Raw genomic sequence first — 57,671 nt, 5'->3', positions numbered from 1 at the left:
TGCATCTATTTAGGCAGGAAATTCACAAAACGGACAATCGGGAAAATCCTATTTTTTATAGGGCTGATTTCGCTTATCATCAATGTCTTGAATATGTTCGTCTTTAAATTTTTCCTAATGGCGATCCTCATTTATCTTTTGTTTTTATATTATCAGTCCAAAAAGAATCCTGACTGGGTCAGTCCCATTATAACCAATGATGATTCGGACGAAGAAAAGATCAATAAGGAACGACTGCTGAAAACCGATTATCTATTTAAAAATAAGTTGTTTGGTCATCAACAAACGACCGAACATGTATATGAATGGAATTCCGTGAATGTTCAGGGCGGGGTCGGTGATACGGTTATCGATTTAAGCAAAACGATTTTACCGAAAGGCGATGCTGTCATTTCGATCAGGAATATCATTGGCAATATCACCGTCCTTGTACCGTATGGCATCGAAATCAGGGTCCATCATTCTGTCATTGCGGGCAGGGCGCGGATTTTTGAAAATAAACCTGAATCCAGGGTCTTTAATCAAATTTATTCCTACCAAACGGAAGGGTTCAATGAAACGGATCACAAGGTTCATATCATCACTTCAATCTTAGTTGGCGATTTAGAGGTGAAGCGGATATGAGCATAATGACACGGCAGATATTGACTGCCCTTGGTGTTGCTTTCGTTCTTTCCCTTGCTTTGCCGGCGATGGTTTTCTTCATCTTTCCTTTATCCGATTGGAGTGTATTGTGGGAGAAAGTGGTCATGGGATTACCCTTCGTCATATTTTTGCCAAGCCTGGTCATGACGGTAGGGCTGATTTATGGAGTCGTTTCGGGGATGTTTTGGAAGAGACAGCTTGAAAGGGTGGATGAAGGTCTGCATTTCCTTGAACAGGGCCGCTTACCCTCGCAACAGGAAACGTATCCAATTCAAGAGATGGCTAAAATGGAGGAACGGATGCAACTGATCTATAAGCAAATCAATGAGCAGACTAAATTATCGCAAAAAATGGCGAATGAAAAGGCCATTGATCAGGAGAAACAGATCCAGGAAATCGTTTCCCAGGAACGAAACCGTTTAGCGCGGGAGCTGCATGATTCGGTGAGCCAGCAATTGTTTGCCGCTTCAATGTTCATGTCGGCCATCACCGAATCACAATCCGATATGGAAAAAACGGAAATGAAACAATTCAAGGTAGTGGAAGAAATGATCCATCAATCCCAGCTTGAGATGAGGGCGTTATTGCTTCACTTGAGGCCTGTTGCATTAAAGGGAAAATCTCTACATGAAGGAATGAAGGAGCTTCTTTTGGAATTGGCCCAAAAAGTAACGATGGATATAAATTGGAAGATGGAGCCTGTCACTCTGGATAAGGGGATTGAGGACCATCTGTTTCGGATTTTACAAGAATCGATTTCCAATACGCTGAGACATGCAAAAGCGAATTCGCTTGAAGTGTTATTGATCGTCCGTGATGGAATGATCATTTTACGAATAACGGATGACGGCATCGGTTTTAACGTCGAGGAGTCGAAAACGGGATCTTATGGTCTGCAAAATATGCATGAACGGGCTGTTGAATTAGGCGGGACGATGCAAATTGTAAGTGTTCCGAATAAAGGAACGAAACTTGAAGTGAAAATCCCATTATTAAATGCTGGAGGTGATCATGATGATTAAAGTATTATTTGTCGATGACCATGAAATGGTAAGGATAGGGGTATCGGCTTATTTATCCGCACAGTCGGATATCGAAGTGATCGGGGAAGCGGACAATGGTTTGAAAGCTGTAGAACTGGCAATGGAATTGCGTCCGGATGTAATTTTGATGGATTTGGTGATGCCGGAAATGGACGGCATAGAAGCGACGAAACGAATTATTGAAAAATGGCCAGAAGCGAAAATCATCATTGTGACAAGCTTCCTGGATGATGAAAAAGTGTACCCGGCATTGGAAGCCGGAGCGACGAGCTATATGCTGAAAACATCAAAGGCCAGCGAGATTGCGAGAGCTGTCCGTTCCACTTTCCAGGGTCAAAGCGTACTTGAACCTGAAGTGACGGGAAAAATGATGGAAAAGCTGCGTCGCCCTAAAATCACCCAGCTTCATGATCAATTGACAAACCGTGAAATGGAAATTTTACTGCTGATGACACAAGGGAAAACGAATCAGGAAATTGCCGATGAACTATACATAGCCCTGAAAACCGCCAAAGTGCATGTCAGCAATATATTAAGCAAGCTTGCCGTACAGGACCGCACGCAAGCAGTGATCTACGCATTTAAGCATTCGCTCGTTCAAGAAGAAGAGTAAAGAGCGTCTATTTACCAATAGAGGAAAGTTTGTTATATTTAGGGAAATATCCCATCCTGTAAAGTTCATTCAAGGTTGCTGATTGCAGCCTTTTTTTACGGATTACAGGAAAAAAGCAGGTGAAATGATGTTAAGAGTGATTTTAGAATTATTTCGTATAATCACCATTATTTTCGTTATTGGAATGATTATGGGGCTCATCATTCATTCAATCTATGCGATTTTTGGAATAACCGTAGAGAATACCACGGGCGGATGGATCGTTGGTATGGCAATTTTTCCATTACTTTATGTACTCTATAAAAACCGGCTTCAATTTTCAGGTTTCTATAAAAATGGCAAACAAGTAAAACTCTCAAACAGGACAACTGCTATACTGCTTTGCTCCTCTGTGTTAATGTTGACGGTTGCCCCTTTATTTCGCTAACGGAATGTAAAAAGAGCATGTTTTATTCAAAACATGCTCTTTTTTATACCGTTTTTTTAGATTATACAGCTTCCTCTTCGGTATCGAGCCTCGTTCCGTATATCCGATAAAGAACCAAAGCGAATACCATTCCTACAAAGGAGATGGAGGAAATGAACAAGTAAAGGGTCTTCCCGCCATATGCTCCATATATGGCTCCGCCTATATAAGAAGCAATGATTCCCGAAACCCCAAAGAATAGCAGCGCCAGTACGGTCTGGCCTGTGGCACGCCATTCCACCGGAACAATCCGGTATAGATATTGGATGGCCGCCGAGTAGAAAATTGGGAAAGTCAATAGCTGCATGACTTGCAAATAAGCTAATAGCTGTGGATCGGTAATCCACGCAGAGACGAAATAACGGATAAAGAAAAATGCTGCTGCAAACGAAATGATGATGATTTCCTTACCTTTGCGCAGCCACCAAAAGCTTAGGGCGAATACAACGATTTCACTTCCCGCCGCCAAGAACCAGGTCAAGCCTACAAGCTTGGCACTTCCTCCAAGTTCCCGGATATATACTCCAAGGAAGGTATCGTTCATCCTTGCTGGAACAGCACAGATAAAGACCAATAACAGAAAGAGAAGCGTCTCTTTATTGCTGAAAAAATGCTTAAGGCTGCTTAAGGTGACAGGTTTCCCTGAAACGGGAGCATCAGGCATCATCCAGCTGACAATGAAGCTGATTAAACCTATGCCTGCAAAAAGGAACGCAAGGCTGTTCGCTCCGAAATATGACATCACATAGCCGGTGATCAGCGATATGACCGCATAACCCAATGCACCATATGTCCGGATGGAGCCGTAGCTGATCCCGGATTTCTCTGCCATTGTAAAATTGAGGCTTTCCGTCAGGGGATCGATCGGCATCAAAAAGAAATATAGCAGCATGGCAAACAGGATGAGCTGAAGATAACTGCTTGAATCATAGAGGAAATAACCGATTACGCTCGAGAAAAAGATGAGTAACAACAGGACTTTTCGTATAGTCCTTGTTTTGTCGCTGATCATTCCCCATAAAGGCTGGGTAATGAGGGTGACAAAACCTCCTGTACCGATGATGAATCCGATTTGGGCTGGACGCAAACCTTGATCAGCCAGATAGACTGGGAGAAACGGAATGAAAATGGCAAGCAGTCCAAAATATAAAAAGTTAAAACTCTTTAATAATCGTATTGCTTTCATAAAAAATATGATACCTCACGTGTTCTATAGAGTGGATTGATTTCAGACCATGTTATTGTATCATTGATGACAGAATTTGAAAAAATAGTTTGAAATAGATTTGGTTTCGAGGGTAAATCTCACTTTTAAAATATGGATGTAAATGATAGAATTAACACTTATTGTTAATTGAAGAGGGTGTTAATTCATGGACCAGGACACAAAAGTGATTCAAGAGTTGCAGCAATTGAAGAAAAAAGTCGGCCATCTTGAAGACTTATTAACGCAGCAACAGAATAAAAAGGAAAAAGCAGGACCATTTCGAATCTTCCTGGACGCAGTAGGCTCACTGCTATTTGGATTAATTGTTGTAGGACCGGTTATAGTGATTGTCGTTGGGGTTCTGATGGTAGCTGCATCATGGTTAGGGATGGTGTTTTAAACGTTTAGGAGAATCTGGACTTTTATGAATATATTGATTTGATGAGGTGACCAGGAGAAGTGTTCGGTTATTCCAGTGGGAATTATTGATGATGGATAGGGAGAAGGTCATGGTTTGGCCTTTCCATCTAATTATAGATGGGGAAGGCATTGAACTTAAATATGGAAATGGTAAAGAGATATTTATGCAGTAGCAACCAGTCTCATCCTGTCTACGTTCGCCAAGAAACGGAAAAAGAACCACTCATCCTCACAAGATCGTGGTTCTTCACTCTTGGAGTTGTCACCCTCATGTCTCCAGCATGGGGTGTTACTGAAGCATGGTTGCTCAAACGTTTTGTTAGCCTTGGAAAAGCTCCGTTGCATAAATTAAAGCCAAATCCAGGTGGTGTTTCATAAATAAAATAATCATCTTTTAAATATATAATGCAAAAAAAGGACGGTTACTGCAAGGCTGTATCTTTTCTCAATTGACAGAGAAGCATTTTCTTTCATGAATTCTTCGATATCTTCACATTCAAGATTAGAGAATAAGGAAATCGTCTCCACTGGTATACCAAATTCATCGGTCAGTGCTTGAGTTATGGCGGAGACCCTTTCATTTGCATCGGTTGAGGGCACCCCGATGACTAAAAGGCCCACTAAATCTATTAGGTCCATCATTTCTGTTTGAGTTATCGCGGGTTGAATATTTTCACCATTTGCAAAATCTAGTATGACTTGCTCAGATATTCCGGTAATTTTACTTAATGATGCTGCAGGCATTTTATAATCATTTAGCAGAGTTCTTAATAACTCTTTAGGTTCATGACCAATCATCTTGAATAACCCTCTTTCACTTTTAACTCTATTATATATGGAAGTAGACAATATAATAATATTGTCTACTTATTGTTTGAAAAATATCTCTTATTTAGAAACCCAAGTAATGTAATTTGGAACAGTATAAGAAACAACTTTACCGAGGAAAGTAGTTGAACCGGTTAATTGTGCACTATATCTATTATTATATAGCGCTCTATATGAAACAGACCCACTAAAACCTGAAACTGAAGTTCTCCCAGAGGAAAATCCTGAAGTGAGATTTGTAATAAGCATAGTACCAGTAAAACTAGTAGCTGGTATAGACATAGTTATTTTGTATCTAACTTTACTTCCTTCGGCCCATAAATTTAGAATGCCTCCGGGGCCAGGAAAGGCTAATGTTGGTTGGATAAGGTTGTTATCTAAATTGGTGGGAACTAGAACTAAAGGGATAGAAGCTACTTCACCTTCGGCTAATTTAATTTCCGATAAATCAACTGAGAAAGTATAGTCATCACCTGAATTTTCACCTTCTACTGTATCGTTTGATACTAGGTGAGACGGACCAAATTTTTGTTGATCTTCTGCAAAAACTGATGATGTAGACATAATCATAAATGCGACTAAGATACTCATAAACCATTTGCTCATTCTATTACCTCCCTGTAGAATTTTCACTTCAACTACACAATAACATAGGTCTATTTAACTAGTTAGGTTTTTTAAAAAAATTCTTAAAATTTAATAAATTCAGGAATTTAAAAATTAGAATATATGGTGAATTTTATATTTGAATTTCCGATGAATTTTTCTTATAGAAGGATATAGAGATTTGATATAGGATTAATCTGTGATTTGTAAGTAACTTTAGAAGATTCATAAAAGTAAATGAGCAGTGAGTCACTTTGGGGTGCATAATTAAACTGAAGAAAATAATTACCTAAGGTAGAAATGATCAAAATTCTAGTTAAGTTGCTGTGATAGAGCATCAACTTTATTTTATATAGTATTTTACAATTTTCATAATGCTGGCTCAACACGAACTCCCCCAATTGTTTCTTTGAAAATATTATCCTAAGAAAGTTATTGACAAATTTACCTTGAGTCCGTATAGTATGGGATATTATTAAAAATATTCAGATATAATTTTTCAAACGCAATGAACAGGAGTAGTAAAAGCTCATTATTCGGTGAAGAGAGCTGCGGGGTGGTGCAACGCAGTCCAATGATACTTTGAACTTGCCTGGGAGTGGTAAAGCGAAAGATAGGAATGATTCCATTCTTTTGTTTTAACGATTGACCTTCGTTACAAGGTTTTTAAAGCAGGGTTCTTTAAAGAGCCAATAAGAGTGGTACCGCGGTAAGCTTAAGGCATATCGTCTCTTTCTTCATTTGATTATGAAGGAAGAGACGATATGCTTTTTTTGATTTTTGGGAGGTAAGGATATGGAAACGGACAAACGGAATTTACAGAGGACAATGACTTCAAGGCATATTACGATGATGGCATTAGGCGGTGCCATCGGGGCAGGTTTATTTAAAGGAAGCAGTTCAGCCATTGATATGGCAGGCCCTTCCGTAATCCTTGCGTACTTGATAGGAGGCATCATCCTATTATTCATCATGCAAGGTTTAGCTGAAATGGCGGTCCGCAATAGCGGTGCACGAACATTCAGGGATTTGGTCCAATCGATCTTAGGAAAGTATCCTGCCTATTTCCTGGATTGGATTTATTGGAAAATGTGGGTGTTGAATATCGCGGCCGAATCAGTGGTTGCGGCGATTTTCCTTCAATATTGGCTGCCCGGATATCCAATCTGGATATTGGCATTAGCTGTTTCGGTTTTGGTTACTGCGGTTAACTTGCTGTCGGTGAAGGTTTTTGCTGAAACGGAGTACTGGCTTGCTTTAATTAAGATTACGGTCATCATTGTGTTCATCATGGCTGGATTATTGTTGCTGCTTGTTACTTTTGGTGATCATACCGCGGTCGGTTTTTCTAACTTGACCGAACATGGCGGTTTCTTTCCGAATGGATCGACAGGTTTGATCACGGCGATGCTGGTGGTAATCTATTCATATGGCGGTACGGAAATCATCGGGGTCACATTAGCTGAAACGAAAAATCCTGAAAAAGTGGTTCCAAAGGCCGTTCGCAGTACATTGGTCAGGATCATTTCTTTCTATATCATTCCTTTTTTCATCATCGTTAGCTTAATTCCTTGGAATGAAGTAAACGGGGTGAAGGAAAGTCCGTTTGTAATGGTCTTTCAAATGATCGGGATTCCAGGTGCCGACCATATCATGAATGCCGTTGTCCTATTAGCGATCATATCATCGATGAACTCCGGGTTGTATGGTTCATCCCGCGTCCTGTATACACAAGCCGTGGATGGTCGCGTTCCGAAAATCTTTTCCCGTTTATCCAAGAAGAAAGTACCTGTTCCCGCAATCTTAATGTGTACTTCCGCTTTATATGGCGGTGTATTGATTTCCTTATTTGCTGGAAGCAAGACCTTCGATTTCCTAATGGGTTCGCTGGGATATACCGTATTATTCATCTGGTTGATCATTGCTTTCGCCCATTTGAAATCACGTAAACAACAGTCCGGAAAAACAAGTGCCTATAGGGTAAAATGGTTCCCGTATACGACTTGGGCTGCGATCATCGCTTTAATAACGATCCTGATCGGAATCATTTTCACGACATCCATAGTCGTTACGATCATTACTCTTTGCATCTACATCTTCATTTCCTTAACGTATGTATGGAAAAAACGCCATAACAAAATCTAGAGATGGCGGAGTGATCACTTTTGCCTTCCCGCATATAAGTTTCATATCAAGCCGTGGTATATGCCATGGCTTTCGTTATGTATTCTTAGTCGGATTAAAAGTAAGAGATATCCATTTTACTAGTTCATGGGATTCATTAACTTTAGCGATTAAAGAGTTAATCCATTGAAAAATGTAGTATAATAATCTTTGGAAAAAAACTAATATATTGAAAGCCGGAGCGAGCTATGAAAAACAATTCCATACTATCCTTTCACCCGTTATATTATTTATTACTTTTGATGATTACTAGTTCCATCTATTCAATCATCAATCAATCTTCAGGTCATGCTGTCGATGTTACGACTATAATAGATAGGGAGATTCCCTTTATTAAAGAATTTGCCGTTCCTTATTTACTTTGGTATCCGTATATTTATGGATTGCTGATTTACTATTGCTTTGTTGACCGAAAGCACTATTTCGTCGGATTAGGCAGTTTGATATCGGGGAAACTTCTCTGTTTTCTTGTATATTGCCTTTGGCAAACGACAGTTCCGCGTCCAGAAGTCGTGGGCAACGATATCTTTGCCCAGTTAATGCGGCTCATCTATAGTCATGATCAACCTGTCAACTGCCTTCCCAGTATTCATGTACTGACCACATTCATCATGATGATCGTCGCCCATAAGCGGAAAGAAGAGCACAAATGGGAGTATGCCAGTGTCACTGCATTCGGAACACTGATCATCCTCTCCACGCTATTTACGAAACAGCATGCTGTATTGGATGCACTCGCAGGAATCCTCCTAGCATGCGGTGTATATGCAGCCGTCCAGTATACCTTCCATGCGCTACCTGGTTTTCAGGCAAACCATTACGCAGCGAGGCAAATTAAAAAGTGACCACAGGAAAAAGCCACTGTAAGAATATTCGCTCTCATGAGTTGATATGTTACAGTGGCTTTTTGTTTTTTTTATTGAAAAAATTGGGCATTTATGTAAATCGTATATGATATTATGTTTTTAATTGAATGGAAACAGTGGAGGGAGGAAAAGAATGCCTCATCATCTTGATCGAATGGCTGAAGAATTGGTTAAAGCAAAGTTGGAAAATTATTGGCCGGGTTTTGAACTTGTTGCCTATGCATTATATGATAGAAGTAATGTTTATCTATTTAATCATCCTAAATACAGTAACAATCCAAAATGTACATATCATATTTTAAAGTGGGATACCGAGTTTACTGCTGACACAATCATTATGTATGAAGAATATCCCACTGCAATTGTTAATATGGATCACTATAAGGAATATGAAGGTTTGTTTTCAATAGCGGTTCATGAATTGTTTCACGGCTATCAATTTATAAAGGATGAAAAACGGTTTCCCGATGAAATGCTGGGAATCACATATCCGTTGTCAAAAGAAAATGTGGAATTAAGAAATCAGGAACGAACAAATCTTTATTGTGCAATGTTGGAAAATGACCTAATTAACAAGAAACAATACCTTAATGCCTTCATTGCCCTAAGGGAAAAAAGAGCAGCCAAGATTGATGAGTACCTGACATATGAAAATTTGATTGAAACCATCGAGGGACCTGCGTGGTATGTCGAATTGAAGGCTTACTCGGAGAAAAGCCCGCTTGATTACGATTCAGTTTTAAAAAAGTATGCACAACAGCTAATAAACAAGTATGAATCCACTTCTAGTATTAGAAGTAGTTGTTATAGCTCCGGGTTGTGTATGTGTTTGTTACTGGAGGAGCTTTCACCAGGCTGGATGGAAAGTTTTTTTGATAGAGAAGATACATTATATGACCTATTAAAACAGCAGTCCGGTGATGATATAGAAGATTCAATGGCTGATGTGAAGATAAGTCCTGAAACAGAGGAAGTCGTTAATTTTGCCCTGGAAAAGAGAATGAAAGCATTTGAAGAGTTTAATGAACAAGCAGGCATTCATTTATATATTGAAGGGAAAATGACTGCTAAATCCTTTGACCCGATGAATATCATCCCATTAGAAGATAGACTGTTACATAAGAGCTTTATAAAAGTAAGGATGAACAATGAAGATTTTCTTATTCAACAACCGGTTATTGCCCATGTTGATCATGGAATTCAAAACATAAATAAATTACATCTGATAGTAGAGAATGAACCCTCTGAAACCAATGCTTCGCTAACCATTGATGGCGTTGGAGAAATAAAGGGAAGATATAAGAAACAAGAAAATATCTGGCATGTACTTATTTAAACTGAATTTTATCTAATCTGGGTTTCAAGCATCAATCCCTTCCTTTTTGCACCAAGAATTTTGCTTGAATTGAATGTACAGCCTATAAAAAAGCATCGAACCTCCCATGACAGGAAGTCCGATGCTTTTTTCTTTTACATTTCAGCTTCAATTTTCAAAGATGATTCTTCGCTGAACTGTTCTTTATCCAGGTCGCCCGTTATTTTACTAGTCAGAATACCGGAAGTCATGCTTCCGCTGACATTCACGGCCGTTCTTCCCATATCGATCAATGGCTCGACGGAAATCAACAGGCCGGCCAAGGCGATTGGCAGGTTCATTGCAGATAATACAAGGATGGCAGCGAATGTTGCTCCTCCGCCTACACCTGCAACCCCGAATGAACTAATGGCCACGATGGCAATCAACATGGCGATAAAGGAAGGGTCTAGCGGGTTGATCCCAACCGTTGGAGCGATCATCACCGCTAACATGGCCGGATAGATTCCGGCACAGCCGTTTTGACCGATCGACAAGCCGAAGGATCCGGCAAAGTTGGCAATACCTTCGGACACCCCTAGTTGTTTCTGTGTTTGGATGTTCAATGGCAGGGCGCCAGCACTTGTTCTTGAAGTGAAGGCAAACGATAATACTGGGAAAGCTTTTCTCAAATATACGATTGGATTCAATCCTGCAAGCATCAGCAATAGCAAATGGATGAGGAACATGACAATCAGGGCCACATATGAGGCACCTACGAATTTCCCTAATTTCAGGATGGCATCCAAATCACTCGTAGCTACCGTCTTCGTCATGATCGCCAAGATCCCGTAAGGTGTTAAACGCAGAATCAATGTTACTACGCGCATGATGATGCTGTGCAATGTATCTACTATTTTAGCAAAAAATTCAGCGTGTTCAGGCTGTTTCCTTTTGACTCCTAAATAGGCAATCCCAAGAAATGCAGCAAAAATTACAACGGAAATGGTTGATGTCGGACGTGCACCCGTTAAATCAAGGAACGGATTGGACGGAATCAATTCAAGAATTTGCTGCGGCATCGTTTTATCCTGAATCGTACCGTATGTTTCCGATATTTGATCCCCGCGGCTTAACTCCGCTTCCCCTTGCTCAATTTGAACGGCTTCCAAATTGAATACAGTTGCCGAGGTGATTCCGACAGCAGCTGCAATCGCAGTCGTTCCAAGCAGGATTCCGATGATCAGGACACTGATTTTTCCAATATTGCTAGTCAGTTTCAATCTTGTGAATGCGGATAAGATTGAAATGAAGACAAGCGGCATGACGATCATTTGCAGGAACTTGACATAGCCGGAACCTACAATGTTAAACCAATCGACCGATTTAACGATTGCCTCTGACTGAGGTTCATAGAAATACTGCAAAAGAAGTCCGAATACAATTCCTAAACCAAGTCCAGTAAAGACCCTTTTTGTAAAGGAAATATGCTTCTTATTCATGTAAAATAAAACGCCTAAAAGAACGAGCATTATGGCAAGATTTAAAAACACATAACCAATCATATATATTCCTCCTAATTCCGATTAACCAAATGAGAATAATAAATATCTGAAGCCTATGATACATCATCCGTTGATTTTTTACCAGAAGAAAATAATTTATTTTTGACTTTTCAAGTAATTCATGTATTTATCTTTATTCAGGAGCTGGATTTGAGGGAACAATAAAGGGATGCTGGATCAAGCCAGGGTACAAATCTTCATCTATCTATTTATCAGGAAGGATAAGCCCTTTGTTTTCTTGAATGATATATGCCTAGCGTTTTTTTTGAAAGGGTGGAAGAATGATGGATATATATATTGACAGGCTTAATGAACGGGATGCACAAGCGTTATTTGCATTTGAATGCACTAATAGAAGGTTTTTCGAACAAACGGTCCCGGGACGGGGTGATGATTATTATAGCTTTGGAACGTTTGGAATCAGGCATAAGGAATTATTAAAAGAACAAGAAGAGGCCATCTCCTCTTTTTATTTGATTAAGGATGGTTCAGGCATAATCGTCGGCAGGATTAATCTTGTGGATATCGACCCCATTAAGGGTACGGCTCATGTCGGTTATAGAATCGGTGAAGCGTCTACGCAAAAAGGGATTGCGAATGAAGCTTTAAAGCTTTTGATGAAGCTGGCGCCGGATTTGAATGTGACGCAAATACAGGCCAAAACGACAAGTGACAATATCGCCTCCCAAAAGGTTTTGGTGAAAAACGGTTTTGAACGGATTTCGATTAATGAGGAAATTGGTGCGGATTCGGGTCAAAAGCTAACATTCTTCCATTATCGTAGGAACCTTTAAATCCAATTCCTTCTATATAATAGAACGCATTCCATTTTTTAATTGTGAAAAGAGGGGGAGGTAGCGGCTGTCACAGAAAGGACCTTCCCTTTAAACTAACCGAGGATAGATAATTGCGAGATATTTTCTCTGCAAAAGAGTTCGTTTACTTAAAAGAAGAAAGGAGAATCCAATATGATAGAAGGTTTATATGAAGCCCATTTACCAGTCAAGAACGTGGACATCTCCATGGATTTTTATAAGAAAATAGGCTTGAAGCTAGCTTGGAGGGATGAAGATACTGCCTTCTTTTGGATTGAGGAAAACAAAAGCTGGGTCGGCTTATGGGAAGGGAAGGAATATCAAACTCCATACCACCCTTCACTAAGGCATATCGCCTTTCGGGTAACTTATGATAATATGAAAAATGCATTAACTTGGCTCAAATCCTTGCAAATTGAAGTCGTCCCTTTTGGAAAAAGGACAACGATTGAACCATTTGTAAGGCCGAACCAAGGAAACGCTTCCGTCTATTTCAATGATCCCGATGGCAATAGTCTCGAACTTATGTGTTCGATAAAAGTCCCTGATGCATATAAGCATATGACCGAAAAACTTTCGCTTGAAGAATGGGAAGAACTATTAACCAGGTGAACTTTGTAAAGGGAAATTTCCCCGCCCAGTCTCAATCATTAATTTTTTATAGAAGTATGAGCAATCAATATGGAAAGGCTTAGGGTATAAATGTAGATGTTTAAAATTAGAGTGAACTTATTAACTCAAATGACATTGCTTATCATATTCGTAGTTTTCATCAGTACCTTACTTGTGAGCATTCTATTCTCTACACTGCTGGAAGACATCGTCGAAAACCATATGGGTAAGCAAGCAATGACGGTTGCCAAATTAGCCGCTCAAAATCCAACGATCATCCAGGGATTTAACGATGAACAGCCCTCAAAGGTGATTCAACCCGCATCAGAACTGATTCGTCAAACAACAGGGGCCGATTATGTAACCATTGCGAATCATAAAGGACTGCGATACTCTCATCCCAATCCAGAATATATCGGAAAGCCCACGGCTACTAGTAATGATGCTGTACTCAATGAACACAAAGCAATTATTTATCAAGGAAATGGGATATCGGGACCAGCGATTAAAGCTAAGGCGCCAATCTGGAATGATAAAGGGGAAGTTATCGGTGTTTCATCTGTAGGGTTTTTGGTAGAGAATGTGCAAGATCAGCTATCCAATTATAAAATGAAGATTATTCATTTGTCACTTATCCCAATCAGTGTAGGGATCGTGTGGGCAATATTTATAGCGCGACGCTTAAAAAAGCTTATTTTGGGTCTGGAGCCTGAGGAAATTTCTTTTCTTTTTCAAGAAAGGGAAGCGACACTTGATGCCATCCGATATGCTACCATTACGATTAATATAGAAAAACAGGTTACTTCCATGAATAAAAGAGCACGTGAATTGTTTCATGATCATCAGCTTATGGTGGGAAAGCGGATTGTAAATGGACATTTAGAAAAACTCATCAAAATTGTAATCAGCACAAAAGAAGGACAGTTCAATCGTAAGTTACTCTTAGGCCAACAGCTATACATTTTGGATTTATCCCCTATCTTAAATCATAAGGACGTCAGGGGCATCGTTTTAACAATAAGGACAGTATCCGAAATTGAACAATTAACAGATGAATTTTCAGAAATCAAGGCCTTTTCAGAAAATATGCGGGCACAAAATCATGAGTTTTTAAATAAATTAAATACCATTTATGGATTACTTAGTTTAAAACAGTATGATAGGGCAATGAACATCATCTCTTCTGAAGTGAGAGAGAGGCAAGATATCATTTCGTTTCTTATGTCATCGGTAAAAGATCCTTTAATCGCTGCCTGTTTACTTGGAAAGATAAACCGTTCAAAAGAATTGCAGGTTATCTTAGAAATCGAGCAGGAAAGCAATTTAAACAGTACATTAAAACCTGAGGATTCCCATCACTTGGTTTCCGTTATTGGCAATATCATCGATAATGCGATGGAGGCAGCAAGGCAAAAGAACAAAAATAAGGGAAAGGTCAAAGTTTCGTTTACGGATTTAGGAAACGAAATCATATTTGATATCGAGGATAACGGTCCTGGTATCCCTCATGCAATGGAGGATATTATTTTTACAGATGGTTATACGACTAAAAATGGGGAAAATCATGGAATCGGTTTGGCCATTGTGAAAAACTCCATTGGTCTTTTAAGCGGTGAGATTTATATTGATCGCAGTTATTTGGGGGGAGCAAGATTTACACTCGTCTTCCCGAAGGATATAAAAGGAGAAAAGGAGGCGTGAGAATGTCCAAAGGACCGATCACAGTTGTCATTGTTGAAGATGACGAGAATGCAGTGAATATATATAAACAATTTACGAATCAACTAGATCAATTTACTGTCATTGCTACAGCTAGCACAGGCAAGCAAGCGCTGAATATACTGCATGCCGCACAACCTGACCTAATTTTATTGGATATCTTTTTACCTGATATGAATGGAATTGACCTTCTTCGGGAAATTAGGAGGGAATACAGGGGGATTGATGTAATTCTGATCACCGCCGCGAATGATACCGAAACAGTCAGTGAAGCAATTAGGGGAGGGGCTTTTGGTTACCTTATAAAACCGATCATTATCGATAAGCTTCTTGCGACGCTCAACCAATACGACATGACGAGACGGCAGCTGCATAATGGCAATTTAGTAAATCAAGATAAAGTGGATACTCTTTTTCGGACCATAAGTAATTCAAATACAGCAAATGATGTCCAAATGAATTCTCTTCCCAAGGGGATAGACAAACATACCCTGAAAATGGTCAGAAGCAAGATTCAAAACGTCAATGGCAGTTTAAACGCGGATGAACTAGGTCAACTTGTTGGAATAAGTTATTCAACCATGCGCAGATACCTGGAGTATTTAGTTTCCTGTAATGAAATGGAAGTTGAGGTTTTGTATGGAAGTGTTGGAAGGCCTGAAAGAAAATATAAAATAAAACACATGTAAATCCCAGTTGATGAAATTCGTTTTCATCAATGGGGTTTTTTCTTTTGGCTCTTTTCGTAAAGATTGTTGTTTTTAAAGCGAAACTATTTTAGGTTGATTGGAGCGGAAGTGCGAGACTCCTGCGGGAGCAGCGGGACAGGAGACCCCACTGGCGTATACGCCGAGGAGGCTCACCGCCCGCACCAAGGAAAGCGAGCACCTGGAGGGGAAATCAACCACACTGCACTACGTCGTAAATAGCAACAAAGTATGCGAAAACAGCCTTTCTTTTTCAGGCGTGAAAAAAATGAAAAAAACTCTTATTACTTTCTTTATATGTGACTAAGGCTTAATGGATGATAGTCTCTAAAGAAAGCGCTATCAAAACAAGATGGTGATAAACAGAAGGGGGCTTGAAAATGTTATCCATTTTAGGATTTTCGATGATTGCAGTATTCATGTATTTAATTATGTCGAAGCGACTATCGGCACTAGTGGCCATTATGCTCGTTCCCATCATATTTGGAGTGATTGGAGGATTTTTTACAGAGCTGGGACCCATGATGCAGGAGGGTGTTGAAGGGATAGCTTCAACTGCCATAATGATTTTGTTTGCGATTTTATATTTTGGAATAATGATAGATTCCGGTCTATTTGATCCGCTTATTTCTAAAATATTGAAAATAGTAAAAGGAGATCCTTTAAAAATAGTTGTAGGAACCGCTATTCTCTCAATGACCGTCGCATTGGATGGGGACGGGACAACTACTTACATCATTACTGTCTCAGCGCTTTTACCCCTTTATAAGCGTCTGGGCATGAACAAAATCATATTAGCCACTGTAGCGATGCTATCCATGGGTGTAATGAATATGACACCATGGGGGGGAGCTTCCGCCATGGCGATGGCATCGTTGAACCTTGACGCATCGGAATTGTTCTTGCCAATGATTCCTGTCATGGGATTTGGCCTGATTTGGGTTCTTGTCGTGGCTTTTATATTGGGAAAAGGGGAACGAAAGAGATTGGGCGTAGTGGAGATCCAGCATGATCACACAAACTCGGAGGCCAATTCCGAGTTAGCGGCAACAACGGTTTCCCGTGATTATCGCAGGCCGAAATTGGTCTGGTTCAACTTCATTTTAACGATTGTGCTCATGGCATCATTAATCATTGATTTTATGTCTTTGACCATTTTATTCATGATTGCTTTCGCCATCGCGTTATTGGTCAATTATCCTGATTTGAAAGATCAGCAGGATAGAATCGCCGTTCATTCGAAAAATGCCTTGGCCGTCGTTTCAATTGTCATTGCAGCCGGGATTTTTACCGGCATCATGTCTGGAACGAAAATGATTGATGCAATGGCCATTACGTTGGTCTCTTTTATCCCGGAATCTTTCGGACCATTTTTACCGGTTATTGTTGCGTATGCAAGTGCCCCTTTTACTTTCTTTATGTCAAATAATGCATTCTATTTTGGCGTACTTCCCATTATCGCACAAGCCGCTGATGCTTATGGAATTAGCGCGGCAGAAATAGGGCGCGCCTCATTAATAGGGCAGCCGATACACGTATTGAGTCCTTTGGTAGCTGCAGCACATTTGCTAATAGGTTTAGTTGGCACTGACTTCGGTGATTTACAGCGGTTTGCCGTGAAATGGGCATTAGGGACTGTCACGGTCATGACAATAGCGGCGATAATCCTGGGAGTCATTTAGTAAAAGGAATGGTTACTCTATCGTGCAGATCGGCAAATCGATATTTTATAATGGAGGATTTCAATGTGGATCATCACACTCTATAAAAGCAGAGATATTGTAATGTATGAATTTGAAACAGAACAAGCAGCAAGGGACGTATTCTGTAATATTCAGGGCAATAAGTTTCTTTCAGAAGTTATTTACTTTAATGATCCAGGTTTAGCATGATGATAGCAATGTCCTTCAAGACTATGCATTTCATTGTTTACCCCGAAAAAGCTTAGGCTTTATTGGGGTTTTCTCACTATTTTGAACTTTTAACAATGATTCTTGTGGTAATCTTCGCCAGATTCATGACAGTATCCAGTCTTGTTTCATTTAGAGATTGTTTGGGCAAAAGGGGATCTAAATAATTTACGACGGCCTTTAGGTGATAATCACCCAATTCAGGTAAGGGTTTATTCATCGCTTCACCAGGGCTAAAAGGACCTTTTGTCAGAATGATAGAACCGATTTGATGATAACCGCCCAAACAAGCATCGATGCCAAAAATAAAGGGATTTTTAAATTGCTTTTTTATTTCTTTCAAAACACTTTTCAAATTATGGGCGTGAACAGGTTCTGCGAGTGTTCCGAAGACATGATGAGGGACTTGGTTTTCTCTTAGCATAGTCCCTACTAAAGGCCCGAATGAATCTCCGGTGGATCTATCTGAGCCAATACATAAAAAGATGATCTCTTTGGACGTTGACCGAAGAACTCCTGCGATCCGAAAAGACATTTCGTCCATTTCTCCTTCTGTATCCAACGTGTAGTTGCAATCCTGCATTTCTTTTTTTGTCTCCCCATTTTTCCTGCCACCAAAAGGATACATGCCTACACCCCCTAGAGTACCGTAATCTTGAATAAAGTATAACATGATTATGGAAATCACTTGCTTCCCTCTAATGATTAATTTCAGATTTCTTGTTTATTTGTATTTTGTTAATATATAGATTAATTGGTTTTTTTGATAAAATGAAAACAAAAAAATATACTGTATGAAACTTTTGATTTTAAAAAAGGCAGAGCCAGTGTTTTATAGAAGGAAGTGTAAGAATGCAAGTAACGAATAATGAAAGTATCCATAATCAATTACGTGCAGACTGTGAGAATTGTTTTGGTTTGTGCTGTGTAGCATTGCCTTATGCAAAGTCTGCTGATTTTGCATTTGATAAAGATGGAGGTACACCATGTTCAAACCTTCAATCCGATTATCGTTGCGGCATCCATGAAAATCTTCGAGCAAAAGGGTATAAAGGCTGCACGGTATATGAATGCTTCGGTGCCGGTCAAAAGGTATCCCAGCTCACCTATGATGGAAACGATTGGAGGGACAACCCCGCATCAGCAAAGGAAATGTTCGAAGTTTTTCCAATTATGCAACAACTGCATGAAATGCTTTGCTACTTAAATGAAGCACTTAATTTAGAAGATGCCCAACCTCTTCACCGAGAATTGCAGGCCGCTTTTGAAGACACGGAATACCTCACTAAACAAAGTCCAAAGTCTATCATGGACCTGAATGTACCAGCTCATAGAATGATCGTTAACGATTTACTCCTGCGCACAAGTGAAATGGTACGTGCAAAGGTTTCAATTAAGAAAAATAAGAAAAAGCCGAACAAAATAGGTAGGGGAAGTGACCTGATCGGTGCAAAATTGAGAGGTGCAGACCTTAGGGGAGTGAACTTAAGAGGGGCTTTGCTTATTGCATCCGACCTCAGGGAAGCCGACATGAGAGTGACGGACCTGATCGGTGCAGACTTTAGGGACGCTGATTTAAGCGGTGCCGATCTCACCGGCAGTTTCTTCATCACACAAGCACAGATTAACTCGGCTAAAGGCGACACGAAGACAAAATTACCGCACTCATTAAGAATTCCCGATCATTGGAGGTAGAAGAATGTTTCATTCATGAGTAAAGCCCAAACTCACGAGTAAAAGCGTAAAACTCGCGAGTAAAAGCGTGAAATTCACGAGTAAAAGCGCCAAACTCACGAGTAAAAGCGTAAAACTCACGAGTAAAAGCGTGAAACTCACGAGTAAAAGCGCGAAACTCGCGAGTAAATGCGTAAAACTTACGAGTAATGGGAAATTTACTACATAGTGCATGAACATCAATAGCGGACAAGTAAATTGGATTGGGCTTTAATCCGAAGTTTTTACAGAGAGTGAACTCTACCAACAGCGATTCTTCATTTGGAAGGATCGTCTTTTACATTTGGGCGGGAAATGTTCATTTTTCCTTTGACTCTGACGTTGCGTGATACCTTAATGTAATTGATATCGAAAGGAGGTAAGAAGCAGTGGCAATGAAAGTGAAGGAGCTAGCCGATTTGGTTGGCATTAGTGTGCGGACACTGCATTATTATGATGAAATCGGGTTATTATCGCCGGAGGAAATAACCGATGCAGGTTATCGCCTTTATTCAAATGATAATCTTGAGATGTTGCAGCAAATCCTGTTTTTCAGGGAACTTGGCATGCCATTAAAGGAAATAAAACAAATGATAAACAGCTCTTCGTTTGATAAACAAGATGCGTTAAAGCAACATCAAAAAATGTTACTGGAGAAACGCAGTCAGCTCGATAAATTAATTAAGACGGTCGAAAAATCGATTAAGCATATGAAAGGGGAAATTCAGATGACGAACAAAGAGAAATTTGAAGGATTTGACTTCAGTCAGAATCCATATGAAGAAGAGGCTCGCAAGCTTTGGGGGGATAAAGCTGTCGATGAGTCGAAGGCTAAAGTGGCGGGCATGTCCAAAGATGCAGAGAAAGTTGTTTCGGAGATCTATTTAAAACTTGCGGCAATCCGAGATGCTTCGCCTAAGTCGGAGGAGGCACAAGAGGTCATTAAAGAATGGTATGATTGTTTGAACAATAACTTCGGCACATACAGGCTGGATGCTTTCAAAGGATTAGGTCAAATGTACGTGGAGGATCAACGCTTCACCAAAAATATCGATCAATACGGTGAAGGATTGGCAAAATTCATGTGTGATGCGATGGGGCATTTTGCTGATGCTAACAAAAATTAAATCTCGAGATTGAGAAATACATGAAGGAAGGCTGCCCCGGCAACCTTCTTTTTTTGGAGCTGGATATGGCAATAGCCAACCCCTATGGTCTATACCCGTATGAAAAGTTGAATATGAATATGGAAAGTAAAAAAATGGCCAATGCTGGAATGAAACTAATTAGCACCCATCCCTTCGCTTCCTTACTTTTCACACTTATGAACCATTTAAAATAAATGTACAGGAGAATGATTAAAAAGGACCATGAATAATAACCAGTCATCGTGTCAACCCAGGCTGAATTTTTATCCCAGTAGGCGTCAGGCACAGGAGTGATATTTTCATACCGTTCATCAATTTTATTTTTTGTGGTAATGAAGATATAGGAAATGACAGAGTAATAAACGATAATGGCGGCTTTTACCAACCAGGGTATGAATCTATTGGAAAGGACGATTATAAAGATGATGGCCAGAAACACGAATAATTCGATATATAGCTCCAAATAAAAACACCTCCATTTTATATAGTATAATGATTATGTAAAAATTCCCATTATATTATGGTAGACTGCGAGGTATTGGTTAAAATGGAACTTTGGAAAGTCAGTCAAAAGGTTTCGGAGCTAAGCGATTTGATTCCGTATTATTTTTTTAGTCTAGTTTCTTCCTGTCTGTCGCTTTCGACGGTGTTGGTTGTATTCAGCCTGGATACCTGGGGGGTGATTGGCATTATCGTGTTTTCTTTTTATGTCGTCATCCCGTATTTATTATTTGCTGTTCCGGTACAGGTCCTTTTCAATAAACATCCTAAAAAATTCAGTGTAATCTATTTTTGCCTTTATATTTTTTTCTCTTTGCCGGCCGTATTCATTTATAGTTCGGTGCTTAATTTTGACTTCAGCATGGATATTTTGACTACAAAGAATTACTATGCAATCAGCCTTTTAGCGGCACTGTTTTTTTGGTTTTGGGACTCGGTCTTTTTACAAAAAAAGAGATCTGCATCATAAAAGGGACCAAAGAAGAAATGGTCCCTTTAGACTGTAGACAAATTTGAACGTTGATTTCCACTCCTGGCACTCGCTTTCCGCGGGCGGTCCGGGAGCCTCCTCGGCGCCTTTCGCCTGCGGGGTCTCCCCTGGACGCGCTTTTCCCGCAGGAGTCTCGCACCTTCCGTTCCATCAACTTTGATTTAAATTTAGATAGAACCCCTTTTGTCTATAAACTGAAGAGACCAAAGAAATGGTCCCTTCCAACATTATTTCTTTAGCAAGTTTACGATTTCTTTAGCTTTTTCTAATGTAACTCCTTCGATGATACTGTTGTTTTTTCGAACAGCCGTACCGAAATGATAGTGACCGGTATGCAGTTCGGAATGGATAGAAAGGATATTTTCCTTATTCAATCCGCTTCCAACCAGTATGGCTATGTCGCCGCAGACTCTTTTCATTTGTTGAATCGTTTTCATGCGGCTAGGGAAATCCCCATGCCCGCCTGAGGTCAATATCGTAGTGATTTCTGGATATTTGGCTAGCATTTCAGCTGAAATGACAGGGTCGTGCGTATCATCGATGGCTCGGTGGAATGTAATCTCCAAACCTTCACATACGGTCAATAGTTCTTCGAGGTATGGTCGATTGATTTCATTTTTTTCATTTAATGCACCTAATACGACCCCGTTCGCTCCTAGTGATCGAATGATTTGGATATCTTTTTTCATGATTTCCAAATCCTTTTGCGTATAGCAAAAAGATTGGCTATGAGGCCTTACCATCACGTTGACTGGTATCTTCACTGAATGGACGACAGCTTCTATCAGGGCGTGGCTTGGAGTTAATCCACCCTCGGCTAAAGAACTGACAAGCTCGATTCGGTCTGCTCCCGATTCTTCGATTATAAGGGCATCTTCTATCGTTGTGGCAATGAATTCAATGTACATTGGATTTTCCTTTCCTGCATGCAAGTGTTATATGAATATTAAATCCATTAAAAATCGCAAAGTCAATTCATTAATAGTTTTCCTCAAATGGAATATCTTTATTTCTCAAATTTATGAAACGAAATGAACATTCAAACGTATAAAAAAAGAATACATTCAATGGTATATTTGTTCGGCGGGGTAATTAAATGAAAATATCATGACGGAGGTTATTTAATTGGATAAAGAAAGTAAGGAAATAAAGAAATCGAGATTTTACAAAGTTGGGATGGGGTTCCTAATCATTTCCCTTCTCACTTGGATCATTCCTGTCGCGGCTCCTTTTACGCCATTTTCGACTGCGGTTAAGGCTGGGGTCATAACAGGTGCGATTGTCTTTGCGGAAGTGATGTTTTGGGCAGGTGCGCTTTTGGTCGGGAAAGAAGTGGCCGCTAAATATAAAGGCTATTTAAACCCGAAAAATTGGAGAAAAGAAAAAGGCTGAAGCTGTTTTTTATAAAAAAGGGCTGGGAGTGAAGCTCAAATGGAAACTGAGTTGTTGAAAGTTTTCGATTCCAATCGCATTCAAACCGGTGTGGCTTCGCGAGAGGAAGTACATAGATTGGGACATTGGCATGAGGTTTTCCATTGCTGGTTCGCAAGTTCGGAAGCGGGCGTGGATTATCTATATCTTCAGCATCGTTGTGCGATGAAAAAAGATTATCCGAATCTATGGGATATTACGGCTGCCGGCCATTTACTGGCACATGAAACGGTATACGACGGAGTAAGGGAGATTAAAGAAGAGCTAGGCATTGACGTTTCCTTTGACGAGTTGGTTCCATTAGGGATTATTGAATACCATCAAACGAAAGAAGGTTTCATCGACAAAGAACTGGCAAACGTCTTTCTATATGAACGTGCACATAGCTTCGATGATTTCACCCTGCAGCCAGAAGAGGTTTCCGGAATGGTGAAGGTTGTGCTGACTGACTTCGAAGAGCTTTGGACCGAAGCGAAGGACAAAGTGAATATTAAGGGATTTGAAATGAATCACGAAGGCCGCAGGATGATGATCGATCGATTTGTTGGACGGAATGAGTTCGTTCCGCATGATCGTTCCTATTATGATAACATCATTAGATTGATCAGAGAAAACCTCGCTAATTGAATTTAAAGCCCTGACAAAACGATTCGAGTTTTGTCGGGGCTTTTCTTTTTTCTTGAAAAAAACATTAAGTATATCGACCTGTATCTTTCCCGATCAACGGCAGCCTATTGGCTCGTTTTGTCCCAGCTTGATACTCATAAGTTCTTAGTTACCTTATTTTGCCCTGAATGGCTCATAGGGATAATGACTTTGTCTCTGTGATGATTCAGCTGATAAAGCAAGACATACCAGACTGTAATGATGATGCCAGGCTGCATCGTAAAGGCGGGGATTTAGTTTTTCATGAACTAGGGAATTTATCACTTGTAAGAATATTACAAAATTGTAAGATGAACAGTGTATAAATTTTGTTAAGGGGATGAGTGAAATAATGAAAAAAATGGTTTTATGCATTTCATTTTTTGTAGCTTCTTTAGTCCTTTTTGGCTCCCTTGATTCTTTTGCGAACAAAGCTTCAGCCGAAACACACACCTATGATGGAAAAAGTCCTTACTATAATAGTTGTGCGAATAGCGCTGTCACGAAGAAGTCGGTGAAAATTTATGCCAATGGCGGTTCTGCCAATTTGGAGTTGAAATTCAGCACTGTCTGTAAAACCGCCTGGGCGAAGATCACTCTAAGCAGACCGGCTAAAGCAGATGGTGAGGCAACGGCATTGGTTGTCCGCAATACTGATAATAAACAATTCAGCTGTGCATCTCCCGGAGGAAATGGTGAAATAAATAAAGGTCAAACGTCATGCTATACACCGATGGTATATGATTTAGATCCGCGTAAAGCAAAAGCGGTAGCCTTTTGGCCATATACAGCAGGTGAAACCGACTGGTATTAATGAAAAAAGAAAAACCTTCATCTATATTTTTGCAAAGAAAGGATGAATGAATTGAATAAAAAGCTTAAAATGATAGGTTTAACCATGGTGATGACACTGTCGCTGTTTATTGTCGACTTTGGATTTGGAAAAAATCAAGCACTGGCCGAAACACACACCTATGATGGAAAAAGTCCATACTATAATAGTTGTGCAAATTCGGCGGTAACGAAGGATAAAAAATGGATTGATTCCAATTCATACGTAGAATTGAAATACAGCACTGTGTGTAAAACCGCCTGGGCAAAAGTGACCGTAACACGCCCCGCCGTATACAATCATGAAGCGGATGCCAGAATCGTCCGTAGTACTGATGGTAAGGCCTATACATGCTCAAGTTCCGGGGGCAATGGTGTTGTGAATATCGGGCAGACCTCATGCTATACACCAATGGTATATGATTATGACCCGCGCAAAGCACAGGCCCAAGGGATCCATGCGATTCCAAATAGTGATGCCTATAATAAAGCGGTGACAATTTGGTACTAAAAACAAAAAATGCAAAAAAGCATCCTTATAGCCGGATGCTTTTTTTGCAGTCAGATTGTGCTTCCAATTCAAGTAGATATCGTTTCATCTCCGTACCTCCACGGTAGCCGGTAATGGCCCCGTTTTTTCCGATAACCCGGTGACATGGCACCGTGATCAGAATTGGGTTGGCGCCAATGGCCGTACCAACCGCACGAACAGCTGCAGGTCTTTGGATGATTTGGGCAATATCGGAATAGGAACAGGTTTGTCCATAGGGTATTTGATTCAGCGCTGCCCAAATTTCTTGTTGAAAGGGCGTGCCTTTTATATCTGCAGGAAGGGAGAAAGTCTGCCTGGTTCCTTCGAAATATTCTTGTAGTTCTTTTAGATAGGGATTTAATGCTTTTTCATTTTCAACAAGGTTCGCATTTGGAAAGCGTTTTTGCATCATGGACTTCAGTTCTTCATACGTTTGACCGGGAGAGCCTACATAGCAAAGCCCTTTTTCCGTCCTGGCCACATATAATTGCCACTTATCATAATGCAATATGGCCCATTCAATGGTTTGTTTTTTATCATTCTTCATTTTCTTCACGCTCCAAAGCTTGAGTTTTGAGATAAGCATTTCTATATCCTGAAGGGGTATTCCCCATTTTCCTTTTGAATAACGTCATGAAATAGGGTGTACTGGAGAACCCGGCAGTGAAGCCTATTTCAGTTATCGGCAGTTCGGAGGTTTCCAGCAGCCTCGCCGCTTTTTCAAGGCGAAGCCGCTGAATGTATTCAGTGGGCGATATTCCCTTCACTCGCTTGAATGTTCGTTGTAAATGATACGGGCTGCCATGGGAAATATCCGCCAATTTGTTCAAAGTGAGGGGTTCGCTGTAATGGGTGTCGATCCATTCGGCTATTTGTTCAACCCATTCTTCTGTCGGCACATTCAGTCCTTCCGGTTTACATCGTTTACAAGGCCGGAACTCCTCTTCCAAAGCCATCATGGCATTTTTGAAGATCTTCACGTTTTCCTTATTAGGCACCCTTGATTTACAGGAGGGCCTGCAAAAGATGCCTGTTGTAATTACCCCGTATAAAAAATGATCATCATATGCTGCATCACAATCTATAATAGCTTTCCAAAATTCATTCGGGAAGTCTGCTTTTTTCGGATTCACTACATTCACCTCTCCATTTAGTATACAAGAAAGGGTTGATATACAAACATTTTGATAATATAAAAGCAAGATAACGTAATTGTTCAATAAATTTTGTTAAAATTAGGGAGTTAAATGAAAGAGCAAGATAACGTATCGGTTTGTCATTAGAATAAAGCTAAAGGAGGGAGCAGGATGAAAAAGACATTATCACATGATGAAGGCATAAATGAATTGAGTATTCATGCACCAAAAGAGTTTCGTTTTTCGGAAAATCTTAAATACTTATCAAGATCCTCCAATGAATGTCTGTTCGATATTGTTGATCAAAAAATTTATCGAGCACTTGTTGTCGAAAATGAGACGCTTTTAGTAGAAATCAGTGCGATGAATGAAACGGAGCTGACCGTCCGTTTCCCAGGACGAACAGCACCGATGGAAAATCAGGTAAAGGATGCTGTTTGCCAATACGTTCGTCACTGGTTCGATCTTGAGACAAATCTGCTTCCTTTTTATGAGCTGGCCCAAAAGGACCCTTTATTGCAAAAGCCGGTAAGCCAATTCTTCGGCTTGAGAAATATGGGCATCCCTGATTTATTTGAAGCGATTGCCTGGGGAATACTTGGTCAGCAGATTAACTTGACTTATGCCTATACCTTGAAACGGAGGGTTGTGGAGGGATTTGGTGAATATGTTGAATTTCAAGGAAAGCAATATTGGCTGTTTCCGACACCTGATGCAATCGCGAAATTGACCGCCGAGGATTTTGCCGGTTTGAGGATGACGGTAAAGAAGTGTGAATATTTAATAGGTGTTGCTCAACTGATTGCAGAAGGGGAACTTACTAAAGAAAAGCTGTTGAATGCAAAGGATGTAAAAGAGGCTGAAAAAATGCTGACCAACATACGGGGAATCGGTCCGTGGACAGCGAACTATGTCTTGATGCGCTGTTTGCGTTTTTCAGCAGCCTTTCCCATCGATGACGTCGGGCTGCACAATTCCATGAAACTGCTCATGCAAACAGAAACAAAACCAACGAAAGCAGAAATCCTGAAACTATCGGAAGCGTGGGCTGATTGGGAATCCTATGCAACCTTCTATTTATGGAGATTGCTATATTGAATCCCGGGATAAAACTGCAAGTAACGTCGATATATCCCTATATTCGGAGATAAAACTATAAATTACGTCGATATATCTCCATATTCGGAGATAAAACTGCAAATAACGTCGATAAAACTCCATATTCGGAGATAAAACTATAAATTACGTCGATATATCCCTATTTCGGGAGATAAAACTGCAAATAACGTCGATTTCAGCATTTGCGATAGATCCGGGTGCGATTTCGTTTTGTCTGTTTTTATATAACTAAACAATGGTGCGCGTTTCTGGTATTACCCCCTCTTCGTCGGTCCGCGTTCTGTGGCCGGCTTCAGGTGGAATGGCAGGTTCTGGACGTTTTTGGCATCGATACAAGACAAATCAATTCATTTAGCTGTTTTTGAAAAAATGCTCAAAGGAAATGTTTCCTTTGAGCATTTTATGTTTCTGATTGTTTTGCTTTCTTCCAATACGAAAAGGTATGGTAGCAAGACAGAAGCAGCACTATCCAAAGAAAAACATTATTAAGAGAAATGCCTATCGTTGATCGTCCCCCTAAAGCGGTCAACATTCCGACTAAGGAAAGGAGATACAAGGTGGAAAACAACTGCTCCTTGAACTTCGCACCATGATCGGCGTGACGATCTTTCTTAAATAGGATACTGAGAAATAATCCTATCATAACGCCAAGAAGCACCTCAGGTGAAATGATATTAGAAAGAAAGAAGACTGGAAAAAAATCATAAATCAGCAAAAGGGTGAGGATGATCATATATATCATTTGAAAAGGATTCAATTCAGCACTTCCTTTTTTGTTAAATTATACCTTGTTTTGTTGCTTAAATCCTTTCATTTTTGAATGTGGCTAAATAAACGGCCAACAATGTTCAATATTTAATAGAAATGGTAAAATCATTATGCTCCTATAAAAATTAGTGAAGGAAAATGAAAATAGAGGATGCTGTTGAATATGAGGAAAGTATCGCTGGAAACCAAGATTCTCGGGTTAGTCTTATCGTTGAGCCTGTTTTTGATCCTGTTATTGACGACTACTTTTTCCTATATGGAAGGAAGGCAAATAGCGAAGGATAAAGGCCAATTGGCGTTGGAGCTTTCAAAGACGATTAGCTTCATGCCTACCGTTACAGAGGCTTTTGAGACGGATGATCCCGCTGGCATCATCCAGCCGATTGCCGAAAAGATCCGCAGGGAAACAGGTGCTGAGTTCATCGTTGTGGGGAATGCAGAGGGAATTCGCTATTCCCATCCGCTGGCTTCCGAAATTGGGAAGCGGATGGAAGGCGGGGATAATAGCAGGGCCATTCAGGAAGGCGAATATTATGTCTCCGAAGCGGCAGGATCACTCGGTCTTTCCATTCGGGGGAAGTCACCGGTATTCAATGAGGATGGAAAAATAATTGGAATCGTCTCCGTCGGTTTTTTGGTGGACGATGTCCGCGCCCAAATTTTCAAGGATTTGTCCAAGGAGATGATTGTATCTTTAGTGGCCATCATGATCTCGATCATTGGCAGTTATATGCTGGCAAGGAGCATACGTAAAGATACACTGGGGCTGGAACCATTTGAAATCGCCAATTTATATAAAGAAAAAAATGCAGTGCTTCAATCGGTGAAAGAAGGGATTCTGGCCATTGACCAAAATGGGCTGATTACCTCGATGAATCAGCCGGCAAAAAAATTGCTGGATATTAAAGAGTCCGTTCGCCATTTGAACGTCGATGGCCTATTTCCTTCGAAATATTTATTCGAGGTGCTGAAGTCCGGTGAACCGCAAGTGGATAAGGAGATTTCATGGGAAGACAAATCCGTTATCGTCAATTGTACGCCGATTTTCGATAGTGAAGGGGTAAGCGGTGTTGTCGCTTCGTTCCGTGATCGAACGGAAATTGAGGAAATGGTCAACACACTATCGGAAGTGAAGATGCATTCAGAGGATTTAAGGGCACAAACCCATGAATTCACCAATAAACTATACGTCCTTTCAGGTTTGATACAATTAGGGGAATACGATGAAGCAATCGATATGATTCAAAGCGAAACATCCGAATTGCATTCCCTGAACCGTGTCGTGTTCGAACAGATAAAGGATACAAAGGTACAAGCCCTGTTACTTGGCAAGATCGGGAAAGCATCGGAGAAGAAGATCATCTTCGAAATAGATGCACAAAGTTACCTGGAGAAACTGCCGGATCATATAAAACTATCACAACTAACATTGATTCTAGGAAACATTATCGATAATGCACTTGAAGCGGTTTCAAGCATGGAGGAGCCGCTCGTGAAATTTTTCGCCACAGATATCGGAAATGATATGGTATTTGAAGTGAGTGATAACGGAAAAGGAATACCTGAGGATGCCATCGCCCATATTTTCGATAGGGGTTTCACTTCGAAAAACAGCGGAAGTCCGAGTGGTTATGGACTTTCGAATGCTGATCATGTCGTAAAAGAGCTGGGCGGCATCATCGAAGTTCAAAGCGAGGATGGGAACACCATATTCACCGTTTATCTTCCTAAAGAACAGCGAGGAGGGAAAGAATGCTGAAGATAAGAGCAGTCATTGCAGAGGATGATTTTCGTGTAGCGGATATCCATGAAAAATTCTTGAAAAACTTTGATGAAATAGAAGTGGTCGGAAAAGCTGTCAATGCCAAAAAAACGCTTCGGATTTTGGAACAAAAAAGCCCGGATTTGCTTTTGCTTGATGTTTATATGCCAGATCAGCTTGGTACAGACCTCCTTCCGGACATACGGAAAAAATTCCCGAATGTGGATATCATCATGATAACCGCGGCAACGGATAAAGAACAGCTGGAAAAGGCGCTTCACTATGGTGTTGAGAATTATTTAATTAAACCAGTGGAGATGAAGCGTTTCAACCAAGTTATCGAAGAGTATCTGAAGAAAGTCCATCTGATGAAATCCAAACAAGAGATAGACCAGGATTTTGTGGATCTCATTTTGAAAAAGGGTTCATCCGTTTCGGAATCGAACGATGGGCAGGCCCTGCCGAAAGGGGTAGACGAAATCACTTTGGCGAAGGTGATCGAGGTACTCGAAGGAAGCGATATCGGTTTGTCGGCTGAGCAAGTGAGCGGACAGATCGGTGCTTCCAGGACAACCGCGAGACGCTACCTGGAATACTTGATATCCGTTAAGAAATGTAAAGCGGAAGTCGTATATGGGGTAGTGGGGAGACCTGAGCGAAGATATTATAAAATTCAATAGAATTAAGTGAGAGACACCTTCAAGATTGAAGGTGTCTCTTTTAGGATGTTTTCACATACTTTGTTGCTATTTACCAGGTAGTGAGTTTTGGTTGATTTCCCCTCCAGAGTCTCGCTTTCCGCGGGCGGTGAGCCTCCTCGGCGTAAACGCCTGTTGGGATCTCACCTGTCCCGCTGCTCCCACAGGAGTCTCGCACTTCCGCTCCAATCAACCTTAAATCGTTTCGTTTTAAAAACAACAATCTTTACGAAAAGTGCCTTTTTTTATGATGCATCGTTTGAAGGATTATGAAAAAAGCAATATATGTCAAAAAACCGATATGTTAATCTGTTATCCTTTTCTTAAGGAGGTTCGGAAATGAGATATAGCCCCATCATCCAAAAAACGATTGAATATATAGAGAATAGCTTACAAGCCGAATTATCCTTGGAGAACATCGCACGGTTCGCAGGTTTTTCGAAGTTTCATTATCATCGTATTTTTCACAAGGAGGTTGGTGTGACCGTATCGGAATATATTCGATATCGAAGAATTGCCAATGCAGCTAACATGCTGCTTTATACCGATGAAAAAATAATCGATATTGCTTTATATTACCGCTTTGAAACACAGGAATCCTTTACTCGTTCATTCAAGAAATATTATGACCTGCCGCCAGGGCAATATCGGAAACTCGTAAGTAAACTAACCTTGCAAAAGGAGGAAATGACGATGAAAAACGATCAATTATTAAAAGGCTGGAATTTAAGCGGGAGTCATCCATTCAATTATCAAATGGGAATTGACCGGGAGACATTCCATAAAGGCCAGGCATCAGGATTCCTGAAATCCGTCACTGCCGAATCCAAGGAGGAATTTGCTACGATGATGCAGCAATTCAAGGCGGAAAATTACCTTGGTAAAAGAATGAAACTGTCGGGTTTTTTAAAATCAAAAGGTGTTGATGGATTTTGTGGTTTATGGATGAGGGTGGATAATGCGCTCCAGGATGTTTTGCAATTCGACAATATGGGGAATCGGCCCATCGTCAACGATACGGAATGGAACCATTATTATATTGTCCTGGATGTACCCGAAAACAGTGCCATCATTTCATTCGGGGTCCTTCTTTCAGGGCGCGGCCAAGTATGGATCGATGAACTGGAATTCGAGGAAGTCAGTATCGATACACCAACGACCAATATAGATTACGGCTGTGACCTTTTGGACGGACCGGAAAATTTATCATTTGAAGAATAAATGCGCGGAACATTTGCTTGAATATTCGCTTATTTCCTTAGAGAGCGCGCCATTCAACCCGGGGAATGGCGTTCGGTTCCTCCTCGAAAAATCGCTTCCGTGAACACAATGAACACAATTAACAAAATAATTTTAAAAAACAATAAATTGAGAACGCTTACAAATGAAGCGGTTTCATATACACTTTATCTTATTAGAAGATAGGAGTGATAGATATGCTCGCTTTATTAGGATACTTGATGATAGTAGTGTTTATGATTTTAATTATGACAGGGCGACTTTCAGCCATGATAGCTTTGATTGCAGTACCAAGTGCCTTTGCACTTATTGGCGGGTTTGGCGGTAAAATGGGTGAGATGGCGCTGGAAGGGATCAAAGACGTTGCGCCAACGGGAATCATGATTTTATTTGCGATCCTTTTCTTTGGCATTTTGATTGATGCTGGGGTTTTTGACCCGATCATCAATACGATACTTAAGGTTGTAAAAGGAGATCCGGTGAAAATTGCCATCGGCACGGCAGTCCTGGCCTTGCTGATTTCCTTGGATGGAGATGGAACGACCACATATATGATAACGATTTCAGCCATGCTTCCGCTATATAAACGGATTGGAATGAGACCGCTAGTATTGGCCGGCATTGCCGTTTCGTCATCTGGAGTCATGAACCTTCTTCCTTGGGGAGGCCCTACAGCACGAGTGATGACCGCTTTAAAACTTGAAATGTCCGATGTGTTCACACCCGTCATTCCAGCGATGATTGGCGGAGTCCTATTCGTCCTTTTCATGGCATACTGCCTGGGTAAAAAAGAAAGAAAGAGAATCGGGATCATTGAGGTCGATTATCATGCTGTGGCACAGCACGCGGCTGCAACGGAAGATGCTTATCTAAAACGGCCTAAAATGATCATATTCAATTACGCATTGACTCTTACACTGCTGGTTGCGCTGATCATGGAACTTATGCCTTCAGCTGTTCTGTTCATGGTAGGTTTCGCGATTGCCATTACGGTAAACTATCCGAAACTCAGTGATCAGAAAGAACGTGTAGCAAACTATGCGGACAATGCTTTATCCGTCATTTCGATGATTTTTGCAGCAGGCGTTTTCACTGGAATCCTTGCCGGTACGGAGATGGTCGATGCCATGGCAAACTCTTTGATTCAGCATATTCCAGATCAAATGGGCGCACATTTTGCTGTCATCACAGCCATCATCTCAGCACCTTTTACGTTCTTCATGTCTAATGACGCATTTTATTATGGGGTGCTCCCATTACTTGCTAAAGCGGGGGCTGCTTATGGAATTGACCCTGCCCTGATCGGCAGAGCTTCACTATTGGGGCTTCCTGTCCATCTATTAAGCCCGCTTGTTCCATCTACTTATCTATTGGTTGGAATGGTAGGGGAAGATTTCGGTGCCTTGCAGCGCACTTTCCTGAAATGGGCATGCGGATCGACGCTTGTCATGATAGTGGTTTGTATCCTATTGGGAATCATCCCGCTATAAAGCTTTAAAGAGTCCCGTTCGTCACGATGCGAACGGGACTTTTTTCTGTCTGCATCAAGCGCTGAATAAATCTGGAAAAGTGAGATACATTATGTTTGTCTTCTCTTTCGCGACAAAGTTAGCTTTTTCTTTTATTGAATGAGGGATGTACGTACCTTAAGATTAAAGGAAACTATATTAATAAGAAGGGAAGAGAGCAAAAATGGCTCACTTTAATATAAAAGTTGCAGTTCAAAAGTTCGGTAACTTTCTAAGTTCAATGGTCATGCCGAATATATCAGCTTTCATAGCATGGGGGCTAATCACTGCCCTATTCATCCCATCTGGTTTCCTGCCAAATGAAAGCCTTGCCAAAATGGTTACACCGATGGTTACGTTTTTATTGCCGCTATTAATTGGGTATACGGGCGGTAAGCTAATCCATGACCACCGCGGCGGCGTAGTCGGTGCGATTGCGACAATGGGCGTCATCGTCGGATCTGACATCCCGATGTTCCTTGGAGCCATGATAATGGGACCGTTCGGCGGTTATGTCATCAAGAAATTCGATCAATTGATTGAAGGGAAAATAAAAGCCGGTTTTGAAATGCTTGTTAATAATTTCTCGGCGGGGATTATTGGGGGCTTATTGTCCATTCTATCCTTCTTGGCCATCGGGCCTGCTGTAGACGTATTTACAGGCTGGCTTGTAGCAGGAGTCGATTGGCTTGTCGGTACAGGTTTACTGCCGTTGACAAGTATCCTGATCGAGCCTGCCAAGGTCTTGTTCTTGAACAATGCCATCAATCATGGTGTACTATCACCAATTGGTGTAGAGCAAGTCAAACAAACAGGGGCTTCCATCCTGTTCCTTCTGGAATCGAATCCAGGACCAGGTATCGGCGTACTGCTTGCTTATTGCTTTTTTGGAAAGGGAACGGCGAAGAAGTCGGCGCCAGGAGCTGCCATCATTCATTTCTTCGGCGGGATCCATGAAATTTATTTCCCTTATATCCTAATGAAGCCGATGTTATTCTTAGCCGTCATTCTTGGAGGCATGAGTGGAGTTTTCACTTTGGTCCTACTGGGCGGAGGATTGTTCGCTCCAGCTTCTCCAGGCAGCATACTTGCCATTACAGCGGTAACTCCGCATAATGCAGGTGCATATATTGCTAACTTTGCAGGCGTCATCGTAGCCGCCCTTGTTTCATTCATCGTCGGTGCATTCATCCTGAAAACAGGAAAGCAATCTGAAGAGAATATTGAAGATGCCGCGAAAAAAATGCAAGAAATGAAAGGCAAGAAAAGCTCTGTTGCCGATGTATTCGCTTCAGAGCCGGGAACGATGCCAACAAACGTCAGCAAAATAATTTTTGCCTGTGATGCCGGCATGGGATCAAGTGCGATGGGCGCTTCGCTGCTTCGCAAGAAGGTGAAGGAAGCCGGATTGAATATCACTGTTACAAATACGGCGATCTCAAACATTCCTGCTGATGCACAAATCGTCATTACACAGGAGGAGTTAACTCCAAGGGCACAGAATAAAGTGCCGAATGCCTATCATGTATCCGTCGATAATTTCCTATCGAGCCCTGAATACGATTCATTGCTTGCACGGCTTCAGGATGACGGTACCGATGAGCTGCCTGAAATCGTCGAAGATGCTGAAGAGAAGGTTCCCGGTATTCGTGAACATTCAATCGAACCTGGCATCGACGGGGATGAGCCGGAAGGTAATGGATTGCTTCGTGAAGAAAACGTCTTCCTTAATCAACAGTTCGCCAATAAGGAAGAAGCGATCCGCTTTGCGGGAAGAGCTTTGGTCAATGCAGGTTACGTTAAGGAAAGCTATATTGAAGCGATGATTGCTCGTGATGAATTGACTTCAACCTATATGGGGAACGATGTAGCCATTCCGCACGGAACCGAGGAAGCTAAGAAAGATGTCCTTAAATCCGGATTTACCGTTTTACAAATTCCTGATGGTGTCGACTTTGACGGCCAAAAGGCACGATTGATATTCGGCATTGCCGGCAAGGACGGGACACATCTTGAAATTCTATCTGGCATTGCAGTTACATGCTCTGACATGGAGAATATTGAAAAGATGGTTAAAGCCACATCAGCCAGGGAATTGATGGATATTATAAATGTAGAAAATAATTAAATACTCTTAACCAAGAATAGAAAAGCGTTATACGCTTTTCTATTCAGTATTTTCTCGTGTTACTCCACCAGAAATGAGTTGGTAGCATGTATATTACTTCAAGGGAAAAATCAATCATAGAATTGATCATAAAAACTTCAGGAAAACATACAGCCTTATCCATTGCGACACAATTGAATGTTAGTGTCCGGACGGTTCAACGCGATTTGAAGTCCATAGAAAAAATCCTGCAATCATTCGAGTTGCATTTAACACGCAATACACATGAGGGACTGTCCATCGACGGGAAGAATGAACAAGTCTTTCGGCTTGTACAGCACCTGATGGGCAATCATCCGATCGATCAAACGCCACAAGAAAGAAAGCTGCATCTTCTTTTAGCTTTACTGCAGGAAGAATCCTATAAAACTCAAGTTCTTGCGGGGGATCTCGGAATAAGCATTACGACTCTTACAACCTATTTGGACGAACTGACCGAATGGTTAAAGAATTTTAATATCGTGATTACCAGAAAAAGGGGAGTAGGAATAGAGCTTGACGGCACCGAAGAAAATAAACGGAAAGCCCAGGCAGCCTATTTCTTGCACTTCTTTAATGAAGAGCTGATTGAAAGTTTATTTTTGCTGCAAGAAGGGAAATTTCCAGAAGCGAAAATCCTCGACTATTTCGATCCCGAATATCTTCTGGCTATCGACGGGGTGCTGAACTCAACTTTTAACAGTGCCCACTCCCGGTTGGCGGATAGCGGGTATATAGGGTTAATTGTACATATTTATGTAACCCTGCAAAGGAATGAAAGCCAATATTTTTTGGAGAAGGATTTCAATAAAATAAGCGAACTTTCCGATGAGACTAATCTCATGAATAAAATAGGCAAGGAACTCAGCGCCATGCTGGAAGTCTCTTTTACCATCGATGATATAAGCTACCTTGCAGCCATCCTTAAAGGCTCCAAGCTTCATGCGGCGGATGCCGTTCCCTATGACAGTGTATTGCTTGGCCAGCTGATAAGAAACCTGATAAAAGATGTTTCGGCACAACTGCAAATCGATTTGACCAAGGATTTCCCATTGTATCAGGGGCTCCTCGCCCATATGGAGCCATCGCTTTTCCGGATCAAACAGGAAATGGGATTGTACAACCCCTTAACCGAAGATATTAAGCGAAAGTATCCGGTTCTCTTTTTGGCAGTGAAGACCAGTCTGGAAAAGGGATTCAAAGAAATAAAAGAATTTCCTGAAGATGAAATAGCCTTCATCGTCCTTCATTTCGGATCTGCATTAGTGCTGCGGGAGGAAGAAATATCAATAAGGGCACTCATCGTCTGCCCGACAGGTATCGGTACGTCGAAGATGCTTGCAAGCCGGATCAAAAAGGAAATCATCGAAATCGAGACTGTAGAAATCAAGACGATCAAAGACATCCAGCAGCAGGGTAGCCTGAAAAACTATGATGTGATCATTTCTACCGTCCGGCTTCCGTATATCGATAGTGATTATATCCTTGTATCCCCTCTTTTGAGTGAAGAGAATATTTTGAACATCAGGAATTATTTAAGGAAGAATATCGAAAACTTCACGAAGAATAAGCGTTATGGCATTCAGTCGGCCGATAAGTATACCGTGACCAAAAAAGAGGATGGCGAACTGAAAGAAGTGCTGCAGGAATTGAAAGATGCCCAGCAGAGCATCGAGTCGATCATGGATAATTTCCGGTTTTATCGGCTGCCGCATCGGAAAGGCCATCCAGAAATCATCGAAGAAATGGTGAGGATGGCTGAAACGGAAGAACTGCTGAAGGGTGCGGATGATGTGGTCGGATCCTTGAAGGAACGGGAAAAAAAGGGCGGTTTAGGCATTCCGGGCACGGGGATGGGCCTTTTCCATACGAGACATAAGAATGTAAAAGAACTGATATTCCAGGTGGCTCACCTGGAGGAATATCGTCTGGTCAAAGGTATGGACGGCAATGATGTCCATATGAAAAATTTACTGCTGATGCTGGCACCTGAAGAATTGAGTGTGAAGCAGCAGGAAATCGTCAGCTTAATAAGTTCAAGCTTAATTGAAAGCAATGAATCCATCATGATTTTTTCATCTTCGGACGAAGAAATGATTAGAAGAAGGCTGGAAGCCATATTTTTGGATTATTTATATACTAACTTGATAAAGGGATGATTGTAATGAAACAAGCAGTACATTTCGGTGCAGGAAACATTGGAAGAGGATTTATCGGAGCACTTTTTTCACAATCTGGATATCATGTGACATTTGTAGATATAGCTGATCAAATCATCGATCAGTTAAATGATAAAAAGCAATATCAAGTCAAACTGGCCACTGATCAACAAGAATCAGTCACTGTGAAAAATGTTTCGGGTTTAAACAGTTTAAAGCAGGAAGAGGAAGTCATTAAAGCAATTTCCGAAGCAACCTACCTCACCACTGCTATCGGTCCCAATATTTTGCCTCATATCGCTCCTTTAATTGCAAAAGGATTGGCATCAAGAGTGAAGGAAACCGATGAAAAACTATATGTGATCGCTTGCGAAAACCAAATATCGGCAACAGACCTTTTAGAAGGCTACATTCTGGAAAACCTGGATCAAGCCACAAAGGAAAAACTAGCCGATAAAGTCTACTTCTTTAACTCAGCAGTCGATCGCATCGTTCCTATCCAAAATAACGAAGGATCACTCGATGTTTTGGTGGAACCTTATTATGAATGGGTCGTTGAAACGAAGGAAAGCATACCTGCCGTTGAAGGAATGACCATTGTAAAAGAACTCGCCCCCTTCATTGAGAGAAAACTGTTTACCGTTAATACAGGACATGCCGTCATTGCTTACCTCGGTTATCTTAAAAATAAAAAATCAACGATTGACCAGTCATTGGAAGACGCAGGCATTGTGGAGCAAGTTAAGAAAACCCTAGGGGAAACGGGTGCCTATTTAATAAAACAATACGGTTTGGATGCAGGTGAGCATCAGCAGTATATCGAAAAAATCATTAATCGTTTTAAAAACTCCTACCTGAATGACTCGGTGAATAGAGTCGGACGTTCACCGCTGCGTAAACTCGGGCCAAACGACCGTCTCGTGCGCCCTGCCGTAGAAGCAAAGAAAGCCGGACTTTCCTATACTAATCTGGCGAAAGCGATAGCGGCCGCTTTACTCTTTGATTTTAACGAAGATGAAGAAGCCCTTAAACTACAAACGATGATCAAAGAACACGGTGTAGCTTCAGCACTTAAGGAAGTTAGCGGCTTGGACGAGAATAGCGAAATCACCGAAGAAGTCATCAACCACTACAACAACTTGAAATAAAAGCCGAAGAACTCCTGAAATCCTTTTTCAGGAGTTTTTTACTTAATCAAAAAGCCAATCATCGAAGGAACTGGCATCCGATAATAAAACTCAAAAAAACCTTGTAAACAGTAATCATTACGTTTTATAATGAAAGACAATCAAGACAAGAGAGAGTATTTTTAAAGTATAAATCGTAATCATTTTGATTTATTAGACAAAAAGCACTGAAAGAATGGATTGAAAAAGGGGGATTCGTGCAATAAATAGAGAATTTGGTGCACTTTTTAATAATTTGGTCCTATTGCAAGAGATTTAGAGCTGTTATTTAAGGGTTTAGAGCAAATACTCACGAATTTGAAGCAAATACTCACGAATTTGAAGCAATACTCGTGAATTTGGAGGATTTACTCGTGAGTTTAGAGCAAATACTCGTGAATTTGGAGCAAATACTCGTGAGTTTAGCACAAATACTCGTGAATGGATGTTTTCTCTCGAGGAGGATTACATAGTTTGATTTCGGATAAGCATTCGGCGATGTGTTACGTCGTTTGATGTTGGTAAAGCCGCAACCTAAATCGTAATCAATACGATTTTAAAACAGTCAATAAAAATAGTTGAGGTAATGGAGGAAATATATCGTGTTCAGAAAATGTAAATTGATTTTTATTGTATGTTTATCAGTCTTTCTTTTGGCTGCTTGTTCCACCGAGTCTGCGAAGGATCAAGCGGGAGGGAAGAAGGAAGTGAACTTGCTTTTTAATTTTGCGACTAGCTCGCTTGATCCGAATGTTGATACTAGTTATGTGTCGCTTAGGGCTGGCATCACTGAGACATTGGTGCATCTCAATGATAACGATTTGACCATCGAACCTTGGCTGGCGAAGAGCTGGGATAGCGAGGATGGTCAATTATGGAATTTTAAGTTAAGGGAGGGTGTGACGTTTCAGAATGGAAAGCCGATGGATGGCAAAGCGGTGAAGGCTTCCTTGGAGAGGGCGATGAAAGATAGTCCGGCGATCAAGAATGCTTTGCGGATTGAGTCGATTGAAGCGGACGGGAATGCGCTGACCATTAAGACGGAGGTTCCTTTTCCTGAGTTTCCTTCTGAATTGGTTCATCCAAATACATCGATTATTGATGTGAAGGAAAGTGACTATATAAACAAGCCGATAGGAACCGGGCCATTTGCCGTTTCGAAATTCAAACCAGGTACGGCTGTTGATTTAATCCGATATGAGTCTTACTGGGATGGAGCCGCAAAGCTTGAGAGAGCCAGGTTTTCATTTAATGAAGATGCCAATGCACGGTCTCTTGCCTTTGAATCGGGAGACGCTGATATTGTTTTCCGTCCGGAAGTGGAAAGCCTGGAAAATTTAGAGGCGAAAGATGGTGTGAAGGTTGAATCGACATCGACTTTCCGCGTACATCAAATGACGATGAATTTGGAACGTAAAGCATTGCAGGACATACACGTCCGGAAGGCGGTTGATGCCTTGATCGATCGTCCATCCATTGCGGAAACGATTTTACATGGTCATGCTGAAGTGGCGACGGGGCCATTCCCATCCACTTTCTCTTTTGCCCCGGATTATCCGAAAAAAGCGAATGGAATGGAAACCGCTAAGGCGTTTCTTGATCAGGCGGGATATAAGAAAGTGGATGGTGTCATGCAAAAAGACGGTAAACCGTTAACGTTTACACTGCTTACATACAGTTCACGTGCCGACCTGCCGTTAATTGCCCAAGTTTTTCAATCGGATGCCGGTCAGTTGGGGATTGATGTGAATATCAAGCAAATAGAAATCCCTGAAGAGTATATGGCTTCCAATCGCGATTGGGATTTAACGACCTACAGCAATTTAACGGCTCCGAGAGGGGATGCCGGTTATTATTTAAATGCTACTTATCATCCAAAGGGTGCCTTGAACTTCAGTGGGGCTGATGATGATCGCCTGACGTCCCTGATTGATGAGCTGAACGTGACGGTCGGGCAGGAGGAGCGCTCGGATTTAGCTGAGGAGATTGCGATGTATGTGGATGAACAGGTGTATAATTCATTCATTTTACATCCGAATACACTTGTTGCTTATGATGCCGATAAAGTTAAAAACTGGATCACTTCGAGAAGCGAATACTATATGCTGACGAATGAATTGGATGTGAAGTGAATGTTTCGCATCTTAGTCCGCCGGTTCATTGAGGTAGCGATTTTTGTTCTTGTAATTACATTCATTTCTTTCCTTTTTGTTCGGCTTGCTCCTGGCGACCCGGTTCTCTCGATACTTCAAGTGGATGATGTATCGGTCACAAACGAGCAAGTCAATGAGCTTCGTGAAGAATTAGGGTTCAATGATCCGCTGTTCGTGCAGTATGGCAATTGGTTTGCGGACTTTATCCGATTGGATTTCGGGCATTCCTATCTGACGAATCAGCCTGTGATGGAAATGATCATGAGCGGGCTGCCTGCAACACTTGAGCTGGCGGTTGGTGCATTGCTTGTCATGCTTGGTATAGCGATTCCGTTAGGTTCGCTTGCTGCCTTGTACAGGGGGAGCTGGATCGATCAATTCAGCCGGGCTGTTTCTTTATTGGGGGCAGCCATTCCTAGCTTTTGGCTGGGGCTGCTTTTGATAGATTTATTTGCGGTACGATGGGGAGCCCTTCCAACGATGGGCAGGGACGGGTTTCGTTCTTTGATTCTGCCGTCGGTCACGCTGGGGCTGGCCATCACAAGTGTGTACGTCCGTTTGCTGCGTTCGAGCCTGATAGATTCCATCAGTCATGATTTCATCAGGGCTGCCCGATCTAGGGGGATTTCAGAGATGCGGATATTCTTTGCCCATGCATTTCGTTATAGCTTGCCCCCGGTCATTACCGTATTCGGCGTCAGCCTTGGCAGCCTGATCGGCGGTGTAGTCGTGATCGAAGTGATTTTTGCCTATCCAGGCATAGGTAAGATGGTCGTGGACTCGATTCGGTCGCGGGATTATCCAGTCATCCAAGGGTACCTGCTGGTCATGGCCATCATTGTATTCATGGTTAATAGTGCCGTGGATTTATCTTATCGCTATTTAAATCCGGAGCTAAGACTGAAGGAAAGGAAGCATGGAAAATGGAGTTAGTTATCAAAGGAAAATCCAAAAGGCGCTGGAGAATGACCGTCCTATTTACGGTGATGGCGACAATCCTTGCCGTTGCGGCTTACACCTTTCTTATTGTGAAACATGATCCGGCACTGGTCAATCTGGAAGAAAGGCTATGGCCGGCGAGCATGGAACATCCGTTAGGGACGGATCATCTAGGGCGTGATGTATTGACGCGCCTTCTGCTTGGTGCACAGCTGACGGTTGGCTACGGCCTCTTATCTTTGTTTGCCGCAGTTATCATCGGCGTCCCGTTCGGGATGATTGCCGGTTTTAAAGGAGGTCTGATCGATCGGGTCTTCATGCGCATTGCCGATGCGTTTCTCGCCTTCCCAGATACGATCGTTGCCATTGTTCTTAGCGGTTTATTAGGACCGGGAATCGAAAATCTCCTGTTGGCGATCGTTCTGGTGAAATGGGTGAATTATGCCCGGCTTGTGCGAAGTACGGTGATCACCGAACGTCAGAAGGAATATGTCACAGTTGCTAAAATCAATGGATTAAGTTCATTTGGGATCATGCGGAAGCATCTATTTCCGCACCTTATCGGGAATGTGCTTGTCCTTTCTAGCCTCGATTTAGGAAAAATCATTTTGCTCATATCTTCCTTATCATATATCGGGCTCGGTGCGCAGCCGCCGGCACCGGAGTGGGGAGCCATGCTGAATGATGCCCGTCCATATTTTCAATCCAATATGTTGCTGATGATTTACCCAGGGCTCGCCATCGTATTTGTCGTCCTTCTAACCAACATGCTCGGTGATTATTTGCGCGATGCATTCGATGTGAAAAAGGAGGTGGGATCATGAGCATTTTATCCGTGAGGCAGCTGCATATCATGGGAAAGCAAAATCATATCGTCAAGAATCTTTCATTAGATGTGCAGGAGGGTGAGTGGTTCGCACTTGTCGGACAAAGCGGGAGCGGCAAAAGCATGACGGCCATGGCAATATGTCAGCTGCTTGCACCCAATCTTCAAGCGAAGGGGGAAATATGGTACGGGGAAAAGAATTTATTAACCCTATCTTCCTCAGAAATCAGGAAGGTTCGCGGAAAGCGCCTGGCCTATATTTTTCAAGATTACCAGGGTTCATTCACACCGTTCCTTACCATCGGTCAGCATTTCGACGAATATCAGCGAACACATTTGAACCTTTCCAAAAAGGCAAGGAGGCAGCAAGCGGCCAATACGCTCATATCGGTGGGCCTGAGCGACGATATCTATTGCAGATACCCTTTTCAATTAAGCGGCGGTCAGCTTCAACGCGTATCCATTTCAATGGCCCTGCTGCTTGAACCTGATATCTTGATAGCGGATGAACCGACCACAGCCTTGGACAGTGTATCTTCCTTTAAGGTTTTACAGCTGTTATCAAAGCTCCAAAAAGAAACCGGATGTGCAATCTTGTTCATTACGCATGATTTACGTCATGTCAGGAAGTATGCGGACCGCATTGCAGTCATGAAAGACGGGGCCATCATAGAGACCGGTGATAAAAATCAGGTATTGAATCATCCGCAGCATGCTTATACGAATGAACTGATTCAATCATCGCCATCATTGAGGAGAATTCCATTTAAGCTTGAAGGAGTGTCAGGATGAGTTTATTAGACGTGCGAAATGTCCATAAAAGCTATGATAACGGAGTGGAAATACTAAGGAACGTGAATTTCAGCATGGAAAGGAAGGAATGCCTCGGGTTAGTGGGGGAGAGCGGCTGCGGAAAAAGCACACTGGCAAGACTCATCCTTCAGATTGAATCTTTTGACAAGGGTAGCATCCTATTTGAAGGAACCGAGCTGCAAAACAAAAGCGAACGCAGTTTAAAACCGTATCGCAAGAACATCCAGGCTGTTTTGCAAAATCCTGCATCGGCTTTGAATCCAAAACTAAGGATAAGGGATTCACTAATGGATCCATATCTTCAATTTGGCAGCCAGGTCAATTTGAAATATTTTACGTATACAAGTGAAGCGAACTTTATCGGACAGCTCCTGGAAACGGTGGAGCTTCCAAGGAGTTTTGCTGAACGTTACCCGCATGAGCTAAGCGGCGGACAAAAGCAGCGGGTGACCATTGCGCGTGCAATCAGCATCGAACCGGCCCTCATTATATTGGATGAACCGGCTTCAAGCCTGGACGTGCTGTCCCAAGCGGCGGTGCTGAAATTGTTAGGCGGGCTGCGGGAGACTTTGGACACTTCCTACCTTTTTATTTCTCATGATCTATCGGCTGTACAGGAGATGAGCCAACGGATCATGGTGATGAAAGGGGGTGTTATTGTGGATTCTTTCGAGAAAGAACGGCTTTTTTGCAGCGATCGCCATTCATACACAAAAGAACTGATTTCGATGTTTGAATAATGAAGTTGTGTTTATTTGAGTTTTAAATCGCAATGATTTCGATTAAGTTTAATGCTTAAGGAGGAAGTAAGGTGGCATGTTAGGAATTCGGGAGAACGATTGCGGATTCTTTCATCATCAATTCAACCATTTATTACACATTTAAATAGTGGCACCATATAACGAGTTGCTTTCGGCAATTCGTTTTTTTTAGGTAAAAAAATGAATTCCAATAAACTTACTTGACATTATAAGCTTATAAAAATATAATTACTTACATAAAGTAACCAACAAAAAGGAGAATTCATACATGAATAAAAATGATGCAGGTCAAGTTTTTTTAAGGGTGATTTTAGGTCTTACTTTTTTCATTCACGGCGTTTCAAAGTTTCAAGGGGGCATAGGAAATACAGCGGGATTTTTCGATAGCCTTGGCATTCCTGGCTTCATGGCATACATCGTTGCAGGAATCGAATTGATTGGAGGACTTGCGGTTATACTGGGTTTGGGAACACGAATCGTATCCGTCCTATTTGCGGTCATTATGGCGGGGGCGATTTTCACGGCTAAATTGCCTGCCGGTTTTCTTGGAAACGGGCAAGCGGCGGGTTACGAACTGGACTTGGCACTGCTTGCCATGTCTGTCTATCTAGCGTGTGCAAACCGCACGGTTCTTTCTTTGGATTATGTGATTTTCAATAAAAAAGGGAAGTGACAATATGGATAAAAATTTTCATCAAAAACCAATTACCTTTGTTGGCGAAGTGAGTATTAATGTTTTGGATTTGAATAAGGCCATTCTGTTTTATCAAGAAATCATCGGTCTTCAAGTATTGAAGAAAACCGACCGGAATGCTGTTTTGACGACAGACGGAAAAACCCCGTTGCTGACACTTGAGCAGCCTGCGGATGTGATTCCGAAAGAAGGGCGGACGACGGGCTTATATCACTTTGCCCTGTTGCTGCCTACCCGTGCCGACTTATCGATTTTTTTACGCCATTTACTTCAAACGAAATATCCATTTGGAGCGGCGGATCATGAAGTGAGTGAAGCGCTGTACATCACCGATCCGGATGGAAATGGCATCGAAGTATACTCTGACCGGCCATCAGCTGATTGGAGATGGGCAGGCGGGGAGGTCGAAATGGGCACGGATCCGTTGGATGGGAATGACCTGCTGAAAGAAAGCGATGGTGAGTGGAGCAAACTGCCTGCTGGTACCTTGATGGGGCATATACATCTGCATGTAGCGGATTTACGTAAAACGGAGGAGTTTTACATGCAAGGTCTTGGGTTTAGCGTCGTGAATCGATATGGAGGAGCGCTCTTTACTTCAACCGGCGGATATCATCATCACATCGGATTGAACACATGGAATGGCGTTGGTGCCCCTGCCCCGAAGGAAAATAGTGTGGGGCTAAACTGGTATACACTCGTTTATGCAGATGAAGAAGCGAGAAACAAAGTAACGGAGCAACTGGAAGGAATCGGGGCTGTCGTCACGAAAAAAGAAGGGTTTTTCACTGTAACAGATCCATCAGGCAATGAGATTCATTTAATCGTCTAAATATTATAATCAGAAAGCAATGGTGAGAGGATAATGGGATTCTTAAGCAGATTATTTGGAAATAAAGAAGCCGCGGCAGAAGAGAATGGGAAAAGGACAAAAGTGTTATTCGTGAAAGTGAACGATCGTCCAGCAGATCAGGCAATCAGCTCGAAAATGTATGACACTTTCTTACAAACATATAAAGAGACACACCGTGCGGATGAAGTGACCGAGCTGGATTTATTTAAAGAAGAGCTTCCTTACTACGGAAATACGGCGATTACCGGACTATATAAACGCAACCAAGGTCTTGAACTGACAGCTGAAGAGGAAAATGCCGCAAAACTGGTTGACCAATATTTAAATCAATTCATGGCCATGGATAAAGTGGTATTCGCTTTCCCTCTATGGAACTCAACGGTTCCTGCACCGTTAATCACCTATCTTTCTTATTTGGCACAAGCAGGAATAATGTTCAATTATACGGCGGAAGGTCCTGTCGGGTATGCTGGAGATAAAAAAGTCATGTTATTGAATGCCCGCGGTTCTGATTATGCATTAGAAGGAATGGCTTCCGCTGAAATGGCCGTGAGTTTAGTGAAAAATATCATTAGTCTATGGGGTATTAACAATCCGGAGACCGTGGTCATTGAAGGCCATAATCAGTATCCGGATCGGTCACAAAAAATCATCGCGGATGGTTTGGAAAACGTTGCAAAAGCGGCTGAAGCATTCTGATTGCAAAGTGAAAAGAATAGCAGGCAAAGAAAGGCCTCCATATCAATGGGGGCCTTTAGACTGTAGACAAATTCATGGAAAGCGACTTTGCCTGCTGTTTTTTATTTGAAAAACATTTCAGCTGATTTCAGAAACCCGCTCCCTTTCCGTAGACTGTCTGCCAAGCCGCATCAAAGCAAGCGTCTGCGGGGTCTCGGCTAGCCAGTTATTCGGCAGGAGTGTCGCAAATTTCTTCAATGAGGGTTAATCCCATATAAATGAATACAAAATCATGGAGTATAACCAACTCTTTTTTTAAATTCATTGTAATCATTTCCTCGTTAAATTCTTGTTAGGGATTCGAAATGTGACCAACCTACAGTTTTTATAAAAAATATTCCATTTGATTGGAGCGGGTGTTCGAGACTCCTGCGGGAAAAACGAGTCCAAGGGAGACCCCACAGGCGCAAGGAGCGCCGAGGAGGCTCCCGGACCGCCCGCGGAAAGCGAGTGCCTGGAGTTGAGATCAACTTCCTAAACCCGCTTCCCTTCCGCCGATAAACTGAAGGCCCTCCATACTAATGGGGGCCTTCTTTGTGCAGGGATGATGTTATTTGTTATTATTTGACCTGATACTTTTTCAAACGGTATTGAAGGCTTTGGCGGCTAATATTCAGGGCCTTGGCTGCTTGGGAGATATTCATGCCATGTTCCTTCAATATCTTCTCCAAGTATTGCTTTTCAGTATTGGCGATATAATCATCAAGAGATAAGGTCGAATCCTGTAAATCTCCATTTGCATGAGTCTCTTTTCTTCCGGGATGAATGTCTTCCAAATGGGCTTTCTTCCTAAATAGAGCCGGAAGGTGGGTGATGGCAATCTTTGTATCGCCAGGCTCCATTAAATTCATGGCCCCCTCAATGATATGTTCAAGTTCCCTTACGTTCCCGGGCCAGTCGTAATCATAAAAAAGCGAGTAGACTTCTTCGCTGATCCCTTCTATATTCAATTCGAACAGCGCATTGAATTTCTCGATGAAGGATTGCGCCAGCAAAGGAATATCCTCTTTCCGTTCACGAAGAGGCGGGATGAATAACGAAACGACACTTAATCGGTAGTATAAATCCTTTCGTAAATGGTCATTTGAAATGGCATCTATCGGATCTTCATTTATCGTTGCAATGACCCTAACGTCAATTTGTTTATCCTTAGTATCCCCAACGCGGCGAATCGTCCTTTCTTGAAGGGCCCGTAATAATTTCGCTTGCATGTTCGGATTTAATGAGTTGATTTCATCTAGCAGGATGGTACCGCCCTGTGCCTGTTCGAATAATCCAGGCCGTTCGATCGATCCGGTGAAGGCGCCTTTCTTTGTGCCGAAGAGTATTCCTTCAATTAGACTGTCTGGCAGGGCAGCACAGTTTTGGCTGATGAAAGGTTGTGTCGAACGGCTGCTGCCATTATGGATGCTTTGGGCGAAGAGCTCTTTTCCGGTGCCCGTTTCCCCAACGATGAGGATGGAGGATGCCGTCCTGGTCGAGCGCTTGCACTTTTCTATCACTTCCAGGAAATTTTCACTCGTTCCGATGATGCTGTCAAAGGTATATTTAGTATCGCCCTTATTCAATATATTATCTTTAATGATTCTTTCCAGATTCGTTATATCCTTTGCCACTTCAATGGCCCCGATGATATTTTGCTTTTGATCCAAAATCGGAAACGTATTATTGATTGTTGTAATTTCCTGACCAAGATTATTGAAGTAGGTCTGCTTCGAGTTCTCGGTTGTCTTCCCCGAATGAAGTGCCCTTATTAATGTACTCTCCGTTTCTTCCTTGAATTTAAAGATTTCGTGAATCTTCTTCCCTAACACTTCTTCTGAATCCATTCCTTCGATTTCTGCCATTTTCTTGTTATATACAATCGTCCGCCCTTTTATATCGATTATATGTATCCCTGTATCGATTACATCCACAAGCGAATAGAGGATGGATTGGAAACCATCTATTTTAATGATTTGATCTAAATTCATGAATGCCTCCCGTTTTTCTTCTTTTCTTAGAGCTATTGTAGAGGAATTGAAGCAAAGGCGCAAATAAAATTTGCACAGCAAGATTATTTTGCATCGAAGTGCAAAAATATTTTGCGGAAAAAGGGCAAAAATGCTGTTTTTTATGGTTTTTCAAGTTGGCATGAAATTTGCATTAATAAAAAGTGTAAGGTTTAAGCGACAAAAATAGGGATTAGAGCAAAAAATAATGGCATACTATGTCAATTTTGCCCTTAAAGTGCTGAATTTCATTGCATTTTTCAAGAAAAAACATTATTTTTTCGAAAAAATGAAAAGTTGGCACGGAACTTGCTTGTTTAATTAAGGGAGAAGTAAAAAACATAAACTTAGGGAGATGAGACATAATGGTCCAAACATATAAACACGAACCATTTACTAATTTTAAAATCGAAGAAAACAATAAAGCTTTTCAAGCGGCATTGAATGATGTAGCTAATGATCTAGGTAAGAAATACCCGCTGATCATTAATGGTGAAAAAGTGTTTACTGATGAAGTCATTACCTCTGTAAACCCAGCAAATAAAGAAGAAGTTATCGGAACCGTATCCAAAGCAAATAAAGATCTTGCTGAGCAAGCGATGCAAGCGGCAGATAAGACATTCCAAACTTGGAGAAAAACGAAAGCGGAAGTGCGCGCAAACATTTTATTCAGGGCTGCAGCAATCGTTCGCAGAAGAAAACACTATTTCTCGGCTCTATTGGTTAAAGAAGCAGGGAAGCCTTGGAATGAGGCGGATGCAGATACAGCGGAAGCGATCGACTTCATGGAATACTATGCACGTCAAATGCTGAAGCTTAAAGACGGCATGCCAGTGGAAAGCCGTCCGATTGAACACAATGCTTTCAGTTATATTCCGCTTGGTGTCGGTGTCATCATCTCACCTTGGAACTTCCCGTTTGCGATCATGGCAGGCATGACGACGGCTGCTCTTGTTTCAGGTAATACGGTCCTATTGAAACCGGCCAGTACAACACCGGTCATTGCAGCTAAATTCATCGAAGTGCTGGAAGAAGCGGGCATGCCTGCAGGAGTTGTGAACTTCATTCCAGGAAGCGGTGCCGAAGTAGGCGATTATTTGGTAGATCATCCTCGTACACGTTTCATCAGCTTTACCGGATCTCGTGATGTCGGTATCCGTATTTATGAGCGTGCGGCAAAAGTACATGAAGGCCAAATCTGGTTAAAACGTGTCATCGCTGAAATGGGCGGTAAAGATACGATCGTTGTTGATAAAGAGGCTGATCTGGAATTGGCGGCACAATCAATCGTCGCTTCTGCATTCGGATTCTCCGGTCAAAAATGTTCTGCTTGTTCACGTGCTGTCATAGTGGAAGATGTATATGACCAAGTCTTGAATCGTGCCATTGAATTAACGAGAGAAAAAACGATCGGGGAACCAACAGATCTAAACAACTTCATGGGTCCTGTCATCGATCAAGCAGCTTTCGATAAAGTCATGAGCTACGTTGAAATCGGTAAAGAAGAAGGGAAAATTGTTACAGGGGGAGAAGGAGACAATTCAAAAGGTTTCTTCATCCAGCCAACTATCATTGCCGATGTGGATGAGAACGCACGTGTCATGAAAGAAGAAATCTTCGGACCGGTTGTTGCATTCTGTAAGGCAAAAGATTTCAATCATGCAATCGAGATTGCCAATAACACGGATTATGGATTAACGGGTGCAGTCATTTCTAACAACATTGAACATATCGAACAAGCGCGTGAGGATTTCCACGTAGGTAACTTGTACTTCAATCGCGGCTGTACTGGTGCCATTGTAGGATACCAGCCATTTGGCGGATTCAATATGTCAGGTACAGATTCAAAAGCGGGCGGTCCTGATTATTTAGTTCTTCATCTTCAAGGTAAAACAACATCTGAAACGCTATAAATTTTAGGGGGAATCAACATGACAACTTTAACGGAAAAATTAATCGAGCAAACTGAACAATATGGTGCAAACAATTATAATCCACTTCCAATCGTCATTTCGAAGGCAGAAGGAGTTTGGGTGGAAGATCCTGAAGGCAACAAATATATGGATATGCTTAGTGCCTATTCAGCAGTGAATCAAGGCCACAGGCATCCGAAAATCATCGACGAATTAAAAAAACAAGCTGATCGCGTAACATTGACATCCCGTGCATTCCATAGTGATAAATTAGGACCATGGTATGAAATGGTTTCACGCATTACGCAAAAAGACATGGCACTGCCTATGAATACAGGTGCTGAAGCCGTTGAAACAGCCATCAAAGCTGTTAGACGCTGGGGCTATGATGTTAAGGGAATTGCAGAAAACCAAGCTGAAATCATTGCTTGTATCGGGAACTTCCATGGCCGTACGATGGCAGCCGTGTCCTTGTCATCCGATGATGAATATAGAAGGGGCTTTGGACCGATGCTGCCTGGGATCAAGCTTATCCCTTACGGCGATCTTGATGCATTGAAAGAAGCGATTACACCGCAAACGGCTGGATTTTTAATCGAACCGATTCAAGGTGAAGCGGGAATCATCATTCCGCCACAAGGATTCTTAAAAGAAGCTTACGACTTATGTAAAGAAAATAATGTCCTATTCGTTTCTGATGAAATTCAGTCAGGACTTGGACGTTCAGGAAAAATGTTCGCCTCTGACTGGGATGGAGTAGTTCCGGATATGTACATTTTAGGTAAAGCGCTTGGCGGCGGGGTTTTCCCAATCTCTTGCGTAGCTGCGAACCGTGAAATCCTTGGCGTATTCAATCCTGGTTCCCATGGTTCTACATTCGGCGGCAATCCATTGGCATGTGCGGTTTCCATCGCTTCATTGGAAGTCCTTGAAGAAGAGAAGCTTGCGGAACGTTCATTGGAGCTTGGGCAATACTTTATGGATCGTTTAAAAGAAATCAAGAATCCAATGATTAAAGATATCCGCGGCCGAGGCTTATTCATCGGAGTCGAATTAACAGAAGCAGCAAGACCTTATTGTGAGCAGCTTAAAGAAGAAAAACTGCTATGTAAAGAAACACATGATACAGTTATCCGTTTTGCTCCGCCATTAGTGATTACTAAAGAAGACTTGGATTGGGCAATCGAACGCATCAAAAAAGTTTTATCCTAATATACCTATGAGGTGAATTCCATTGAGTACAACAATCAAAGAAGAAAAAGAAACTGCCAGCTTGCTTGATTCAACACAGGTCGTAATCAAGGAGGCGCTGAATAAGCTTGGCTATTCTGAAGAAGTGTTCGAGCTTTTGAAGGAACCTCTACGGATGCTTACCGTCCGGATTCCAATTAAGATGGATGACAATTCGACGAAGATTTTCACTGGATACCGTGCCCAGCACAACGATGCTGTCGGTCCGACGAAAGGTGGAATCCGTTTTCATCCTGAAGTCGATGAGGAAGAAGTCAAGGCACTTTCAATGTGGATGAGTTTGAAATGCGGAATCGTGAATCTGCCATATGGCGGAGGAAAAGGCGGCATCATCTGTGATCCGCGCCAAATGTCAATCGGTGAATTGGAAAGGCTTAGCCGTGGATACGTTCGGGCAATCAGCCAAATAGTGGGGCCGACTAAAGATATCCCGGCCCCGGATGTTTATACGAATTCACAAATCATGGCATGGATGATGGACGAGTACAGTAGAATAAGAGAACACGATTCTCCAGGTTTCATTACAGGTAAGCCACTGGTACTGGGCGGTTCACACGGCAGGGAAAAGGCGACTGCACAAGGTGTCACCATCTGTATCGAGGAAGCGGCAAAGCGTAAGGGCATAGAATTGAAAGGTGCACGCATCATCGTCCAAGGGTTTGGGAATGCAGGAAGCTTTTTGGCCAAATTCATGCATGATGCAGGTGCGAAAGTGATTGGCATATCGGACGCATATGGTGCCATCTATAAACCTGAGGGTCTGGATATCGATTACTTACTTGATAAAAGGGATAGCTTTGGAACGGTAACGACACTATTCGATCATACAATCACCAACCAGGAGCTTCTGGAACAAGATTGTGATATTTTAGTGCCTGCTGCCATTTCCAATCAAATCACCAAAGAAAATGCACATCTTATCAAAGCCCAAATTGTCGTAGAGGCCGCGAATGGACCTACCACATTGGAGGCAACCAAGATCTTGACGGAACGCAATGTGCTTCTCGTACCTGATGTATTGGCAAGTTCAGGCGGTGTGACAGTTTCTTACTTCGAATGGGTTCAAAATAATCAAGGTTATTATTGGGAAGATGAAGAGGTCCAAACCAAATTAAAAGCGTTATTGGTCAACTCATTTAATCAAATATATGAAATGTCCGAGACGAGAAAAGTGGATATGAGGCTGGCAGCGTATATGGTGGGTGTCAGAAAAATGGCAGAAGCCTCGATATTCCGCGGCTGGGTATAAGCTATAGTCTAATAATGGGGAGTGGAGGAGTGATTCCGTGTTAAAACCGATTCATACCATCGAGTGTGCTCAAGATGGGACCGTCGAACAAGTTTACGTTCAAAAGGATTCCTATGTTTATGAATGGGAAAGGCTCTTTTTAGTGAAGACGGAAGATGGGAAATTGATTGATGTTTCAATAGGTGCCAGTGGTCACATTACTGAAATTAATGTTTCGGCAGGGGATCCTATTAATAGAAAGCTTCCTTTAGCTTTGCTCCAAGACGATTTTGTTATAACTGGCTCTGATTGATTATAGGAAAGAGGGTGTTCCAAAGGCGGAAGCGATTTCTGCTTTGGGATGCTCTTTTTTTTGTTGTGATCATTTATAAGGCGGTGACAAAGCCAGGAAAAAGTTTGAAAAGAAAAAACGCCCTGTTTCATGGTAAAATATCAGAATGATTGGACAATGCACCAAGCAGATCCTAACCAAGAAGTAATAAGTGAATGGACCGATCTGCGGAGGCTTGTCAGGATTTTGTAAAGTCGGGAGGAGGCTGGAAGGTTGAATATGGATGTGGATATATTCAGGCGATTATCCGATTTTGATAATGTTTTGGTCGTAGATGATAAAGGGATGATCATTTTTTATGATATGGCAGATTTAAATGTCCTTATGGAGCTTGGGATAAGGCCGGAAGAATTCATGGGGAAGAGTGTCACTTCCTTTTATAAAAACATCACGAACGAAAATAGTACGCTGATGAATGTGTTAAGGACGGGAAAACCGTTATGTAATATAAAACAAGAGATGATCACCAAAACGGGGGAGGTCATCGAAACGATCAATTCCACATATCCGATAGCCGAGAACGGTAAAATCATTGGGGCCGTAGAATTCTCTAAGCGTTTCTTTTCCAAGGATGCCATCCAATACTTGGACAAATATTCGAGCCATAAAATCTTCAGGAGAAATAATACCGTTTATACGGTCGACGATATTATCACGGTTAACCCTAAAATGGAAAGCATTAAAGATAAACTTGGAAGAATTGCGCGAACGACCTCAAATGTTTTGATCGTTGGGGAAACGGGCACAGGGAAAGAGCTTATCGCCCAGGCGATCCATAATTTAAGCGATCGTTTTGGAAAGCCCTTCATTTCACTTAACTGCAGTGCGGTTCCTGCCAGTCTATGGGAAAGCACTTTGTTTGGTACGAATAAAGGGAGCTTCACCGGGGCGGAAGACATGCCGGGTCTATTCGAACAGGCGGAAGGCGGGACTTTATTTCTGGATGAAATCAATTCCCTGGATATGAATCTTCAGGTGAAGCTCCTGAAGGCGATTGAAGAGAAAACGATCAGGAGACTGGGCGGGAAGAAAAATATCCGCTTGGACATTAGGGTGATTTCAGCAACGAATGAGGTACCGGATATTTTACTGGCGGAGAAACGGTTGCGGGAAGATTTATTCTATAGAATTGGTGTCGTACAGATTGACTTGCCAAACTTGATGGAAAGAAAAGAGGATATAGAAGTCCTTGTCGATAATTATCTGAATTTTTACAACAATACGATGAATGTATTTATAGACGATGTTCAGGAAGAAGTGCTCCAATGCTTCAAAAGTTATCCATGGCCAGGGAATATCAGGGAATTGAAAAATGCGGTCGAGACGGCATATAATCATGTCCAGTCCAGTAAAATCACCCTTGATGATATTCCTGGAAGAATCAGGGATTATACAGAAGCTCCAATGGCTGAAAACAACAGTCCTCATGTGGATTCCTTAAAAGATGCGGTTCAACAATATGAAAAAGAGATCATTGTGCGTCAGTTAAAAAATACGAATGGGAAAATTGCAGAATCTGCCAGACAGCTTGGTATCTCCAAACAATTATTGAAATATAAAATGGAAAAACATAAATTGCGGTAAAAATTTTTTTACGCTAGAGGGAAATTTTTCACCACCTCTTAATCGATTTGGATAATCAAAGGGTCACGATTCTATATGCTTAAATAGAATCGTGACCCTTTTTTGCCTTGTGTGCAAGGGTATATGCCAGGAATGTTAAAAATAATTAAAATATTGTTAAGACTGGCACGGAATTTGCTTTCTTAACTGATAGGCGTATTAATAGATGGTTTCATTGAGTGATAAAAAAATAGAGGTGAATGGATGAATACAAATAAGATAGTACGTGACAGCCTTATTTTTGGTTTTGCTTTATTTGCGGTGTTTTTTGGGGCTGGCAATCTCATTTTTCCTCCGTCGATCGGACTTGCATCAGGGTCGGATTGGCTTCCGGCGCTAGCGGGCTTCATTCTTACGGGAATTGTACTCCCTATACTGGGTGTTGTGGCGGTCCTGAATTCAAAAGGGAAATTTGAAGAACTGACAAGGCCGATCAGCCCCTGGTTTTATAAGGTATTCAATCTGGTCGTCATGATTGGGATTGCGATGCTCGTCACTGTACCCAGGACGGCCGCCACAACCCATGAGATGGGGGTTCATACGTTATTCCCGAATGTACCTTCTTTCGTGACGATGGTCGTTTTCTTTGGATTGAATTTTTATTTTGCCAGCGATCGATCTAATCTCATTGATAAAGTCGGACAAGTGCTAACGCCTGCTCTGTTCGCCATTCTTCTTTTTATCGTCATCAAAGGCATATTCGATCCATTGGGGGCGCCAGTAAATACGGAAATCCAAAATCCGTTTGGCCACTCGCTTTTTAGTGCTTATCAGACCGGTGACGTGTTTACGGGCCTTCTTTGTGCCTCGGTTTTCATTGGCTCGATTGCAGCTAAAGGATATGCGGAACCTTCCAAAATGAAGCAAGTGGTCATGAATGGAACCATAGTGGCTGGTTTGGGATTGCTCATCATATACGGAGGGCTTCTATATATCGGTGCTACAGGAAGCGGATTATTCCCATCTGAAATGGAGAGTGCGCAGCTGGTGACGGGCCTGGTTTATAAACTGCTTGGGGATTACGGCACCATTGCATTGGCTATAGCGGTATCATTAGCGTGCCTTACCACCTCAATTGGAATAACCGCTTCAATTGCAGATTTCCTTAGCGGCCTGACAAAACAAAAAGTGAGTTACCGCAATTGGGTAATCGTCGTTTGTGCCACTGGAGTGTTGATGGGGCTAATGGGTGTCGAAAAGATCATCGACTATTCCGTACCGCTATTCATGGGAATTTACCCTGTTTCGATCGTGATTGTCTTACTTGGCGTTTTCCGCAGGTACATCCCAAACGCGGGTGCCTATAAGGGGTCGGTCCTGGCCACTTTCATCATCAGTTTATGCGAAACATTGGATAGCATCGGTATCCATATGGGATTCATGAATGATTTCATTTCCATCATTCCATTCAGTGCAAATGGGTTTGCATGGCTCATTCCAGCCATACTGGGATTCGTTGCGGGAACGCTCATACACGGAAAACAGGCTCAGGAAATTTCTTCAAGCTCCATGACTGGTGAAAACCATTCATCTTAAATGTTGGGAAATGGCATAAGGTGTAAATATGGAAGGGTGAAGGGAAGTTTCCACGTTCATCATGTTGATTTTACTTATTAAGGAGAGGGAAAGTATGAATGCGAATAAACGAAATATGAATGTTATTTATATAAATGGAAAAATATTCACTTCGAATCTAAAACAACCTTATGCAAGTGCCATGGTTGTTCGTAATGGACGCATCGAGTGGGTTGGAGAACAGTCAGAGACAGACGGAATGATTGGGGAACGGATCGACCTTCTAGGGCGGCGGGTGCTTCCCGGATTAATTGATGCACATCTGCATCCGCTATTTTTAGCTAAGGCAGCCAAGCAAATTCCATGTATGCCCCCTGTCGTTGAATCGATTGAGGATTTGATCAAAGCCGTTCGTGAACAATGTGAATCCCGGAATTCAGGGGATTGGATTGAAAGCTGGGGATATGATGAAGGGAAATTGACGGAAGGACGGTCCCCTTCCCGCCATGATCTGGATAGGGCGACGACGGAAATCCCTGTTGTCATAACCCGGACCTGCGGCCATATAATTGCCGTGAACAGCAAGGCATTGGAATTGGCGGGAATCACAAAGGACACCCCAAATCCAGCAGGAGGGGAGATTGACAGGGATTCGGAAGGGGAGCCGACCGGAATATTACGGGAAAATGCAAAAGAACTGGTCAATAAAGTGATGCCGGTCCAAACATTCGAAGAGGAAACAGATACTCTCGCCGAACTGAGTCCCAAATTATTATCACATGGGATTACGGCAATCACTGAACTCCTGGCAAGGACCAAGCCGATCGATTACTTGGATTTGTATAGGGCTGCGAGCGAAAAGGGTTTAAAGCAACGTACGGTTTTATACTATATTTGGGAAGATATGAAGAAGGATATGATCCTGGATAAGGGTAAAACAAACAGAGAAAGCCAGAATCATATAGGCGGGGTCAAGTTATTCTCGGATGGCAGCGTGTCGGGGCAAACGGCGTGGGTCGATCCGCCGTTTTTAGGAGAAGAAAAGAACCATGGCATCCAGATGACATCAGAGGCAGAGTTGTTAAGTGCAGCTGAGGCAGCCAGGCAAAACAATATTCAATTGGTCATACATGCCATGGGGGAGCAAGCGATCGATATGATCGTGAATACCTTTTACGGAAAAACGGGATGGATTGAGGATGGCCCATCGATAAGGATTGAACATGCTGCCATGCCTACAAAGCAAGCACTTCAGCGTGCAGCTGAAACGGGGATCGCTTTTGTTCCGCAACCAATCTTCTTATATGCCGAAATCGAAAGCTACATTAAAAATCTTGGTGCAGAACGTTTGAAGCAAACCTACCCCATCCAATCCATGTTGGAAGCAGGCATTAAACTGGCTTTCTCTTCCGATGCACCTGCAACGGCATGGGTCGATCCGGTCAATCCGTTCGTTGGAATCAAGGCAGCCGTCACGCGAATTGCCTATGACGGTACGGACACCGGTCAGGATCAGCGTGTAGATGTTC

Annotated in this window: 56 protein-coding genes, 1 pseudogene and 1 other annotated feature (2 of these 58 only partly in view); of the genes and pseudogenes, 46 read left to right on the top strand and 11 right to left on the bottom strand. The window is 41.9% G+C overall.

The annotated features are described in order from the left end of the window. The 4 genes from liaF to AC2YHV_RS07170 all read left to right on the top strand — a co-directional run. Positions 1 to 624: the 3' portion of a cell wall-active antibiotics response protein LiaF gene (gene liaF, locus AC2YHV_RS07185; RefSeq protein WP_063575359.1), read on the top strand. It extends 123 nt beyond the left edge of the window; 624 of the gene's 747 nt are visible here — the last part of the coding sequence; its start codon lies beyond the left edge, outside the window; the stop codon is at positions 622 to 624. Then, complete coding sequence (locus tag AC2YHV_RS07180; protein WP_034309574.1) at positions 621 to 1,667, top strand: sensor histidine kinase; 1,047 nt, start codon at positions 621 to 623, stop codon at positions 1,665 to 1,667. Before liaF ends, AC2YHV_RS07180 begins: the two co-directional genes overlap by 4 nt. Then, positions 1,660 to 2,301 (top strand): response regulator transcription factor, encoded by a 642-nt coding sequence (locus AC2YHV_RS07175; RefSeq protein ID WP_034309572.1) that lies wholly within the window; start codon positions 1,660 to 1,662, stop codon positions 2,299 to 2,301. The genes AC2YHV_RS07180 and AC2YHV_RS07175 overlap by 8 nt, the downstream gene beginning before the upstream one ends. 127 nt (positions 2,302 to 2,428) lie before the next feature. Continuing rightward, positions 2,429 to 2,728 carry a hypothetical protein gene (locus AC2YHV_RS07170; protein WP_318269855.1) on the top strand — a complete coding sequence of 100 codons (300 nt, stop codon included), beginning with the start codon at positions 2,429 to 2,431 and terminating at the stop codon, positions 2,726 to 2,728. 61 nt (positions 2,729 to 2,789) lie between these two features. On the opposite strand, the gene AC2YHV_RS07165 is transcribed toward AC2YHV_RS07170, so the two are convergent. Beyond that, complete coding sequence (locus tag AC2YHV_RS07165) at positions 2,790 to 3,953, bottom strand: MFS transporter (RefSeq protein WP_487372902.1); 1,164 nt, start codon at positions 3,951 to 3,953, stop codon at positions 2,790 to 2,792. A gap of 187 nt (positions 3,954 to 4,140) precedes the next feature. On the opposite strand from AC2YHV_RS07165, the gene AC2YHV_RS07160 reads away from it, so the two are divergent. Together AC2YHV_RS07160 and AC2YHV_RS07155 are read left to right on the top strand one after the other, a co-directional pair. After that, positions 4,141 to 4,374, top strand: a complete 234-nt coding sequence (locus tag AC2YHV_RS07160) for a hypothetical protein (RefSeq protein ID WP_487372901.1) — start codon at positions 4,141 to 4,143, stop codon at positions 4,372 to 4,374. 149 nt (positions 4,375 to 4,523) lie between these two features. Beyond that, complete coding sequence (locus AC2YHV_RS07155; RefSeq protein WP_487372900.1) at positions 4,524 to 4,772, top strand: hypothetical protein; 249 nt, start codon at positions 4,524 to 4,526, stop codon at positions 4,770 to 4,772. A gap of 9 nt (positions 4,773 to 4,781) precedes the next feature. Here the strand turns inward: AC2YHV_RS07155 and AC2YHV_RS07150 are convergent, their stop codons facing one another. Then, on the bottom strand, positions 4,782 to 5,192 hold the full coding sequence (locus tag AC2YHV_RS07150) for an HTH domain-containing protein (RefSeq protein WP_137018635.1): 411 nt from the start codon (positions 5,190 to 5,192) through the stop codon (positions 4,782 to 4,784). 90 nt (positions 5,193 to 5,282) lie between these two features. Beyond that, positions 5,283 to 5,828 carry a hypothetical protein gene (locus AC2YHV_RS07145; protein ID WP_487372899.1) on the bottom strand — a complete coding sequence of 182 codons (546 nt, stop codon included), beginning with the start codon at positions 5,826 to 5,828 and terminating at the stop codon, positions 5,283 to 5,285. 499 nt (positions 5,829 to 6,327) lie between these two features. Then, positions 6,328 to 6,564: a binding site (T-box leader), on the top strand. Between the two features lie 59 nt (positions 6,565 to 6,623). Here AC2YHV_RS07145 and AC2YHV_RS07140 point away from each other — a divergent pair. The 3 genes from AC2YHV_RS07140 (at position 6,624) to AC2YHV_RS07130 (ending at position 10,214) form a co-directional block, all read left to right on the top strand. Then, the gene (locus AC2YHV_RS07140) at positions 6,624 to 7,973 is read left to right on the top strand and encodes an amino acid permease (protein WP_098186247.1); all 1,350 of its coding nucleotides are present in this window, start codon (positions 6,624 to 6,626) and stop codon (positions 7,971 to 7,973) included. Between the two features lie 227 nt (positions 7,974 to 8,200). Continuing rightward, positions 8,201 to 8,857: a phosphatase PAP2 family protein gene (locus AC2YHV_RS07135; protein WP_057276856.1), complete on the top strand. Its 657-nt coding sequence runs from the start codon at positions 8,201 to 8,203 to the stop codon at positions 8,855 to 8,857. Between the two features lie 154 nt (positions 8,858 to 9,011). Continuing rightward, positions 9,012 to 10,214 (top strand): hypothetical protein, encoded by a 1,203-nt coding sequence (locus tag AC2YHV_RS07130; protein WP_487372898.1) that lies wholly within the window; start codon positions 9,012 to 9,014, stop codon positions 10,212 to 10,214. A 134-nt stretch (positions 10,215 to 10,348) separates the two neighbouring features. Here the strand turns inward: AC2YHV_RS07130 and AC2YHV_RS07125 are convergent, their stop codons facing one another. After that, on the bottom strand, positions 10,349 to 11,737 hold the full coding sequence (locus AC2YHV_RS07125) for an L-cystine transporter (protein ID WP_072273439.1): 1,389 nt from the start codon (positions 11,735 to 11,737) through the stop codon (positions 10,349 to 10,351). Positions 11,738 to 12,021: 284 nt separating this feature from the next. On the opposite strand from AC2YHV_RS07125, the gene AC2YHV_RS07120 reads away from it, so the two are divergent. From AC2YHV_RS07120 to AC2YHV_RS07095, 6 genes are all read left to right on the top strand, one after another. After that, the gene (locus tag AC2YHV_RS07120) at positions 12,022 to 12,531 is read left to right on the top strand and encodes a GNAT family N-acetyltransferase (RefSeq protein ID WP_487372897.1); all 510 of its coding nucleotides are present in this window, start codon (positions 12,022 to 12,024) and stop codon (positions 12,529 to 12,531) included. Between the two features lie 174 nt (positions 12,532 to 12,705). Beyond that, complete coding sequence (locus tag AC2YHV_RS07115) at positions 12,706 to 13,164, top strand: VOC family protein (protein WP_487372896.1); 459 nt, start codon at positions 12,706 to 12,708, stop codon at positions 13,162 to 13,164. 96 nt (positions 13,165 to 13,260) lie between these two features. Further along, positions 13,261 to 14,865, top strand: a complete 1,605-nt coding sequence (locus AC2YHV_RS07110) for an ATP-binding protein (protein ID WP_487372895.1) — start codon at positions 13,261 to 13,263, stop codon at positions 14,863 to 14,865. 2 nt (positions 14,866 to 14,867) lie between these two features. Beyond that, entirely contained in the window at positions 14,868 to 15,572 is a 705-nt protein-coding gene (locus AC2YHV_RS07105) for a response regulator (RefSeq protein ID WP_057276850.1), read from the top strand. A 398-nt stretch (positions 15,573 to 15,970) separates the two neighbouring features. Next, complete coding sequence (locus AC2YHV_RS07100) at positions 15,971 to 17,272, top strand: CitMHS family transporter (RefSeq protein ID WP_057276849.1); 1,302 nt, start codon at positions 15,971 to 15,973, stop codon at positions 17,270 to 17,272. Between the two features lie 63 nt (positions 17,273 to 17,335). Next, positions 17,336 to 17,482 carry a hypothetical protein gene (locus tag AC2YHV_RS07095; RefSeq protein WP_176548666.1) on the top strand — a complete coding sequence of 49 codons (147 nt, stop codon included), beginning with the start codon at positions 17,336 to 17,338 and terminating at the stop codon, positions 17,480 to 17,482. Between the two features lie 76 nt (positions 17,483 to 17,558). Here the strand turns inward: AC2YHV_RS07095 and yyaC are convergent, their stop codons facing one another. Further along, entirely contained in the window at positions 17,559 to 18,128 is a 570-nt protein-coding gene (gene yyaC / locus AC2YHV_RS07090) for a spore protease YyaC (RefSeq protein WP_487372894.1), read from the bottom strand. 224 nt (positions 18,129 to 18,352) lie between these two features. On the opposite strand from yyaC, the gene AC2YHV_RS07085 reads away from it, so the two are divergent. Together AC2YHV_RS07085 and AC2YHV_RS07080 are read left to right on the top strand one after the other, a co-directional pair. Then, positions 18,353 to 19,195: a pentapeptide repeat-containing protein gene (locus AC2YHV_RS07085; protein ID WP_487372893.1), complete on the top strand. Its 843-nt coding sequence runs from the start codon at positions 18,353 to 18,355 to the stop codon at positions 19,193 to 19,195. Between the two features lie 407 nt (positions 19,196 to 19,602). Then, on the top strand, positions 19,603 to 20,340 hold the full coding sequence (locus AC2YHV_RS07080) for a MerR family transcriptional regulator (RefSeq protein WP_487372892.1): 738 nt from the start codon (positions 19,603 to 19,605) through the stop codon (positions 20,338 to 20,340). 82 nt (positions 20,341 to 20,422) lie between these two features. Here AC2YHV_RS07080 and AC2YHV_RS07075 read toward each other — a convergent pair whose 3' ends face one another. Beyond that, positions 20,423 to 20,824 (bottom strand): hypothetical protein, encoded by a 402-nt coding sequence (locus tag AC2YHV_RS07075; protein WP_487372891.1) that lies wholly within the window; start codon positions 20,822 to 20,824, stop codon positions 20,423 to 20,425. A gap of 84 nt (positions 20,825 to 20,908) precedes the next feature. Here AC2YHV_RS07075 and AC2YHV_RS07070 point away from each other — a divergent pair, with 84 nt between their 5' ends. Further along, positions 20,909 to 21,331, top strand: a complete 423-nt coding sequence (locus AC2YHV_RS07070; RefSeq protein ID WP_487372890.1) for a UPF0715 family protein — start codon at positions 20,909 to 20,911, stop codon at positions 21,329 to 21,331. Positions 21,332 to 21,579: 248 nt separating this feature from the next. On the opposite strand, the gene AC2YHV_RS07065 is transcribed toward AC2YHV_RS07070, so the two are convergent. Beyond that, positions 21,580 to 22,260 (bottom strand): copper homeostasis protein CutC, encoded by a 681-nt coding sequence (locus AC2YHV_RS07065; protein ID WP_487372889.1) that lies wholly within the window; start codon positions 22,258 to 22,260, stop codon positions 21,580 to 21,582. Positions 22,261 to 22,477: 217 nt separating this feature from the next. Between AC2YHV_RS07065 and AC2YHV_RS07060 the strand changes: the two genes are divergently transcribed. The 4 genes from AC2YHV_RS07060 to AC2YHV_RS07045 all read left to right on the top strand — a co-directional run bounded on the left by AC2YHV_RS07060 (position 22,478) and on the right by AC2YHV_RS07045 (position 24,770). Next, positions 22,478 to 22,744 (top strand): transporter suffix domain-containing protein, encoded by a 267-nt coding sequence (locus AC2YHV_RS07060; protein WP_034309540.1) that lies wholly within the window; start codon positions 22,478 to 22,480, stop codon positions 22,742 to 22,744. A 39-nt stretch (positions 22,745 to 22,783) separates the two neighbouring features. Next, a complete protein-coding gene (locus AC2YHV_RS07055; RefSeq protein ID WP_095679155.1) occupies positions 22,784 to 23,410 on the top strand; it encodes an NUDIX hydrolase in 627 nt (208 codons plus the stop codon). A 370-nt stretch (positions 23,411 to 23,780) separates the two neighbouring features. Beyond that, positions 23,781 to 24,242 (top strand): DUF2690 domain-containing protein, encoded by a 462-nt coding sequence (locus tag AC2YHV_RS07050; RefSeq protein WP_052137328.1) that lies wholly within the window; start codon positions 23,781 to 23,783, stop codon positions 24,240 to 24,242. 84 nt (positions 24,243 to 24,326) lie between these two features. Next, a complete protein-coding gene (locus AC2YHV_RS07045) occupies positions 24,327 to 24,770 on the top strand; it encodes a DUF2690 domain-containing protein (protein ID WP_176548667.1) in 444 nt (147 codons plus the stop codon). A gap of 25 nt (positions 24,771 to 24,795) precedes the next feature. On the opposite strand, the gene AC2YHV_RS07040 is transcribed toward AC2YHV_RS07045, so the two are convergent. After that, positions 24,796 to 25,338, bottom strand: a complete 543-nt coding sequence (locus AC2YHV_RS07040) for a methylated-DNA--[protein]-cysteine S-methyltransferase (RefSeq protein WP_098186260.1) — start codon at positions 25,336 to 25,338, stop codon at positions 24,796 to 24,798. Beyond that, positions 25,328 to 25,924 (bottom strand): bifunctional transcriptional activator/DNA repair enzyme AdaA, encoded by a 597-nt coding sequence (locus tag AC2YHV_RS07035; RefSeq protein WP_487372888.1) that lies wholly within the window; start codon positions 25,922 to 25,924, stop codon positions 25,328 to 25,330. Before AC2YHV_RS07035 ends, AC2YHV_RS07040 begins: the two co-directional genes overlap by 11 nt. A gap of 174 nt (positions 25,925 to 26,098) precedes the next feature. On the opposite strand from AC2YHV_RS07035, the gene AC2YHV_RS07030 reads away from it, so the two are divergent. Together AC2YHV_RS07030 and AC2YHV_RS07025 are read left to right on the top strand one after the other, a co-directional pair. Further along, complete coding sequence (locus AC2YHV_RS07030) at positions 26,099 to 27,025, top strand: DNA-3-methyladenine glycosylase family protein (protein ID WP_487372887.1); 927 nt, start codon at positions 26,099 to 26,101, stop codon at positions 27,023 to 27,025. A gap of 196 nt (positions 27,026 to 27,221) precedes the next feature. Further along, a pseudogene (locus AC2YHV_RS07025) lies at positions 27,222 to 27,411 on the top strand (collagen-like protein); the annotation flags it as partial. A 35-nt stretch (positions 27,412 to 27,446) separates the two neighbouring features. Here the strand turns inward: AC2YHV_RS07025 and AC2YHV_RS07020 are convergent. Next, the gene (locus AC2YHV_RS07020) at positions 27,447 to 27,803 is read right to left on the bottom strand and encodes a hypothetical protein (protein WP_487372886.1); all 357 of its coding nucleotides are present in this window, start codon (positions 27,801 to 27,803) and stop codon (positions 27,447 to 27,449) included. Between the two features lie 174 nt (positions 27,804 to 27,977). Here AC2YHV_RS07020 and AC2YHV_RS07015 point away from each other — a divergent pair, with 174 nt between their 5' ends. From AC2YHV_RS07015 to AC2YHV_RS06945, 15 genes are all read left to right on the top strand, one after another. Continuing rightward, positions 27,978 to 29,573: an ATP-binding protein gene (locus tag AC2YHV_RS07015; protein ID WP_057276838.1), complete on the top strand. Its 1,596-nt coding sequence runs from the start codon at positions 27,978 to 27,980 to the stop codon at positions 29,571 to 29,573. Beyond that, positions 29,567 to 30,256 (top strand): response regulator, encoded by a 690-nt coding sequence (locus AC2YHV_RS07010; RefSeq protein ID WP_057276837.1) that lies wholly within the window; start codon positions 29,567 to 29,569, stop codon positions 30,254 to 30,256. The genes AC2YHV_RS07015 and AC2YHV_RS07010 overlap by 7 nt, the downstream gene beginning before the upstream one ends. A gap of 357 nt (positions 30,257 to 30,613) precedes the next feature. Further along, a complete protein-coding gene (locus tag AC2YHV_RS07005; protein ID WP_487372885.1) occupies positions 30,614 to 31,495 on the top strand; it encodes a helix-turn-helix transcriptional regulator in 882 nt (293 codons plus the stop codon). Between the two features lie 215 nt (positions 31,496 to 31,710). Beyond that, positions 31,711 to 33,003 (top strand): CitMHS family transporter, encoded by a 1,293-nt coding sequence (locus AC2YHV_RS07000; protein WP_487372884.1) that lies wholly within the window; start codon positions 31,711 to 31,713, stop codon positions 33,001 to 33,003. Between the two features lie 202 nt (positions 33,004 to 33,205). After that, positions 33,206 to 35,149 carry a PTS mannitol transporter subunit IICBA gene (locus tag AC2YHV_RS06995; protein WP_487372883.1) on the top strand — a complete coding sequence of 648 codons (1,944 nt, stop codon included), beginning with the start codon at positions 33,206 to 33,208 and terminating at the stop codon, positions 35,147 to 35,149. An 86-nt stretch (positions 35,150 to 35,235) separates the two neighbouring features. Continuing rightward, entirely contained in the window at positions 35,236 to 37,326 is a 2,091-nt protein-coding gene (locus AC2YHV_RS06990) for a BglG family transcription antiterminator (protein ID WP_487372882.1), read from the top strand. Between the two features lie 5 nt (positions 37,327 to 37,331). Next, complete coding sequence (locus AC2YHV_RS06985; RefSeq protein WP_034309501.1) at positions 37,332 to 38,474, top strand: mannitol-1-phosphate 5-dehydrogenase; 1,143 nt, start codon at positions 37,332 to 37,334, stop codon at positions 38,472 to 38,474. A 620-nt stretch (positions 38,475 to 39,094) separates the two neighbouring features. Next, positions 39,095 to 40,624: a nickel ABC transporter substrate-binding protein gene (nikA, locus tag AC2YHV_RS06980; protein ID WP_487372881.1), complete on the top strand. Its 1,530-nt coding sequence runs from the start codon at positions 39,095 to 39,097 to the stop codon at positions 40,622 to 40,624. Further along, complete coding sequence (gene nikB, locus AC2YHV_RS06975; protein WP_487372880.1) at positions 40,625 to 41,578, top strand: nickel ABC transporter permease; 954 nt, start codon at positions 40,625 to 40,627, stop codon at positions 41,576 to 41,578. It abuts the gene before it with no gap. Continuing rightward, positions 41,569 to 42,408 carry a nickel transporter permease gene (nikC, locus tag AC2YHV_RS06970; RefSeq protein ID WP_063575387.1) on the top strand — a complete coding sequence of 280 codons (840 nt, stop codon included), beginning with the start codon at positions 41,569 to 41,571 and terminating at the stop codon, positions 42,406 to 42,408. The genes nikB and nikC overlap by 10 nt, the downstream gene beginning before the upstream one ends. Continuing rightward, positions 42,405 to 43,202: an ABC transporter ATP-binding protein gene (locus tag AC2YHV_RS06965; protein ID WP_487372879.1), complete on the top strand. Its 798-nt coding sequence runs from the start codon at positions 42,405 to 42,407 to the stop codon at positions 43,200 to 43,202. The genes nikC and AC2YHV_RS06965 overlap by 4 nt, the downstream gene beginning before the upstream one ends. Beyond that, on the top strand, positions 43,199 to 43,963 hold the full coding sequence (locus AC2YHV_RS06960) for an ABC transporter ATP-binding protein (protein ID WP_487372878.1): 765 nt from the start codon (positions 43,199 to 43,201) through the stop codon (positions 43,961 to 43,963). The genes AC2YHV_RS06965 and AC2YHV_RS06960 overlap by 4 nt, the downstream gene beginning before the upstream one ends. Positions 43,964 to 44,252: 289 nt before the next feature. Next, entirely contained in the window at positions 44,253 to 44,657 is a 405-nt protein-coding gene (locus tag AC2YHV_RS06955; protein ID WP_063575390.1) for a DoxX family protein, read from the top strand. Positions 44,658 to 44,661: 4 nt separating this feature from the next. Beyond that, positions 44,662 to 45,510: a VOC family protein gene (locus AC2YHV_RS06950; protein ID WP_487372877.1), complete on the top strand. Its 849-nt coding sequence runs from the start codon at positions 44,662 to 44,664 to the stop codon at positions 45,508 to 45,510. 33 nt (positions 45,511 to 45,543) lie between these two features. Further along, positions 45,544 to 46,230 carry an FMN-dependent NADH-azoreductase gene (locus tag AC2YHV_RS06945; RefSeq protein WP_487372876.1) on the top strand — a complete coding sequence of 229 codons (687 nt, stop codon included), beginning with the start codon at positions 45,544 to 45,546 and terminating at the stop codon, positions 46,228 to 46,230. A gap of 599 nt (positions 46,231 to 46,829) precedes the next feature. On the opposite strand, the gene AC2YHV_RS06940 is transcribed toward AC2YHV_RS06945, so the two are convergent. Further along, entirely contained in the window at positions 46,830 to 48,242 is a 1,413-nt protein-coding gene (locus AC2YHV_RS06940) for a sigma-54 interaction domain-containing protein (RefSeq protein WP_057276823.1), read from the bottom strand. Between the two features lie 383 nt (positions 48,243 to 48,625). Between AC2YHV_RS06940 and pruA the strand changes: the two genes are divergently transcribed. The 7 genes from pruA to AC2YHV_RS06905 all read left to right on the top strand — a co-directional run. Further along, the gene (gene pruA / locus AC2YHV_RS06935; protein ID WP_487372875.1) at positions 48,626 to 50,173 is read left to right on the top strand and encodes an L-glutamate gamma-semialdehyde dehydrogenase; all 1,548 of its coding nucleotides are present in this window, start codon (positions 48,626 to 48,628) and stop codon (positions 50,171 to 50,173) included. Between the two features lie 18 nt (positions 50,174 to 50,191). Further along, the gene (locus AC2YHV_RS06930; protein ID WP_098866168.1) at positions 50,192 to 51,385 is read left to right on the top strand and encodes an ornithine--oxo-acid transaminase; all 1,194 of its coding nucleotides are present in this window, start codon (positions 50,192 to 50,194) and stop codon (positions 51,383 to 51,385) included. A gap of 22 nt (positions 51,386 to 51,407) precedes the next feature. Further along, on the top strand, positions 51,408 to 52,673 hold the full coding sequence (locus tag AC2YHV_RS06925; RefSeq protein WP_194719320.1) for a Glu/Leu/Phe/Val family dehydrogenase: 1,266 nt from the start codon (positions 51,408 to 51,410) through the stop codon (positions 52,671 to 52,673). 37 nt (positions 52,674 to 52,710) lie between these two features. Continuing rightward, complete coding sequence (locus tag AC2YHV_RS06920; protein WP_048686804.1) at positions 52,711 to 52,965, top strand: biotin/lipoyl attachment domain-containing protein; 255 nt, start codon at positions 52,711 to 52,713, stop codon at positions 52,963 to 52,965. A gap of 258 nt (positions 52,966 to 53,223) precedes the next feature. Then, positions 53,224 to 54,588: a sigma-54 interaction domain-containing protein gene (locus AC2YHV_RS06915; protein WP_487372983.1), complete on the top strand. Its 1,365-nt coding sequence runs from the start codon at positions 53,224 to 53,226 to the stop codon at positions 54,586 to 54,588. A 243-nt stretch (positions 54,589 to 54,831) separates the two neighbouring features. Next, positions 54,832 to 56,163 carry a branched-chain amino acid transport system II carrier protein gene (gene brnQ, locus AC2YHV_RS06910; protein WP_487372874.1) on the top strand — a complete coding sequence of 444 codons (1,332 nt, stop codon included), beginning with the start codon at positions 54,832 to 54,834 and terminating at the stop codon, positions 56,161 to 56,163. Between the two features lie 94 nt (positions 56,164 to 56,257). Beyond that, on the top strand, positions 56,258 to 57,671 hold the 5' portion of the coding sequence (locus tag AC2YHV_RS06905) for an amidohydrolase (RefSeq protein ID WP_487372873.1). The gene runs 212 nt beyond the window's last position; the window shows 1,414 of its 1,626 coding nt (coding positions 1-1,414); its start codon is at positions 56,258 to 56,260; its stop codon lies beyond the right edge, outside the window.

Source organism: Peribacillus sp. SRI_006 (assembly GCF_057586375.1).
This window is presented reverse-complemented; position numbering and strand designations above follow the sequence as displayed.

Excerpts from the sequence above, each read along its gene's own strand:
- AC2YHV_RS07150 (WP_137018635.1), bottom strand. The coding sequence starts at position 5,192 with ATGATTGGTCATGAACCTAAAGAGTTATTAAGAACTCTGCTAAATGAT.
- AC2YHV_RS07050 (WP_052137328.1), top strand. The coding sequence starts at position 23,781 with ATGAAAAAAATGGTTTTATGCATTTCATTTTTTGTAGCTTCTTTAGTC.
- AC2YHV_RS07125 (WP_072273439.1), bottom strand. The coding sequence starts at position 11,737 with ATGATTGGTTATGTGTTTTTAAATCTTGCCATAATGCTCGTTCTTTTA.
- AC2YHV_RS07120 (WP_487372897.1), top strand. The coding sequence starts at position 12,022 with ATGGATATATATATTGACAGGCTTAATGAACGGGATGCACAAGCGTTA.
- AC2YHV_RS07160 (WP_487372901.1), top strand. The coding sequence starts at position 4,141 with ATGGACCAGGACACAAAAGTGATTCAAGAGTTGCAGCAATTGAAGAAA.
- AC2YHV_RS07005 (WP_487372885.1), top strand. The coding sequence starts at position 30,614 with ATGAGATATAGCCCCATCATCCAAAAAACGATTGAATATATAGAGAAT.
- AC2YHV_RS07100 (WP_057276849.1), top strand. The coding sequence starts at position 15,971 with ATGTTATCCATTTTAGGATTTTCGATGATTGCAGTATTCATGTATTTA.
- AC2YHV_RS07130 (WP_487372898.1), top strand. The coding sequence starts at position 9,012 with ATGCCTCATCATCTTGATCGAATGGCTGAAGAATTGGTTAAAGCAAAG.
- AC2YHV_RS07095 (WP_176548666.1), top strand. The coding sequence starts at position 17,336 with ATGTGGATCATCACACTCTATAAAAGCAGAGATATTGTAATGTATGAA.
- AC2YHV_RS06930 (WP_098866168.1), top strand. The coding sequence starts at position 50,192 with ATGACAACTTTAACGGAAAAATTAATCGAGCAAACTGAACAATATGGT.
- AC2YHV_RS07105 (WP_057276850.1), top strand. The coding sequence starts at position 14,868 with ATGTCCAAAGGACCGATCACAGTTGTCATTGTTGAAGATGACGAGAAT.
- AC2YHV_RS07115 (WP_487372896.1), top strand. The coding sequence starts at position 12,706 with ATGATAGAAGGTTTATATGAAGCCCATTTACCAGTCAAGAACGTGGAC.
- AC2YHV_RS07030 (WP_487372887.1), top strand. The coding sequence starts at position 26,099 with ATGAAAAAGACATTATCACATGATGAAGGCATAAATGAATTGAGTATT.
- AC2YHV_RS07000 (WP_487372884.1), top strand. The coding sequence starts at position 31,711 with ATGCTCGCTTTATTAGGATACTTGATGATAGTAGTGTTTATGATTTTA.
- yyaC (WP_487372894.1), bottom strand. The coding sequence starts at position 18,128 with ATGTATCCTTTTGGTGGCAGGAAAAATGGGGAGACAAAAAAAGAAATG.
- AC2YHV_RS07055 (WP_095679155.1), top strand. The coding sequence starts at position 22,784 with ATGGAAACTGAGTTGTTGAAAGTTTTCGATTCCAATCGCATTCAAACC.
- AC2YHV_RS06950 (WP_487372877.1), top strand. The coding sequence starts at position 44,662 with ATGGATAAAAATTTTCATCAAAAACCAATTACCTTTGTTGGCGAAGTG.
- brnQ (WP_487372874.1), top strand. The coding sequence starts at position 54,832 with ATGAATACAAATAAGATAGTACGTGACAGCCTTATTTTTGGTTTTGCT.
- AC2YHV_RS07170 (WP_318269855.1), top strand. The coding sequence starts at position 2,429 with ATGTTAAGAGTGATTTTAGAATTATTTCGTATAATCACCATTATTTTC.
- AC2YHV_RS07135 (WP_057276856.1), top strand. The coding sequence starts at position 8,201 with ATGAAAAACAATTCCATACTATCCTTTCACCCGTTATATTATTTATTA.
- AC2YHV_RS07065 (WP_487372889.1), bottom strand. The coding sequence starts at position 22,260 with ATGTACATTGAATTCATTGCCACAACGATAGAAGATGCCCTTATAATC.
- AC2YHV_RS06945 (WP_487372876.1), top strand. The coding sequence starts at position 45,544 with ATGGGATTCTTAAGCAGATTATTTGGAAATAAAGAAGCCGCGGCAGAA.
- AC2YHV_RS07045 (WP_176548667.1), top strand. The coding sequence starts at position 24,327 with ATGGTGATGACACTGTCGCTGTTTATTGTCGACTTTGGATTTGGAAAA.
- AC2YHV_RS07165 (WP_487372902.1), bottom strand. The coding sequence starts at position 3,953 with ATGAAAGCAATACGATTATTAAAGAGTTTTAACTTTTTATATTTTGGA.
- AC2YHV_RS07085 (WP_487372893.1), top strand. The coding sequence starts at position 18,353 with ATGCAAGTAACGAATAATGAAAGTATCCATAATCAATTACGTGCAGAC.
- AC2YHV_RS07040 (WP_098186260.1), bottom strand. The coding sequence starts at position 25,338 with ATGAAGAATGATAAAAAACAAACCATTGAATGGGCCATATTGCATTAT.
- AC2YHV_RS06985 (WP_034309501.1), top strand. The coding sequence starts at position 37,332 with ATGAAACAAGCAGTACATTTCGGTGCAGGAAACATTGGAAGAGGATTT.
- AC2YHV_RS06915 (WP_487372983.1), top strand. The coding sequence starts at position 53,224 with ATGGATGTGGATATATTCAGGCGATTATCCGATTTTGATAATGTTTTG.
- AC2YHV_RS07010 (WP_057276837.1), top strand. The coding sequence starts at position 29,567 with ATGCTGAAGATAAGAGCAGTCATTGCAGAGGATGATTTTCGTGTAGCG.
- AC2YHV_RS06940 (WP_057276823.1), bottom strand. The coding sequence starts at position 48,242 with ATGAATTTAGATCAAATCATTAAAATAGATGGTTTCCAATCCATCCTC.
- AC2YHV_RS07015 (WP_057276838.1), top strand. The coding sequence starts at position 27,978 with ATGAGGAAAGTATCGCTGGAAACCAAGATTCTCGGGTTAGTCTTATCG.
- nikC (WP_063575387.1), top strand. The coding sequence starts at position 41,569 with ATGGAGTTAGTTATCAAAGGAAAATCCAAAAGGCGCTGGAGAATGACC.
- AC2YHV_RS06965 (WP_487372879.1), top strand. The coding sequence starts at position 42,405 with ATGAGCATTTTATCCGTGAGGCAGCTGCATATCATGGGAAAGCAAAAT.
- AC2YHV_RS07180 (WP_034309574.1), top strand. The coding sequence starts at position 621 with ATGAGCATAATGACACGGCAGATATTGACTGCCCTTGGTGTTGCTTTC.
- AC2YHV_RS06960 (WP_487372878.1), top strand. The coding sequence starts at position 43,199 with ATGAGTTTATTAGACGTGCGAAATGTCCATAAAAGCTATGATAACGGA.
- AC2YHV_RS07110 (WP_487372895.1), top strand. The coding sequence starts at position 13,261 with ATGTTTAAAATTAGAGTGAACTTATTAACTCAAATGACATTGCTTATC.
- AC2YHV_RS06995 (WP_487372883.1), top strand. The coding sequence starts at position 33,206 with ATGGCTCACTTTAATATAAAAGTTGCAGTTCAAAAGTTCGGTAACTTT.
- nikB (WP_487372880.1), top strand. The coding sequence starts at position 40,625 with ATGTTTCGCATCTTAGTCCGCCGGTTCATTGAGGTAGCGATTTTTGTT.
- AC2YHV_RS06990 (WP_487372882.1), top strand. The coding sequence starts at position 35,236 with ATGTATATTACTTCAAGGGAAAAATCAATCATAGAATTGATCATAAAA.
- pruA (WP_487372875.1), top strand. The coding sequence starts at position 48,626 with ATGGTCCAAACATATAAACACGAACCATTTACTAATTTTAAAATCGAA.
- AC2YHV_RS07145 (WP_487372899.1), bottom strand. The coding sequence starts at position 5,828 with ATGAGCAAATGGTTTATGAGTATCTTAGTCGCATTTATGATTATGTCT.
- AC2YHV_RS07175 (WP_034309572.1), top strand. The coding sequence starts at position 1,660 with ATGATTAAAGTATTATTTGTCGATGACCATGAAATGGTAAGGATAGGG.
- AC2YHV_RS07070 (WP_487372890.1), top strand. The coding sequence starts at position 20,909 with ATGGAACTTTGGAAAGTCAGTCAAAAGGTTTCGGAGCTAAGCGATTTG.
- AC2YHV_RS06955 (WP_063575390.1), top strand. The coding sequence starts at position 44,253 with ATGAATAAAAATGATGCAGGTCAAGTTTTTTTAAGGGTGATTTTAGGT.
- AC2YHV_RS07140 (WP_098186247.1), top strand. The coding sequence starts at position 6,624 with ATGGAAACGGACAAACGGAATTTACAGAGGACAATGACTTCAAGGCAT.